Annotated in this window: 58 protein-coding genes, 2 pseudogenes and 1 riboswitch (1 of these 61 cut by a window edge); of the genes and pseudogenes, 17 read left to right on the top strand and 43 right to left on the bottom strand. The window is 37.0% G+C overall.

The genetic code is table 11. The annotated features are described in order from the left end of the window. The 4 genes from Y7E_RS30265 to Y7E_RS0123080 all read right to left on the bottom strand — a co-directional run. A partial coding sequence (locus tag Y7E_RS30265) for a Cna B-type domain-containing protein (protein ID WP_017153598.1) occupies window positions 1-1939 on the bottom strand: 1939 nt, incomplete at its 3' end. A 325-nt stretch (window positions 1940-2264) separates the two neighbouring features. Further along, entirely contained in the window at window positions 2265-2447 is a 183-nt protein-coding gene (locus Y7E_RS33745) for a hypothetical protein (protein WP_237741411.1), read from the bottom strand. 1169 nt (window positions 2448-3616) lie between these two features. Beyond that, window positions 3617-5287, bottom strand: a complete 1671-nt coding sequence (gene argS / locus Y7E_RS0123075; protein ID WP_017153599.1) for an arginine--tRNA ligase — start codon at window positions 5285-5287, stop codon at window positions 3617-3619. Further along, the gene (locus Y7E_RS0123080) at window positions 5287-5724 is read right to left on the bottom strand and encodes a YwiB family protein (RefSeq protein WP_017153600.1); all 438 of its coding nucleotides are present in this window, start codon (window positions 5722-5724) and stop codon (window positions 5287-5289) included. Before Y7E_RS0123080 ends, argS begins: the two co-directional genes overlap by 1 nt. Before the next feature lie 203 nt (window positions 5725-5927). On the opposite strand from Y7E_RS0123080, the gene Y7E_RS0123085 reads away from it, so the two are divergent. Further along, a complete protein-coding gene (locus Y7E_RS0123085; protein ID WP_017153601.1) occupies window positions 5928-6914 on the top strand; it encodes a S66 family peptidase in 987 nt (328 codons plus the stop codon). A 25-nt stretch (window positions 6915-6939) separates the two neighbouring features. Here Y7E_RS0123085 and Y7E_RS0123090 read toward each other — a convergent pair whose 3' ends face one another. Beyond that, on the bottom strand, window positions 6940-7302 hold the full coding sequence (locus Y7E_RS0123090; protein ID WP_017153602.1) for a YxeA family protein: 363 nt from the start codon (window positions 7300-7302) through the stop codon (window positions 6940-6942). 234 nt (window positions 7303-7536) lie between these two features. Here Y7E_RS0123090 and Y7E_RS0123095 point away from each other — a divergent pair, with 234 nt between their 5' ends. After that, the gene (locus tag Y7E_RS0123095) at window positions 7537-8574 is read left to right on the top strand and encodes a PTS sugar transporter subunit IIC (protein ID WP_017153603.1); all 1038 of its coding nucleotides are present in this window, start codon (window positions 7537-7539) and stop codon (window positions 8572-8574) included. Between the two features lie 351 nt (window positions 8575-8925). Here the strand turns inward: Y7E_RS0123095 and speB are convergent, their stop codons facing one another. The 4 genes from speB to Y7E_RS0123120 all read right to left on the bottom strand — a co-directional run bounded on the left by speB (window position 8926) and on the right by Y7E_RS0123120 (window position 12698). Further along, window positions 8926-9798 carry an agmatinase gene (speB, locus tag Y7E_RS0123105; RefSeq protein ID WP_017153604.1) on the bottom strand — a complete coding sequence of 291 codons (873 nt, stop codon included), beginning with the start codon at window positions 9796-9798 and terminating at the stop codon, window positions 8926-8928. A gap of 309 nt (window positions 9799-10107) precedes the next feature. Further along, on the bottom strand, window positions 10108-10935 hold the full coding sequence (speE, locus tag Y7E_RS0123110) for a polyamine aminopropyltransferase (RefSeq protein ID WP_017153605.1): 828 nt from the start codon (window positions 10933-10935) through the stop codon (window positions 10108-10110). A 186-nt stretch (window positions 10936-11121) separates the two neighbouring features. Next, the gene (locus Y7E_RS0123115; RefSeq protein ID WP_017153606.1) at window positions 11122-12285 is read right to left on the bottom strand and encodes an MFS transporter; all 1164 of its coding nucleotides are present in this window, start codon (window positions 12283-12285) and stop codon (window positions 11122-11124) included. Between the two features lie 5 nt (window positions 12286-12290). Next, window positions 12291-12698: a MerR family transcriptional regulator gene (locus Y7E_RS0123120; protein ID WP_017153607.1), complete on the bottom strand. Its 408-nt coding sequence runs from the start codon at window positions 12696-12698 to the stop codon at window positions 12291-12293. A 151-nt stretch (window positions 12699-12849) separates the two neighbouring features. Between Y7E_RS0123120 and Y7E_RS0123125 the strand changes: the two genes are divergently transcribed. Beyond that, a complete protein-coding gene (locus Y7E_RS0123125; protein ID WP_017153608.1) occupies window positions 12850-13575 on the top strand; it encodes a glycerophosphodiester phosphodiesterase in 726 nt (241 codons plus the stop codon). Between the two features lie 85 nt (window positions 13576-13660). Further along, on the top strand, window positions 13661-15712 hold the full coding sequence (locus Y7E_RS0123130; RefSeq protein ID WP_017153609.1) for a transglycosylase domain-containing protein: 2052 nt from the start codon (window positions 13661-13663) through the stop codon (window positions 15710-15712). 114 nt (window positions 15713-15826) lie between these two features. On the opposite strand, the gene Y7E_RS0123135 is transcribed toward Y7E_RS0123130, so the two are convergent. After that, complete coding sequence (locus tag Y7E_RS0123135) at window positions 15827-16336, bottom strand: YwhD family protein (protein ID WP_017153610.1); 510 nt, start codon at window positions 16334-16336, stop codon at window positions 15827-15829. A gap of 24 nt (window positions 16337-16360) precedes the next feature. Further along, on the bottom strand, window positions 16361-17035 hold the full coding sequence (locus Y7E_RS0123140) for a site-2 protease family protein (protein WP_017153611.1): 675 nt from the start codon (window positions 17033-17035) through the stop codon (window positions 16361-16363). A 112-nt stretch (window positions 17036-17147) separates the two neighbouring features. Here Y7E_RS0123140 and Y7E_RS0123145 point away from each other — a divergent pair, with 112 nt between their 5' ends. Next, window positions 17148-17333, top strand: a complete 186-nt coding sequence (locus tag Y7E_RS0123145) for a 2-hydroxymuconate tautomerase (RefSeq protein ID WP_001147172.1) — start codon at window positions 17148-17150, stop codon at window positions 17331-17333. 42 nt (window positions 17334-17375) lie between these two features. Here Y7E_RS0123145 and Y7E_RS0123150 read toward each other — a convergent pair whose 3' ends face one another. The 6 genes from Y7E_RS0123150 to Y7E_RS0123175 all read right to left on the bottom strand — a co-directional run bounded on the left by Y7E_RS0123150 (window position 17376) and on the right by Y7E_RS0123175 (window position 23429). Next, window positions 17376-18680 carry an HD domain-containing protein gene (locus Y7E_RS0123150; RefSeq protein ID WP_017153612.1) on the bottom strand — a complete coding sequence of 435 codons (1305 nt, stop codon included), beginning with the start codon at window positions 18678-18680 and terminating at the stop codon, window positions 17376-17378. A 148-nt stretch (window positions 18681-18828) separates the two neighbouring features. Further along, window positions 18829-19770: an ABC transporter substrate-binding protein gene (locus Y7E_RS0123155; RefSeq protein WP_017153613.1), complete on the bottom strand. Its 942-nt coding sequence runs from the start codon at window positions 19768-19770 to the stop codon at window positions 18829-18831. Between the two features lie 203 nt (window positions 19771-19973). Then, window positions 19974-20786 carry an ABC transporter ATP-binding protein gene (locus Y7E_RS0123160; protein ID WP_017153614.1) on the bottom strand — a complete coding sequence of 271 codons (813 nt, stop codon included), beginning with the start codon at window positions 20784-20786 and terminating at the stop codon, window positions 19974-19976. 15 nt (window positions 20787-20801) lie between these two features. After that, on the bottom strand, window positions 20802-21818 hold the full coding sequence (locus Y7E_RS0123165; RefSeq protein ID WP_017153615.1) for a FecCD family ABC transporter permease: 1017 nt from the start codon (window positions 21816-21818) through the stop codon (window positions 20802-20804). Next, window positions 21815-22873 (bottom strand): FecCD family ABC transporter permease, encoded by a 1059-nt coding sequence (locus tag Y7E_RS0123170; RefSeq protein WP_017153616.1) that lies wholly within the window; start codon window positions 22871-22873, stop codon window positions 21815-21817. The genes Y7E_RS0123165 and Y7E_RS0123170 overlap by 4 nt, the downstream gene beginning before the upstream one ends. Before the next feature lie 331 nt (window positions 22874-23204). Further along, window positions 23205-23429, bottom strand: a complete 225-nt coding sequence (locus Y7E_RS0123175; RefSeq protein WP_017153617.1) for a YuzB family protein — start codon at window positions 23427-23429, stop codon at window positions 23205-23207. A gap of 301 nt (window positions 23430-23730) precedes the next feature. Between Y7E_RS0123175 and Y7E_RS0123180 the strand changes: the two genes are divergently transcribed. Next, window positions 23731-24396: an RsfA family transcriptional regulator gene (locus tag Y7E_RS0123180; RefSeq protein WP_017153618.1), complete on the top strand. Its 666-nt coding sequence runs from the start codon at window positions 23731-23733 to the stop codon at window positions 24394-24396. Between the two features lie 28 nt (window positions 24397-24424). Here the strand turns inward: Y7E_RS0123180 and Y7E_RS0123185 are convergent, their stop codons facing one another. Further along, window positions 24425-25018 (bottom strand): lipoprotein BA_5634 family protein, encoded by a 594-nt coding sequence (locus Y7E_RS0123185; RefSeq protein WP_017153619.1) that lies wholly within the window; start codon window positions 25016-25018, stop codon window positions 24425-24427. 181 nt (window positions 25019-25199) lie between these two features. On the opposite strand from Y7E_RS0123185, the gene lipL reads away from it, so the two are divergent. Beyond that, window positions 25200-26045 carry an octanoyl-[GcvH]:protein N-octanoyltransferase gene (gene lipL, locus Y7E_RS0123190; protein ID WP_017153620.1) on the top strand — a complete coding sequence of 282 codons (846 nt, stop codon included), beginning with the start codon at window positions 25200-25202 and terminating at the stop codon, window positions 26043-26045. Between the two features lie 35 nt (window positions 26046-26080). On the opposite strand, the gene pta is transcribed toward lipL, so the two are convergent. Beyond that, on the bottom strand, window positions 26081-27052 hold the full coding sequence (gene pta, locus Y7E_RS0123195) for a phosphate acetyltransferase (RefSeq protein WP_017153621.1): 972 nt from the start codon (window positions 27050-27052) through the stop codon (window positions 26081-26083). Between the two features lie 434 nt (window positions 27053-27486). On the opposite strand from pta, the gene hemQ reads away from it, so the two are divergent. The 4 genes and pseudogenes from hemQ to gerQ all read left to right on the top strand — a co-directional run bounded on the left by hemQ (window position 27487) and on the right by gerQ (window position 29722). After that, window positions 27487-28230 (top strand): hydrogen peroxide-dependent heme synthase, encoded by a 744-nt coding sequence (gene hemQ / locus Y7E_RS0123200; RefSeq protein WP_017153622.1) that lies wholly within the window; start codon window positions 27487-27489, stop codon window positions 28228-28230. An 82-nt stretch (window positions 28231-28312) separates the two neighbouring features. After that, a pseudogene (locus Y7E_RS32130) lies at window positions 28313-28498 on the top strand (D-alanyl-D-alanine carboxypeptidase); the annotation flags it as partial. 333 nt (window positions 28499-28831) lie between these two features. After that, window positions 28832-29254, top strand: coding sequence for a cell wall hydrolase (locus tag Y7E_RS0123210; RefSeq protein WP_017153624.1), 423 nt, complete (start codon window positions 28832-28834; stop codon window positions 29252-29254). Between the two features lie 27 nt (window positions 29255-29281). Continuing rightward, window positions 29282-29722 carry a spore coat protein GerQ gene (gene gerQ, locus Y7E_RS0123215; RefSeq protein ID WP_017153625.1) on the top strand — a complete coding sequence of 147 codons (441 nt, stop codon included), beginning with the start codon at window positions 29282-29284 and terminating at the stop codon, window positions 29720-29722. 35 nt (window positions 29723-29757) lie between these two features. Here gerQ and Y7E_RS0123220 read toward each other — a convergent pair whose 3' ends face one another. The 3 genes and pseudogenes from Y7E_RS0123220 to Y7E_RS30275 form a co-directional block, all read right to left on the bottom strand. Beyond that, window positions 29758-30126, bottom strand: a complete 369-nt coding sequence (locus tag Y7E_RS0123220) for a DUF423 domain-containing protein (protein ID WP_017153626.1) — start codon at window positions 30124-30126, stop codon at window positions 29758-29760. A 63-nt stretch (window positions 30127-30189) separates the two neighbouring features. Then, a complete protein-coding gene (locus Y7E_RS0123225) occupies window positions 30190-30477 on the bottom strand; it encodes a YwdI family protein (protein ID WP_017153627.1) in 288 nt (95 codons plus the stop codon). 6 nt (window positions 30478-30483) lie between these two features. Next, a pseudogene (locus tag Y7E_RS30275) lies at window positions 30484-30942 on the bottom strand (potassium channel family protein); the annotation flags it as partial. Window positions 30943-31064: 122 nt separating this feature from the next. Here Y7E_RS30275 and Y7E_RS0123235 point away from each other — a divergent pair. The 3 genes from Y7E_RS0123235 to Y7E_RS0123245 all read left to right on the top strand — a co-directional run bounded on the left by Y7E_RS0123235 (window position 31065) and on the right by Y7E_RS0123245 (window position 34084). Then, window positions 31065-32348 (top strand): purine/pyrimidine permease, encoded by a 1284-nt coding sequence (locus Y7E_RS0123235; protein ID WP_017153629.1) that lies wholly within the window; start codon window positions 31065-31067, stop codon window positions 32346-32348. A 411-nt stretch (window positions 32349-32759) separates the two neighbouring features. Continuing rightward, on the top strand, window positions 32760-33581 hold the full coding sequence (locus tag Y7E_RS0123240) for a Cof-type HAD-IIB family hydrolase (protein ID WP_017153630.1): 822 nt from the start codon (window positions 32760-32762) through the stop codon (window positions 33579-33581). Window positions 33582-33793: 212 nt separating this feature from the next. Further along, entirely contained in the window at window positions 33794-34084 is a 291-nt protein-coding gene (locus tag Y7E_RS0123245) for a DUF3817 domain-containing protein (protein WP_017153631.1), read from the top strand. A 46-nt stretch (window positions 34085-34130) separates the two neighbouring features. On the opposite strand, the gene Y7E_RS0123250 is transcribed toward Y7E_RS0123245, so the two are convergent. The 5 genes from Y7E_RS0123250 to Y7E_RS0123270 all read right to left on the bottom strand — a co-directional run bounded on the left by Y7E_RS0123250 (window position 34131) and on the right by Y7E_RS0123270 (window position 38599). Further along, window positions 34131-34808 carry a uracil-DNA glycosylase gene (locus Y7E_RS0123250; protein WP_017153632.1) on the bottom strand — a complete coding sequence of 226 codons (678 nt, stop codon included), beginning with the start codon at window positions 34806-34808 and terminating at the stop codon, window positions 34131-34133. Between the two features lie 19 nt (window positions 34809-34827). Then, a complete protein-coding gene (locus tag Y7E_RS0123255) occupies window positions 34828-35820 on the bottom strand; it encodes an ABC transporter permease subunit (RefSeq protein ID WP_017153633.1) in 993 nt (330 codons plus the stop codon). After that, entirely contained in the window at window positions 35813-36730 is a 918-nt protein-coding gene (locus Y7E_RS0123260; RefSeq protein ID WP_017153634.1) for an ABC transporter ATP-binding protein, read from the bottom strand. Before Y7E_RS0123260 ends, Y7E_RS0123255 begins: the two co-directional genes overlap by 8 nt. After that, the gene (locus tag Y7E_RS0123265) at window positions 36727-37539 is read right to left on the bottom strand and encodes an SGNH/GDSL hydrolase family protein (RefSeq protein WP_017153635.1); all 813 of its coding nucleotides are present in this window, start codon (window positions 37537-37539) and stop codon (window positions 36727-36729) included. The genes Y7E_RS0123260 and Y7E_RS0123265 overlap by 4 nt, the downstream gene beginning before the upstream one ends. 82 nt (window positions 37540-37621) lie before the next feature. Next, window positions 37622-38599, bottom strand: a complete 978-nt coding sequence (locus Y7E_RS0123270; RefSeq protein ID WP_017153636.1) for a LacI family DNA-binding transcriptional regulator — start codon at window positions 38597-38599, stop codon at window positions 37622-37624. Window positions 38600-38719: 120 nt separating this feature from the next. On the opposite strand from Y7E_RS0123270, the gene Y7E_RS0123275 reads away from it, so the two are divergent. Beyond that, entirely contained in the window at window positions 38720-39349 is a 630-nt protein-coding gene (locus Y7E_RS0123275; protein ID WP_081584738.1) for a YczE/YyaS/YitT family protein, read from the top strand. A gap of 12 nt (window positions 39350-39361) precedes the next feature. Here Y7E_RS0123275 and thrC read toward each other — a convergent pair whose 3' ends face one another. The 6 genes from thrC to Y7E_RS0123305 form a co-directional block, all read right to left on the bottom strand. Next, the gene (thrC, locus tag Y7E_RS0123280; protein ID WP_017153638.1) at window positions 39362-40420 is read right to left on the bottom strand and encodes a threonine synthase; all 1059 of its coding nucleotides are present in this window, start codon (window positions 40418-40420) and stop codon (window positions 39362-39364) included. After that, complete coding sequence (locus Y7E_RS0123285) at window positions 40420-41715, bottom strand: homoserine dehydrogenase (protein ID WP_017153639.1); 1296 nt, start codon at window positions 41713-41715, stop codon at window positions 40420-40422. Before Y7E_RS0123285 ends, thrC begins: the two co-directional genes overlap by 1 nt. 144 nt (window positions 41716-41859) lie before the next feature. Continuing rightward, a complete protein-coding gene (metA, locus tag Y7E_RS0123290) occupies window positions 41860-42765 on the bottom strand; it encodes a homoserine O-acetyltransferase MetA (protein WP_017153640.1) in 906 nt (301 codons plus the stop codon). Then, window positions 42749-44047, bottom strand: a complete 1299-nt coding sequence (locus tag Y7E_RS0123295; protein ID WP_017153641.1) for a bifunctional O-acetylhomoserine aminocarboxypropyltransferase/cysteine synthase — start codon at window positions 44045-44047, stop codon at window positions 42749-42751. Before Y7E_RS0123295 ends, metA begins: the two co-directional genes overlap by 17 nt. Window positions 44048-44138: 91 nt before the next feature. Continuing rightward, a riboswitch (SAM riboswitch) is annotated at window positions 44139-44244 on the bottom strand. A 126-nt stretch (window positions 44245-44370) separates the two neighbouring features. Then, window positions 44371-45000, bottom strand: a complete 630-nt coding sequence (locus Y7E_RS0123300) for a hypothetical protein (RefSeq protein ID WP_017153642.1) — start codon at window positions 44998-45000, stop codon at window positions 44371-44373. 216 nt (window positions 45001-45216) lie between these two features. Beyond that, window positions 45217-45903, bottom strand: a complete 687-nt coding sequence (locus tag Y7E_RS0123305) for a YjjG family noncanonical pyrimidine nucleotidase (RefSeq protein WP_026049325.1) — start codon at window positions 45901-45903, stop codon at window positions 45217-45219. 143 nt (window positions 45904-46046) lie between these two features. On the opposite strand from Y7E_RS0123305, the gene yeiL reads away from it, so the two are divergent. Next, entirely contained in the window at window positions 46047-46721 is a 675-nt protein-coding gene (gene yeiL / locus Y7E_RS0123310; RefSeq protein ID WP_026049326.1) for a transcriptional regulator YeiL, read from the top strand. A 77-nt stretch (window positions 46722-46798) separates the two neighbouring features. Here the strand turns inward: yeiL and Y7E_RS0123315 are convergent, their stop codons facing one another. The 3 genes from Y7E_RS0123315 to Y7E_RS0123325 form a co-directional block, all read right to left on the bottom strand. Then, a complete protein-coding gene (locus Y7E_RS0123315; RefSeq protein WP_017153645.1) occupies window positions 46799-47425 on the bottom strand; it encodes an FMN-dependent NADH-azoreductase in 627 nt (208 codons plus the stop codon). A gap of 192 nt (window positions 47426-47617) precedes the next feature. Next, complete coding sequence (locus Y7E_RS0123320; RefSeq protein WP_017153646.1) at window positions 47618-48265, bottom strand: response regulator; 648 nt, start codon at window positions 48263-48265, stop codon at window positions 47618-47620. Window positions 48266-48290: 25 nt separating this feature from the next. Beyond that, the gene (locus Y7E_RS0123325; RefSeq protein ID WP_017153647.1) at window positions 48291-49868 is read right to left on the bottom strand and encodes a sensor histidine kinase; all 1578 of its coding nucleotides are present in this window, start codon (window positions 49866-49868) and stop codon (window positions 48291-48293) included. Window positions 49869-50025: 157 nt separating this feature from the next. Between Y7E_RS0123325 and pdxK the strand changes: the two genes are divergently transcribed. Then, entirely contained in the window at window positions 50026-50850 is an 825-nt protein-coding gene (pdxK, locus tag Y7E_RS0123330) for a pyridoxine/pyridoxal/pyridoxamine kinase (protein ID WP_017153648.1), read from the top strand. Between the two features lie 170 nt (window positions 50851-51020). Here the strand turns inward: pdxK and Y7E_RS32135 are convergent, their stop codons facing one another. The 7 genes from Y7E_RS32135 to Y7E_RS0123370 form a co-directional block, all read right to left on the bottom strand. Then, a complete protein-coding gene (locus tag Y7E_RS32135; protein WP_026049327.1) occupies window positions 51021-51224 on the bottom strand; it encodes a YbdD/YjiX family protein in 204 nt (67 codons plus the stop codon). Beyond that, complete coding sequence (gene cstA / locus Y7E_RS0123340; protein ID WP_017153650.1) at window positions 51217-53292, bottom strand: carbon starvation protein CstA; 2076 nt, start codon at window positions 53290-53292, stop codon at window positions 51217-51219. The genes Y7E_RS32135 and cstA overlap by 8 nt, the downstream gene beginning before the upstream one ends. 122 nt (window positions 53293-53414) lie before the next feature. Next, window positions 53415-54131 (bottom strand): LytR/AlgR family response regulator transcription factor, encoded by a 717-nt coding sequence (locus Y7E_RS0123345; protein WP_017153651.1) that lies wholly within the window; start codon window positions 54129-54131, stop codon window positions 53415-53417. A 295-nt stretch (window positions 54132-54426) separates the two neighbouring features. Then, window positions 54427-55626, bottom strand: a complete 1200-nt coding sequence (locus Y7E_RS0123350) for an MFS transporter (RefSeq protein WP_017153652.1) — start codon at window positions 55624-55626, stop codon at window positions 54427-54429. 292 nt (window positions 55627-55918) lie between these two features. Next, the gene (locus tag Y7E_RS0123355) at window positions 55919-56260 is read right to left on the bottom strand and encodes a multicopper oxidase domain-containing protein (protein WP_017153653.1); all 342 of its coding nucleotides are present in this window, start codon (window positions 56258-56260) and stop codon (window positions 55919-55921) included. A gap of 168 nt (window positions 56261-56428) precedes the next feature. Continuing rightward, the gene (locus tag Y7E_RS0123365) at window positions 56429-57169 is read right to left on the bottom strand and encodes a WecB/TagA/CpsF family glycosyltransferase (RefSeq protein WP_017153655.1); all 741 of its coding nucleotides are present in this window, start codon (window positions 57167-57169) and stop codon (window positions 56429-56431) included. A 20-nt stretch (window positions 57170-57189) separates the two neighbouring features. Beyond that, on the bottom strand, window positions 57190-57671 hold the 3' portion of the coding sequence (locus Y7E_RS0123370; protein WP_017153656.1) for a glycosyltransferase. 628 nt of this gene lie beyond the right edge of the window; the window shows 482 of its 1110 coding nt (coding positions 629-1110); its start codon lies off the right edge, out of view; its stop codon occupies window positions 57190-57192.

Here is a 57671-nt window from a genome sequence, read left to right on the forward strand (position 1 = left end):
CTAAATCTGTAAACGCATATTTCCAATCGCTTGCTGCGCTCACTTCTTTTGTTGCGATTACTTGGCCATTTTGTAGTAGGTCTACTTTGATTGTTTCCGGACGTCCTTCACCATTTCCGTCCTTCCATATCTTCTTTCCCTCTACTTTTGTTTGCGCCACTTTTGTATTTGTAATGTCATAACCGTTGACTTCTGTTTGATATCCATCTATCGGTTGTTCTTTTACTTCATACTTATATGCTTTGCCATCTGCATCGTATACCTCTAAATCTGTAAACGCATATTTCCAATCGCTTGCTGCGCTCACTTCTTTTGTTGCGATTACTTGGCCATTTTGTAGCAAGTCTACTTTAATCATCGTCGGACGATCTTTCGAATTGTCGTCTTTCCATGTTTTCGTTCCTTCTACTTTTGTTGTTTGTACCACTTTTGTATTTGTAATGTCATAACCATTTACTTCTGTTTGATATCCGTCTACCGGTTGTTCTTTTACTTCATATTTATATGCTTTTCCGTCTACATCGTATGCCTTTAAATCTTTAAATTCATATTTCCAGCCGCTTGCTTCTGTTACTTCTTTTGTTGCGATCACTTTACCATTTTGTAGTAAGTCTACTTTGATTGCTTTCGGACGATCTTTCTCATTATCGCCTTTCCATATCTTCGTTCCTGAAACAGATGTAGCTTTCACTTTATTCGAAATTGGCAACTTAACTCCATTTACAGCACCTGATTGAACTTCAAAACTTACTTTTGCTTGAGGATCAAAATCAATATGGTTTGGAGCTGAAACTTCTTGCACATAATATTTGCCTGGTTGTAAATTAGAAATTTCAATTATACCTTGTCCATTTGTTATATATACATCTCCAACTTGTTCACCCGACTCTTTATACAACTTAAACGAAACATTCGGTATTACTTTGTCTTCATTTCCTTCAATATGTTTAACAATTTTTAGCGTTCCTTTTGGAATCTCGTTACCTTCAGCACCACCGTTAGATGTTATATTTTCGACTTTGGCACTATTCGAATCAAAAACTGGTTCTTTGTTTTCCACTTGATACTCAATCGTATAATCATTCTTAAAAAATTCTTGTTTCTTTCCGGTTTCCGTTATAGTAGCAGTATAACCAATCGAAAATTTGTTACCACTTGCTTTATCTTTATTAAACACAAATTTAAATGAGTTATCACTATTAAACGTAACTTTTCCGTAACCTTGAGCTTCAAAGTCTTTCAGCGATAAAGAAATTTTGTCATTAACGTATATATAGAAACTATCTTTATTCAGTGTTTGACCTTCTTGCAAACTATCAGACAAAACAATATCAGTATTTAATTTTTCACGATTATAGTTTACATTCAAGAACCAACGAACTTCATCGGTATTATCCGGCTGAATATCACCAATTTTGTAGAAAAACGGCCCCTCTCCAGGTTCTGTACCACCACCACTGCTTGGACCGGTAATCGTTACCGTTTGCTTATCTAAATTTGTACCTAAATTGGTTTCAACCTCTTTTGTTTCATCCGTCGCTACATTAGTAGCTTGAACGTTAAAAGTAAAAAACCCGTTAATATTTTGATGTGTGTTCACTTTATCATTAAATGTACATACCACAGTACCCGCAGTTACTTTACAAGTACCATAATCATCTAACTGAATCGTTCCATTAAACCCTTTTAATTCTGGAGGCATTGTTAATGTTAGTGTATCTCCAGGCTGCAGCTTAACTCCATCTTTTTCACTGAAGTTCACAGTTATTTGAGTCCGTTCTCCGTAATATAGATCTGTTTTATCAATCTTAAAACTATCTACAAGTCCTAATGTATTTAGCTCTTGTGCATTTACTATTATAGGTAGAAAACTCTGACCTATAGTAAACATAAAAATCATCATAATCGAAAAAATCGAAGTTATTCTTTTTAAATACATACTTTGTGTGATTCCCTCCTATAAAATTGAATGCATATAAATCCTGGTACAAACATACTATGACAAAGATTCTATTATTCAATGTCATTAAGCTATTTTCCTTAAATATGTTTGATAGCTATTATCATCCTTTTCTCTTTTTTCAACTCTTCTATTACTTATAGACTTGAAATTTGCTTTTTATATAGATTCATCTAATTTCTTCGACATGTCTAAACTGTGTTATTTCTGGTCTATATTGTTTACCAAAAATAGATAAAGGAATTCAAATTACAAATACACATGAACAGGTCATAGGACAACTTCAAAGTCAGGAGAAGACAATTCAACAAGCATTCACGATAAAACTCATGACAGTCATTCGTCCTATTATGCCGTAAGGTTCCCGAAATTTCTTCATATCCAGCGCAAACGATTGCTCAATACGCGAAAATTTCATTGCGGATAAGTATGGACGAGCTACTTCACAGCAAATATGCATTTGGTAAACTTCCATAATTATCTTCATAAAGAATAACAAGAAGTACAGCGTGCAATCGAATTTTTCACACCAGCCGAAGAAAGTTATGACTTTGAAACGTGCTAGGATACTTGTATCCTAAAGAATGTCACTGAAGATATGTTTTCTGTCATCATGCATCAAGGTGAAATTAGCCATATGTTAAAACGTTTTATATTTCGTTGCACAACTGAGCTACACACCGAAACAATCAGACAAGAAATGTTCCAATATAAGCACTATATGATAAAAAATGCTCCGGACGAAGTATTGTTTTCCTATGAAGATAAAAGTCAAATTCTCCAAATCTGAATACAGTGGAACGAATTTGGGGGTAAATAAAAAAGAGTATACTGGGCAACTAATTTCATGTAAATCGTGCAAAAATATGAAATTCAGCCTTTTCATTTTTGGAGTCTATAAATGAGTGTCGAGAAAAAGTAATTTGCCTAATGGATCTATGGCTATGACGAAGAATTAAAATGAACTTATACATGCATTTCACTTACTCGCTAAGAAGAGTTAGCTTTTCTAGGGCGACATTACATTTTAATATCGAGAGATTTATATGTACAAGTGATGATAATATCAAAATCGAGAGATTTATATCCTTTCATTATTTTTATCAAATCATGAAAACTTGAGTTGGACTATATGTACTATTTTAGACATAAAATCCCTAGTTTTTTGACTAGGTTGGAAGTTTTCAAGATTAATTACTAATTGTGTAGATACTTGGTTAGATGAAGTGTTATTTTAGTATTTGGCATAGCTGTAACCACGTTTTTTTACAACAATCACACCATTCCCTGGTAACATTCTACCAACTAATACTACATGTACGGCTTTTTGATAAATTTACCCCCAACAACCTATTATTCTAGAATCATTCTAAAAAATCAATAGTTAATTGGTGTTTTTCTATTTTACTTTTATCACTACAACATATATTTGTCACATATATTAGAGTAAAAAACTGAAACAGAAAAAGAGATGGCTTTGCCATCTCTTTTTCTGTTTCAGCCCCTCCTCATCAAGCCATACATGAGGTTCTCCCTATACGACTTTTCGGTGTGCTTCTTTCTTTGACGTCTGATCAGTCTATAGACTGATCAGACGTTTTTATGTCAACTTGTGTATCACTGCTAAACAAAAATAGGTATCTTTTCTTTTACCTATTACATTTTCTCCGGCGCAGATACACCTACTAATGCTAATGCATTTTGAAGTGTGATGCGTACTGCACGCATTAATTCGTAACGTGCTTTACTTAACTCTAGGTTATCTTGGTTTAATACTTTTTCTGCATTGTAGAAGCTGTGAAGTGCAGCTGCTAATTCAAATGCATAGCTTGTAATGCGGTGTGGTAGGCGTTTTTGCGCTGCGTCTGCAACTACTGCTGGGAATTCACCAAGTTTTTTCAGTAATTCTACTTCTTTTTCAGAAGCAACCAGTTTGTAGTTTACATCTCCGCCTGCAGTTAATCCAAGTTCTTCGCCTTGACGCAGGATACTGCATACGCGTGCATGAGCATATTGTGCATAGTATACAGGGTTTTCGTTAGATTTTGATACAGCTAAGTCCATATCGAAGTCTAAATGAGAATCACTACTACGCATTGCGAAGAAGTAACGCATTGCGTCCACGCCTACTTCTTCCATAAGCTCACGAAGTGTAACAGCTTTACCTGTACGTTTGCTCATTTTCATTTTTTCACCATTTTGGTATAGTTGTACCATTTGGATGATTTCTACTTCAAGCGTTTCTTTATCGTAACCAAGTGCTTGAATTGCTGCTTTCATACGAGGAATGTAACCGTGGTGGTCAGCACCCCAAATGTTGATTAATTTATCAAATCCGCGCTCTAATTTATCACGGTGATATGCGATATCTGGCGTTAAGTATGTGTAAGAACCGTCGTTTTTAATTAATACGCGGTTTTTATCATCACCGTAAGTCATTGAGCGGAACCAAGTTGCGCCTTCTTCTTCAAAGATTTCATCACGCTCTTTTAATACTGCAAGAGCTGCGTCAATTTTTCCGTTTTTGTATAATGATGTTTCTGAGAACCATACATCAAACTTAACACGGAAGCTTTCTAAGTCTTTTTGAAGTTTTGCTAACTCATATTTTAAACCGTACTCACGGTAGAATTCGTAGCTTTCTTTTGCATCGGCTTTTGCATAACGATCACCAAACTCTTCAGCTAAACTTTGTCCGATTCCAATGATGTCCGCGCCGTGGTAACCGTCTTCTGGCATTTCTTTCTCTAAACCTAAAGCTTGCATGTAACGAGCTTCAACAGAAAGTGCTAAGTTATGAATTTGGTTACCAGCATCATTAATGTAGTATTCACGCGATACATCGTATCCTGCTTTTGCTAATACGTTACATAATGTGTCACCTACTGCTGCACCACGTGCATGTCCTAAGTGAAGGTCACCTGTTGGGTTTGCAGATACGAACTCAATTTGTACTTTTTCACCTTTACCAGTGTTTGTTTCACCGTAAGCCTCGCCAGCTGTAACAATTGCCGGAATTAGGTCTGTTAAGTAACTGTTATCCATGTAGAAGTTAATAAAACCAGGACCAGCAATTTCAATTTTTTCAATAGAAGCTTTTGCTTTGTCGAAGTTTGCAATTAGCTCTTCTGCAATCATACGAGGTGCTTTTTTCGCAACACGCGCAAGTTGCATCGCCATATTTGTAGAGAAGTCACCATGTGTTTTGTCTTTTGGGGATTCTAATACAACGTTTGGAATTTGTTCTTCTGTTGCTAATTCAGCTTTTAATACCGCCGCTTTAATTTCGTCTTTAATCAATTCTTTTACTTGTTCTAAAGAGTTCATTATTTTGCCTCCTTCAAATTAATCGTAATTGTATATCGACCCGCTTCTTGTTCACTTAGAAGCAATGCATACGTTAAAAAGAGTTGTCCTTTTTTCTTCTCATCCGACCATTTAAAAAGAACATTATCGGTTTTCGTTTGCAATGCAAACGTACCAAGTTCACTCGTATACGTACCAGTTGTCCATTCACCTTTCGCATGCGTCTGACGCATAGAAACAGCACCTGAACGCATGATGAGAACTTGTTCACCTTGAATTTTAATGATTGTCTTCACTTCGCCTTGTTCGTTCGGCTCTTGAAACGTTACGTATGTACTTTGACCTTTTACATAGTATTGACCATTTGCGTCAAAAGCAATAGTTTCCTTTCGTGCCCCTTCACGGATTTCTGTTACGAAATGAACGTGCACTGGCAAGCCTGCAAGTTGTTTTTCCACGTCTTGCACACCTTTCAACATGTTATAGATATTAAATAAAGTTTATAATAAATCACTTTTCCTATCATATCAAAAAAAGCCTGTGTCTGTCTGCTGAAAAATCAGGAAAACTCTGTTTCAAAAAACAATTTATAAAGAACCGTCTCTTATGATAAAATATCTTTTAAATCTAAATTTTCTATCATTAAAAGGGGGTGCTTCAAATGATACCACCAAAATTAAAACAAGGTGATGAAATTCGAGTCATTTCACCATCTTGTAGTTTAAGCATTGTATCAGATTACAATCGAGAACTCGCTATTAAGAGAATAACAAATATGGGCTTTCGTGTTACATTTTCAAAAAACGCGGAAGAACTCGACCGTCTTGCTTCTTCTTCTGTTTCTTCCCGTATTGATGATCTTCATGAAGCTTTCGTTGATCAAAATGTGAAAGCAATCTTAACAACACTTGGAGGATATAATTCCAATGGGCTACTAAACCATATAAATTATGATCTGATTCGCAGTAATCCCAAAATTCTCTGTGGGTATTCTGATATTACCGCTCTAGGCAACGCGATTTATACAAAGACTGGCCTTATTACATATTCTGGTCCTCATTTCTCTTCATTTGGAATGGAGAAAGGGCTTGATTATACAATCGATTACTTTTTAAAATGCATGACTGCTGAAGAGCCGATAGAAATACACCCTGCTGAGACATGGAGCGATGATTCTTGGTACATGGACCAAGAAAATCGAACTTTCTTTCAAAATGAAGGCTATGTTTCTATATATGAGGGCGAAGCAGTTGGTGAAATTGTTGGTGGCAATATGAGTACCTTCAATTTACTGCAAGGAACAGCATATATGCCAAGCTTACGAGACAAAATATTATTTTTAGAAGAAGATGCTCTCACAGGAAAAGCTACAGTTAAGACTTTCGATCGTTACTTACACTCTCTCATGCAACAGCCGGATTTTGAACATGTAAAAGGCATTGTGATTGGACGACTACAAAAAGGATCTGAAGCTGTCATAGAAGATATCCAAGAGATAATTTATTCGAAACAGGAGCTTTCTCACATTCCTGTAATTGCAAATGCCAACTTCGGTCATACAACTCCAATTTTCACTTTCCCAATTGGTGGACGTGTGAAAATTGTTTCCGGTCAAACAAACACAGCGATTACAATTTTAAAGCATTAAAAAAGGAGCGAACACTTCGCTCCTTTTATACTTTCTGTAATTGTTTTAAGGCTTTTTCTGGAATTTCTTCTTTTGAAATTTCAGCCCAGCCTTTTCCTTGCATTCCCTTCGCATAAATTTTTATAAAAGCACCTGGATGCAATTGACGGTTCACCATCTTTTTAATCGTCTGCTGCTTTCCATCTTCTGCATATCCTTTTAATGTATACAAATATTCATCGTCTATTTTCTCACCCTTATTTATAACCGCGTAATAATCTTGTATTTCTTTATTTGAAAAGAAGTTATCGACAAACGCCTGAACACCTTCTGTTTTTGTTTGTAAATAATATGCCGTACCACCTAAAACAATGGCAAAAACGGCTAAAACCTTTATCACCAATTTCATGCATGTACCTCCTATATATACCTTGCTTCGTATTCACGTAATCATATTTGTAATTATACATAAAAGGGCATACTATCCTCTATTGAAATCTCTTACACTTTCCTTACACTATTGTAAGAAAGAGGCGTTTATAGTATTTTCCTAATAAAAAAATTTTCCGTTTAAGCAACTTTTGTATTATTATTGAATAATACAAATTTTTATAACAAATATCAAAAAGGAGACAGTTTTCAAATGGCTATCTTACAAGGTTTAGCACTACTACTTGTTGTACTTTTTCTTTTCACACTGTTTAGCTACCGTGCTCCTTACGGAATGAAAGCGATGGGTGCTCTGGCCAACGCTGCAATCGCAAGTTTTCTTATTGAAGCATTTCACCGTTATATCGGTGGAGAAATGTTTCATAATAGCTTTTTGCAATCGGTTGGACAAGCCTCTGGTAGTATGAGCGGTGTCGCAGCTGCAATTTTAGTGGCACTCGCAATTGGTGTATCTCCTGTATATGCTGTTTTAATCGGTATTGCCACTAGTGGATTTGGTATTTTACCAGGCTTTTTTGCTGGATATGTTTGCGCCTTTGTCGTGAAATTTCTCGAGAAGAAATTGCCAGCTGGCGTGGAATTTCTTGCAATTTTATTCATTGCAGCACCACTTTCACGCGGAATGGCTATGCTTATGGATCCGGTTGTGAATGCAACACTTGGAAAAATCGGTTCTATTATTTCAATTGCAACCACAGAAAGCCCGGTTACTATGGGGATTATGCTTGGCGGGCTCATCACAGTTATCTCTACATCTCCATTAAGCTCCATGGCGCTAACTGCTATGCTTGGATTAACAGGTTTACCAATGGCTATTGGTAGTCTCGCAGTAGCAGCCTCTGCTCCAATGAACTTTATTTTCTTTAAACGTTTAAAGATCTGTTCAAAGAAAGATACAATTGCTGTAGCAATTGAACCATTAACACAAGCTGATATCGTAGCAGCAAACCCAATTCCAATCTATACGACAAACTTTGTCGGTGGTGCACTTGCTGGTATTATTACATCCCTATTCCAACTTGTAAACAATGCACCTGGTACGGCATCACCAATTCCAGGACTCCTTGTTCTCTTTGGATTCAACGATGTAATGAAAGTAGCGATTGCAGCTATATTATGTGGAATTGTGACTACAATTATTGGTTATATCGGAACAATTATTTTCCGTAAGTATCCAATTCGTTCCGCCGATGAAATTCGCGGAATCACTTCTGAAGAAAAAGTTGCATAAGAAAAAGGAGCTAGTTCCATGGGGTGGAACCAGCTCCTTTTTTCTTATAAACTCATGTCGAATTTTGCAGAAGCGTCGATATATGGATGCTTCGAGCCGCTTCCGCTTTTACTCTATCCAGCTACAGCGGCTAGAATGCTCGGTGGCTTCGCTTCTTCCTACGAGGCAAAAATCGCCTCTACGTCAGAAGCTCCATCCCACTCCCATTCTGAACGAGCCGCTTCTGCTTTTACTCTATCCAGCTACGCCTCCTAGACCCTTGCGCCCTAAGAACCCTCCCTGCCAAAAGGTAAAAAGAACCTTTTGCAGGAAAGAACCTTAGCCACCGGTTCTAAACAGTCGGCTCCGCTTTTATTTTACCCAACCAAGAAGCATTTCCCGCACGAATTTGCTTGCTGCGATTGGTGTTTGGTCACTATGATCATAGACTGGAGCTACTTCTACTAAGTCTGCTCCAACTACTTTTATATTTGAATTTGCAATTGCTACGATGGAATCTAATAGTTCTTTAGATGTGATACCACCAGCCTCTAATGTCCCTGTTCCAGGAGCATGTGCTGGGTCTAATACGTCGATGTCAATTGTGACATAGACTGGGCGTCCTGCAAGTTTTGGTAATACTTCTTTCAACGGTTCTAATACGTCAAATTTGTATAGGTTCATGCCCACTTCTTTCGCCCATTCGAATTCTTCTTTCATTCCAGAACGAATTCCGAAAGAATATACGTTTTCCGGACCAATTAAATCGCACACTTTACGAATTGGTGTAGAGTGAGATAAAGGTTCCCCTTCATATGACTCACGTAAATCAGTATGAGCATCCATATGAATGATTGCTAAATCCGGATATTTTTTTACCATTGCCTTAAAAATTGGCCAAGACACTAGGTGCTCACCGCCGAGACCTAGTGGAAACTTACCGGCATCTAATAGTTTTGTTACATATTCTTCAATCATGTCTATACTGCGCTGTGGATTTCCGAATGGTAACGGAATATCGCCAGCATCATAATATTTTACTTCTTCTAGTTCACGATCTAAATATGGACTATATTCTTCTAGTCCAAGTGATACTTCACGAATACGTGCAGGGCCAAAACGAGAACCTGGACGGTAGCTTACTGTCCAATCCATTGGCATCCCGTAAATAACAGCCTCTGACTCTTCAAAACTTGGATGACTTTTAATAAATACTTTACCTGAATAAGCTTCATCAAAACGCATATTCTTTTCCTCCTTATGTGGAACTTAAGGTATCCCAACCTTTCATTATTTCTCAAATTTGGAGCGCTGTACTCCTCTTTCTCGATTTACCTCAATCTTCTTTTAACGATGAGAAGATTATTTTATTTATAGAAGTGTAAGCAACTAGCATGCTCAAATCTTTTGGACGTGCACCTTAAATGAGCTACTTACACTTTCATCTATTGTCCAAGACCTCGTGCCTAAAAACCTTCCACATAAGAAAGTAAAAAGCACTTTCTGTGTGAAAGAACCTTAGCCGTCAGGCCTGAATAGTCGACTCCACTTTTATTATTTAATTAAATCCCCAACGAACTTAGGTAATGCGAATGCTGCTTTATGCAGTTCTTTTGTGTAATATTTCGTTTCGATTTCGTGGAAACGCTCTTCGCTTACTTCTAATGGATCGTGTTTTTTAGATCCGATTGTGAATGTCCAAAGTCCACTTGGGTAAGTTGGAATGTTTGCTGTGTATAGACGTGTAATTGGGAAGATTTCTTTTACGTCTTTAAACACAGTTGAAATTAACTCTGGTGTAAACCAAGGGTTGTCCGTTTGAGCAACGAAAATACCGTCTTCTTTTAACGCTTTAGAGATTCCAGCGTAGAATCCTTTTGTAAATAAGTTTACTGCTGGTCCTACTGGCTCTGTAGAGTCAACCATAATTACGTCATATTCATTTTCGCTTTCTGCGATGTGTAAGAAACCGTCTCCTACTTTTACTTCAACGCGCTCGTTATCTAACGCACCTGCAATTGATGGTAAGTACTGTTTAGAGTACTCGATTACTTTACCGTCGATTTCAACAAGTGTTGCTTTCTTTACACTTGGGTGCTTTAATACTTCACGGATTACACCGCCATCACCACCGCCAACAACTAATACGTTCTCAGGGTTTGGATGCGTAAATAAAGGTACGTGTGCTACCATTTCATGATACACGAACTCGTCCTTTTCTGTTGTCATAACCATGCCATCTAAAATAAGCATATTTCCAAATTCTTCAGTTTCAACCATATCAAGCTTTTGAAATTCTGTTTGCTCCGTATGTAATGTGCGGTTAATACGCGCCGTAATTCCAAAATGTTTTGTTTGTTTTTCAGTGAACCATAGTTCCATCGTACAATCACGCCTTTCGCTGCAAATTTATAATAGGGACATCATTAATGTCCCCTAACAAAAATAAAACAAAACATACAAAATGTATAGTTAAAAGTACAAAAATACCGAAAATATATTTTGGTAAAATTGTTTTTGTTCGTAAATTGTAAAAATACTATATTTAACAATAAAGAAAACCCTTTCTTAAGAAAGGGTTTCTGCTTCTAATTTGGAACCTTCTCGAACAGGAATCAAAATTATGATACAACCAACTAATACAACGATTCCCCCCACTAAAAATGGACTTTGTGGCGAAATTACATGACCGATAATTCCAGATAAAATAGGAGCAATCGCTCCGCCAAGCCAACGGACGAAATTGTATACACCAGACGTAATAGATCTTTCATAAGGTGAAATATCCATGACATAACTTGTATATAAAGCGTTATTTAATCCAGATGCTAATCCAGATAAAACGATAAGAACAATTTGTAACCACATTACTTTCACAAAGAATAACGCAATTAACAGGATCGCAAATACAAATAAGCTAAATCTTAACAATGCTTTTGGTTCATATTTCCCTTCTAATTTATGCGCTAATATAGCCGATCCGTATGCTAACGCAAGTCCCCAGCCGCAAAATACGAAACCAAGCTGAATTGCCGATAAATGCATAATAAGTGGTGAATATGCTAATACAACGAAAAATCCATAATAATATAACATGCCTGAAATTGCACCTTGCATAAACGGTTTATATTTAATTAGGTTAAGTAATTCTCCTACTCCAGCTGCTTTACGCTTTACTTTGCGCTCCGGTTCTTTTACAAAAAAGAAAACAAGAATAAATGCTAATAAAATTAAAAGACTTGTCGCAAAAAATGGATATCGCCAAGAATGTCCACCGAGTAGTCCTCCTAGTAATGGACCACCTGCCATCCCTAAACCAATCGCAGCCTCATATAAACCTACCGCTTCATGTACTTCTTTACTAAGAGAAATTAATAATGTCATCGCTGTTGCGAAAAACATCGCATTTCCTAGCCCCCATCCGGCACGGAAAAGAGATAGCTGTGCAATCGTTTGTGATATACCACATATAAAAGCAAATACAGTTACAATCGATAAACCAATTGTCATCATTCTCTTATCGCCAAACCGTGCTGCAAATAAACCAGCTGGTAGCATCATAATTGCCATCGTTAAAATATATGCTGTAAATAACATTTCCACTTGCCAATGTGTTGCACCGATTTTCTCAGCGATAATTGGCAAAATAGGATCGACTACCCCGATACCCGAAAAGGCAAGGAAGGTAGCCAGTACTGTAATCAATCTCCCCAATTTTTGTTTGCTCTCCATATTCATTACTCTCCTTTTGTTTCCTCCAAGAATCTAGTTGCACGCTCTAAACTATTCTCTAATTCTGCTTTCACGCGCTCCATTTGTTTCATTTTTGTATCGAGCGTTCCTACTTGGCTCTCGAGCATTTCCTTAATTTCTTGAATCACTTCACGGTCACGTGGATTGTCACTATTTCGTCTTTGCTCCATACGCTCTTTCAATGATAAGAAATGCTGCATTTCTTGAAGTGTGATTCCTAATACTTCTTTCGCTTCTACGATCTTTTTAATACGAGCAATATCCTCATCCGTATAAAGACGAATATTTCCTTCACTACGCTCCGGCGGATGAATTAAACCAATTTCCTCATAATAACGAAGCGTACGTTTGGTTAACCCAACCTGCTTTGTTACTTCATCAATCTTATACATGTATATTCCTCCCTTCATCACATTATTACATTTTACGTTAACGTTAACTTTTATGCAACTGTTATAATTTTGTAAATGTTTGGCATATAGATTGTATTTTTTTCATCGCAGTTTCATAATGAAAGAAATGAACTCATAAGGAGATTTTCAGATGAAAAAAACGCTTATTTTTGCCCATCGCGGAGTGAAAAGTACACATCCAGAGAATACAATGATTGCTTTCCAAGAAGCAGAACGTGTTGGTGCCCATGGCATTGAACTTGATGTTCATCTTTCGAAAGACAGTGAGCTTGTTGTAATTCACGATGAAACTGTTGATCGTACAACAAATGGAATTGGACTTGTTTCTGAAAAGACAGTAGCGGAATTACAGGCGCTTGATGCAGGAAGTCATAAAGATCCTTCTTTTTACGAAGCCAAAATCCCAACCTTACGCGAAGTACTTATTTGGTTATCTACGACGAATTTACAACTTAATATTGAATTAAAAACAGACGTAATCCACTATCCCGGTATCGAAGAGAAGGTTGTCGATCTTGTTCGTGAATATCACCTTTCAAACCAAATTATATTCTCATCATTTAACCATAATTCTGTTTCTTTACTTGCAGAACTTGCACCTGAAATTCCAAGAGCTATCTTATATGACGAACCAATTGCTGATCCACTTGCTGAAGCAAAGAAAAGGGAAGCGACCGGATTACACCCGAATTTTAAATTGTTAACAAAAGAATTTGTACAAGCTGCACAAGAGCAAGGCTATGTTTTCCGCCCCTATACAATCAATGAAAGTAAAGACTTACAAACCATGATCAATTACGGTGTAGATGTTATTATTACAGACTGGCCAATGCGTGCTTTTGAGCTCCTTTCTTAATTAAAGGAGCTCTTTTTCATTTTGTGTTTAAAATACGAGAAAACCCTCAATACTATTAAAAGTATATGATGAGGGGATGAAAAAGATGGACCAAACTGTAAATCCAAAACTTAAAAAATATAAACGTCTTTTCTTCACCGCACTTTTTTCATGCGTTCTTTTTTTCGTTTTTTCTCTTTTTATTATCATCATAGTAGCAAAAGTTATGGGACCACCTCCCATCGCTGTTCCGCAAACAAGCACCTTTTATGCCAATGATGATACCGTAATGGGGCAAAGCAATGGGATGCAAAAGCGCTATAACGTATCCCTTGATCAAATCTCTCCTTATGTAAGAGAAGCAACACTCTCTATTGAAGACCAACGATTCTATGATCACCACGGCTTCGATATGAAACGAATTGCCGGCGCAATCGTTGCCGATATAAAAGCAATGGCAAAGGTCCAAGGTGCTAGTACGATTACGCAGCAATATGCCCGCAATCTATATTTAGATCATGATAAAACTTGGAAACGCAAGGCGTTAGAAGCAATATATACAATTCGTCTTGAGGTCAATTACAGCAAGAATCATATTTTAGAAGGGTATTTAAATACGATTTATTACGGACACGGCGCTTATGGTATTGAAGCTGCTTCTCGTCTTTACTTTAATAAATCAGCTAGTGACTTAACATTAGCTGAGGCAAGTATGTTAGCTGGTATCCCAAAAGGCCCTAGCGTATATTCTCCCTACTTAAAAGAAGAACGGGCAAAAACAAGACAGTCAATCATTCTAAACGAAATGGTAGAGCAAGGCTATATTACAAAAGGGCAGGCATCCTCTGCCAAAAAAGAAAAGCTTACGTTTGCTTCATTAGAAATGAAAAAGGTCGCAGAAATAGCACCTTATTTCCAGGACGCTGTACAATACTCTCTCCTTCATGACGTCGGACTCAATGAACAAACATTACAGCGCGGTGGACTCCGTATTTACACAACACTAGACCCAAAACTACAAACAATAGCTGAACAAGCTGTAAAAGATACGATTCCAGAAACAACTCCTATACAAACGGCTCTCGTCTCTATGAATCCAAAAACAGGGGAAGTAGCAGCTCTCGTCGGTGGAAAGGATTATAAAGAGAGTCAATTTAACAGAGCGATTCAAGCAGCACGTCAGCCAGGATCCACCTTTAAACCGTTTTTATATTACGCTGCACTCGAAAAAGGATTTACACCAGCGACTCGCTTAAAAAGTGAATATACAGTATTTACATTAGGCGATGGTGTTTCTAAATATAAACCCAAAAATTATAAAGACTACTATGCCGATGATTTTGTAACAATGGCACAGGCCCTTGCCGTATCAGATAACGTATACGCTGTGAAAACACACTTGTTTTTAGGTGAAGATTCACTTACGGAAACCGCTAAACAGTTTGGCATTAAAAGTTCACTAAAAGATGTACCGTCCCTTGCCCTTGGTACTTCCCCTGTAAAACCAATTGAAATGGTTGGCGCCTACAGTATGTTTGCCAATGGAGGAAAACAAATAAAACCAACCTTTATTCGCCGCGTTGTCGATCACGAGGGAAATATTTTATACGATGCGCATTTAGAAAGTAAACAAGTGCTCGATAAAAACAATACGTTTGTAATGGAAGAAATGATGAAAGGAATGTTCAACGACAAGCTAAGTGGTTATGCATCTGTTACCGGACACTCCCTTCTACCAAAACTATCACGTACGTATGCAGGGAAGTCTGGTTCCACAGAAACGGATAGTTGGATGATTGGTTTCACTCCTCAACTTGTCACAGGTGTGTGGGTCGGATACGATCAGCCTAAATCTATTTCAAATCCAGCAGAACAAGGATACGCCAAAAAGATATGGGCCATTGCGATGGAAAAAGGATTAGAGGGACAACCTAACAAGGAATTCAAACAACCAAGTGATGTGGTTGCTGTAAATATCAATCCTGAAAATGGGAAAGTCTCAACGAAAGGCTGTCCCGTTTCTGTGAAAATGTATTTTGCAAAAGGAACAGAACCGACTGAATATTGCATGGATCATGTGGATGACAAAGAAGAATTCGAGAAGGCTAGCAAAGAAAAGAAAAAAGAAAGCTGGTGGAAAAGATATTTCCCATGGTAACCCCAATATATCGACGGTTCGACAATATACAACATAAAGTGCGTACCCATCAGCAGGGACTTACTACCCACAAAATAGCAAAGGCTACCAGAATTTCTCCTGGTAGCCTTAAAATTATTCTCCTAATAACGCCTGACGTAATTCTTCACTAGATTCATTCCAAATTGCTTCATTATGCTCTTTTAAGAATGTTCCAAGCACTTTTTTAGATGGCTCATCCATATGGTCAACCATGATGTGACGTTTTAATGATTTATCCATCTTGTTTACGTGCTCTGGAAGTGATTTATAACCGCGGCGAATTTCACGATCAACCGTCATTTCACAAGCTGTTACACCTGCATAATAAGCACCATTTGCTGTTCTCTCAATCGTTACCCATACGAGCCAATAAGGCTTTCCGTTTGGAACTTCGTCTTTATTCGTTAAGAATTTAATTCCCTTTTCAACAGTACTGCGCGCATGCATCGCACCGATATCAACGAATGCAGTTTGCTCTACTACATCTACGAAAACAGGTGAAATATTTTCTAAGCTTAGCGCTCCGACGCCAAAGCCACCATGGCCATCTGTCGAATCGTTCTTCACGATATTAAAACCAATTTTTTTCTTTTTCTCTGTCATATGTAAGTCCTCCTCACTCATTCATTACATAAGCCCAAATATAGGCGCAATTATACTTTCTAAAAATCCTAGTACTTGTGGGATTACCACACTGAAAATTGGCTGAATTGTATAACGGTCAAGCGGTGTAATAACAAGAATCAATAAAACAATCGCTCCATATTTCTCATATTGCGTCATTTTCGCACGAACATTTGCTGGCGCTAAATCTTCAATCACACGATATCCATCAAGCGGTGGAATCGGCAATAAGTTAAAAACAAACAATGCTATGTTTAAGAAAATAAAAATAGTGAAAAATTCATTTAATGTTGTCAATACAGCAACCGGAATCATTGTGAATATCTGGAAGTTGTGTAAACAAACGAAAAGAATTAGACCTATTGTTGCTAATATAAGATTACTAATCGGACCTGCAATTGAAACAAGTACACCAGCAAGACGTGGCTTTTTAAAGTTATATGGGTTAACAGGTACTGGACGTGCCCAACCAAATCCAATAATTAATACTGCGATCATCCCAATCGGATCTAAATGAGCCATTGGCGATAATGTTAAACGTCCCTGTCTTTTTGCTGTGTCATCACCAAACTTATATGCAACATACGCATGTGCAAATTCATGTACAGACAGTGCAATAATAATGGCCATTGCCACCAGTGGTATTTGATGCAGTGGATACCTAAATAATTGATCCATGGTTCATCTCCTCTTCATTATGTCAAAAAAAGAAAATATTTGTTTTTCCGATTGTTCTTCTTCATAATCCGTTATAATAAGATTGTAACTTACATAAAAGGAGCGATTGTACATGCCATACGTAACAGTGAAAATGTTAGAAGGACGCACAGAAGAACAAAAGAAAGCTCTAGCTGAGAAAGTAACTACAGCAGTAAGCGAAACAACTGGTGCTCCTGAAGAAAACATCGTTGTTTTCATCGAAGAAATGTCTAAAAATCATTATGCAGTTGGTGGGAAACGCTTAAGCGACAAATAATTTCAGGTTTCTTTAATAAGAAGCAGTCCTTCAGGCTGCTTCTTATTTCTTTCCTTCTAATAACTCAATAATTTTCTCTTTATATTTTCCTTTTCTTCCACCTTCATAGATTAAATCATGCGGATAGAAGAGTTTTTGATCTGTTCTCTTCTTACCAGTAATCGCTTCTACAATATCAGATTCACGCGAAAGCTCCCTGAGATCTCCATTTGGCATAAGAAGCAAGATTGGAAGCCGCTCTTCTTCTTCTCCAGCACGGTAAAAGTCATACGGTAAATCCGATGTTGAATCAACAACTAAATAGTACTCTGGGTCGAGTCCAATCTTTTTAAATAAACTACTTAATTCCATCCAATTATCTAAACCATGATTCTCTGTAAATTCTACATATTTAAAGAGATTTCGGTTCATAAAACGACGACATAAATCACTTAGAATTTGGTCATCTTCATCTTGCCATACCTGGAAATAATAATACATTACATTCTCATCTAGCTTTAAATAGTCTTCTACTGTTACTTCTTCTTCAAATAAAGAATAGAAATGAACTGGATGATACTTAAATGTATAATACTGCTCATGCAATGTTTTCGCACGGTGTAGAATCTTTGTTAAAATCACTTCTGCACTGCGCGTTACTGGATGGAAGTATACTTGCCAATACATTTGATAGCGGCTCATAATATAATGCTCAACAGCGTGCATACCGCTATTTTTAATCACTACTTGATCTCCATATGGGCGCATGACACGCAATATACGTTCCATATCAAAGTTCCCGTACTTCACACCAGTAAAATATGCGTCTCTTAATAAATAATCCATACGATCTGCATCAATTTGACTAGAGATCATACTAATCGCTAATTTATTATCAGACGTTTTCGCAATCACATCTGCTACTTTTTGTGGAAACTCTCGGTCTACGCGGCTGAGTACATCATTGATTTCCGTATCACCAACAATAATTTTTTGTGTGAACTTCTCATGATCTAATGAAAACACTTTTTCAAAAGAATGTGAGAATGGACCGTGTCCTACATCATGCAAGAGTGCTGCACATAAACATAACAATCTATCTTCTGCATTCCAATTTGGTCTGCCATCAAACACATCATCAATCATACGACGAATAATCTCATATACACCTAATGAATGAGTAAAGCGACTATGTTCTGCACCATGAAATGTGAAAAATGTCGTTCCAAGCTGCTTAATACGGCGCAAACGTTGAAATTCCTTCGTTCCGATTAAATCCCAAATTACACGATCACGCACGTGTACATATTTATGTACTGGGTCTTTAAACACTTTTGTTTCGTTGAGTTTGTCGTTTAAATATACCATATCGACATCCTCCTTCCTTACTGCATTCTTACTTTATATTATAAACGAAATAGGAAACAGAAAGAAATGAAAGACTATAGAAATACTTAAAATTCCCCTATATACAGAAAATCACCTTCGCCAAGGCGAAAGTGATTTTCTTTGTTTACTATTTTCCTAAAACGAACTCAGCAACTTCGTCTAAGATCATTTCTTTACCAAGTGGGAAGTACCCTTTGTTTAAGTCTTCGTTCTTGATTGTGAATACGTGGTTGTTCTTAACAGCGTTCATGTTTTTCCAAATTGTTTCTTCTTGGAATTCTTTTAAGCGCTGAGAACCATCACCAGTAGTAAATACGAATAAGTAGTCTGGGTTGTAATCGATTAATGCTTCTTTTTGTACTTGTACTAATGGTTTGTCAGTTGGTGTACCTGAAACAGCTGGTAATTTTAAGTCTTTGAAGATTACGCTACCGTAACCGTAGTCACCATATATGCGGAATGCATTTGGATATGCAGCCATTTTCATAAACTTCGCATCGCCAGTTTTTGCAACGATTTTATCATGTAGTTTGCTTGCTTTTTCATCATATTTCTTGAACCATGCAGTTGTTTCTTTTTCTTTATCAAAGATTTTACCTAGCTCTTCAAACTTTGGACGCCATTGATCTAATGGAGTTTTTAACATAACTGTTGGTGCAATTTTAGATAATTGATCATAAATTTTTTCTTGACGATTGTTCACAAGAATTAGATCTGGTTTTGCAGCAGCTACTGCTTCAATGTTAATTTTATCGCCCCATGCAGAACCAACTGGTTTTACATCTTTTAATTTATCTGCAATATGCGCATCAATTTTTTCTTGAGACGTATTTGCAGTAATGATTGGTTTCATTCCAAAGATTAATAATTCTTCTGTTGAACCACTAAGGTCAGCAATTTTCTTTGGATTTGCAGGAATTTTAATTTCCCCTTTTGCATGTTGTACAGTGCGCTCTTCGGTTTTCGCATCTGCTTTCTTTTCTTCTTTCTTATCAGAAGAACAAGCTGCAAATAGTACAGAAGTAACTACTAGTACCATTGCTAGTAATGCTGCTTTAAATTTCTTCATATTCCCACTCCTTCTGGATGTATTTCTCTTATAAACTACATATAACTATAAGAAACTACATTCAATAATTTATCAATATATTCTTATTAATAGTTGTACGTAACCCGTTCTAACGGGCGTTCAACTTCCCAGCTCGAATGAGAAGCTCAACGTCCATTAGAATCCCTCCTCCTATCAAGATATAGATAGGAGGAAGAGTTCTCTTATGCTTGCTTGCGTACTTGTTTATTTATCGTTGTTAAATCATAAGTTAAGCAAATCGGTTTACAGTTTACAGGACACGGAACAATCTGTGCTTCTATTTCAAACACACTGCGAAGCGTTTCACACGTCATAACCTCATCTGGTGTTCCTTGCTTCATTAACTTACCAGCTCTTAAAGCAATCATATGATCCGAAAAACGAGAAGCATGGTTTAAATCATGAATAACCATAACGATTGTACGTCCTTCTTCTTGATTTAACTTTTTCAATAAATTTAATACTTCCAATTGGTGAGCCATATCTAAATATGTTGTTGGTTCATCTAGCACAAGTAAATCCGTTCCTTGCGCAAGAGCCATTGCAATCCATACACGTTGACGTTGACCGCCTGATAAAGCTTCTGCTGGACGATTCGCAAACTCTGTCATTCCTGTCACTTCAAGTGCCCAGTGAATGTAACGATAATCTTCTTCTTTCAGTGTCCCAAATCCCTTTTGGTGAGGGAAACGTCCATATGAAACAAGTTCAAACACAGTAAGACCTGTTGGCACTTCTGCAGTCTGTGGTAAAATCGCCATTTTCTTTGCGATTTCTTTTGTCGGCTGCTTCTCAATTGCTTTACCATCAAGATAAACAGTACCTCGTTTTGCTTTTAAAATACGAGAAGCTGTTTTCAACAATGTGGATTTCCCGCATCCATTTGGTCCAATAATCGTTGTAATTTTCCCTTCTGGAATTTCCACTGATAATCCATCGATAATTAATCCTTCATTATAGCCAACAGATACCGAATCAACCGCTAAAGTTGCCATACAAAAAGCCTCCCTTTATTTTGTCCTCATAAGTAAATAAATGAAATATGGTGCACCGATTACAGAAATAACAAGACCGACCGGTATTTCTGATGTTGTTAACACACTTCGTGAAATTAAATCTGCAAATAGTAGCAGGAACGTTCCAATTAATGCTGCTGTCGGTAACATAATTTGATGCTTCCCGCCGACAAGACGTCTCGCTAAATGCGGTGCCATTAAACCGATAAAGCCAATTCCACCCGCAACTGCAACAGATGCCCCTGCTAAACAAACAGCGATAAATAATAATTTACGTCTTTCTTTCTCTACATTTACACCAAGACCAACCGCTGCTGAATCTCCTAGATTCATTACATTTAACACATGTGCTTTACGAATCGCAATTGGTAAAAAGATGAGCATCCATGGAAGTACACTTAATACAAATTTCCAATCTGTTCCCCATAAGCTACCCGCTAACCAAATCGTTGCGAAACGAAAATCATTTGAAGTCATTTTCATCGAGAAAATCAAACTAACAGCACTAAATCCTGCTGCAACTGCAATACCAACCAGTATTAAACGAGTTGATGAAACGCCGTCTTTCCAGGCTAATACATATATAATTACTGCTGCTAATATTGCACCAATCAATGCGAAAAATGGAAGAATGAATACCGATAAAAGGGTACCAGTCCCAACTTTTCCGAAGAAGAAATATACAAAAACAACAACTGTTAATCCTGCCCCTGCATTAATACCAATAATCCCAGGGTCAGCAAGTGGATTTCTTGATAGCCCTTGCATAATTGCACCTGACATAGCTAATGCTGAACCAACTAAGATGGCAATGACCATACGAGGCATACGAAATTCAAATAAAATAACTGACTGATCTTCCGCACCTAGTCCAACCAATGATTTTAATACATCCATTGGTGGTATTTTAAACGTTCCTGTATTTAAGCTAATAAGAAATACTGAAACAATTAAACAAGCTAAAATTGTTACGATTGAAATGTTCTTTTTTGTTAAGACGGTTGTCTTCACATTTTCCCTCTCCCTTCATTACGCGCTAAGTAGAGGAAGAATGGAACGCCAATTAATGCTGTAATTGCACCGATTGGTGTTTCAAACGGCGGATTAATAATACGAGATAACATGTCCGTACATTCAATTAACAATCCACCTAATATAGCAGAACATGGAATAACCCATCTATAATCTGAGCCGACAAGAAAACGTGTCATATGCGGGATGACAAGCCCGACAAACCCAACGGATCCTGCCATAGATACTGCTGAACCTGTTAAAACAAGAACAAGTACAGTTCCGATAAATTTAATTAATGTTGTATTCTGCCCAAGTCCAATCGCAATTTCTTCACCGAAACTTAAGATTGTAATGTACCTCGACATCATAATCGCGATAACGAGGCAAACAAGTCCAATTGGTAATAGCATATTAATACTTTCCCATTTCACACCAGCAACACCACCCGCATTCCACATGCTCACCTCTTGAGCAAGATTGAAATAGAGTGCGATACCAGATGAAATGGCCCCAAGTAGAGCACTAATCGCTGCACCTGCTAATGCTAATTTCACAGGTGTTAAACCGCCTGGTGAAGATGCTCCAATGCCGTATACAATACTTGCACCGAAGGCTGCACCAACGAAAGAAGCGATAACAAACATTAAATATGGTGAATTCGGGAAAAATGCATACATAATTGCAATTCCAAATACAGCCCCATCCGTAATCCCCATTAACGATGGAGATGCAAGTGGATTTCGTGTCATCCCTTGCATAATTGCGCCCGATACAGCTAAAAAGGCACCAGCAACAACACCGCCAATTGCTCTAGGCATGCGAAGCTCTTGAATTACATTATGATGCGTCAAAGAACCATCAAACTGAAAGACAGCTTGCCATACCGTTTTTAAGCTAATATCTGCTGCACCAAACGAAATTGAAGCCGCCATACTTAATGCTAATAAAACTGTTCCAGCTATTAAAATAATAGAAGCGATAAGCGGTCTGCTCTTAATCTCTTTCACATTTACCTCTTCTTGTTGTTCAATATTCCTCGCGCTTGCTTCCATCCCTCAACCATCCTAACCAAAAACATATATTTAATAAAATGAGATTTATTCTCAAGAAACAGCAAAAGAAAATTGGGTTTAACTCCCCTTTTTGATAATGATTCTCACAATCACATCTTCTATTCTACCTATGGCTATAAAAGGCTGTCAACCATTATTTTGCAATATAAAACTAATGTAAGCGATGCGAAACCGATATCATAAAATTAAGGTTCTTCATTAAAATTACTCATTTATGTAAATAAACCCCTCTCTACTTCTCATTATTTTGAAATAATACTCTTTTCTAAGGGCATAAAAAAAGAAGAGTAAGGTTCTCACTCTCCTTTTCTTACTTATTTAATTTTGCTTCAATCTTTTTAATTAATTCATCTTCATTTGGCGCTGCAACGGGACGATTATTCACAAAAGCGAACGACTTTTTACGACCTGGTCCACAATAAGATTGACATCCAACTTCAATATTTGCACATGAATCTACCTTTTTGAGCTTTGGTATCAACGTCTTAATGTTCGTTGCCTGACAATCATCACACACACGAAATTCGTTTCCCATTCTATATAACACTTCCTCTATTTTAAACTTTTCACAAGTACATTTAACAATAAACACTAAATGGTATTTTACCGCTCTTTGAGGCTTGATGCAAGTCTTCCTCTTGAGCTCTATCCCTATATAACACTATATAAAACCCTTACTTTCCTATTCATTTTTCCCTTCACAAGCTTCCTTCATTCGCGCATGCATTTCTTATCTTCATCAAAATCTACCATATTTTTAAAAGCTTTGTATAAAAGCCATTTCTTTTGCCCATTATAAAAATAGGAAGTTCATAAAAAGAAAGGGAGTTGAATCTATGAAAGTAAGACAAGATGCTTGGACAGATGAGGACGATTTATTACTTGCCGAAACCGTACTTCGCCATGTTCGAGAAGGAAGTACACAATTAAATGCATTTGAAGAAGTTGGCGATCAGCTAAATCGCACATCGGCTGCTTGTGGGTTTCGTTGGAATGCAGTTGTGCGTTATAGCTATGAACAAGCTTTGCAGCTAGCAAAAAGACATCGGAAAGATAAAATGCGTGCCGCTGGCGGCGAACAGGCAAAAAAACGCCTACTTTATACACCACCAGCTTCAGCGGTAATTACAGTCGATGAAGAACCGGTTGTAAATAACACCGTTCCACGTCCGGAACCAGCTGTATCTAACGCTTCTATAACAATGCAAGATGTGATTTACTTTTTGCAAACAGTAGGGTCTTCAAACATAAAAGTAACAGCACTCGAAAACGAGAATACGAGATTGAAGCAAGAAATTAAAGCACAAGTACTTCGTAATGAAGAGTTAGAAAAAAAATTGGAAAAGCTAGAACAACAATCTAATACAGTGCAAGAAGATTACGAAACACTCATGAATATTATGAATCGTGCTCGTAAATTAGCATTAATGGATGACGAAGAGCCTGCGCAAACTTCTTTTCGTATGGATCGAAACGGTAATCTAGAAAAAATCGCCGAATAAAAAGGATGCGATGAACGCATCCTTTTTTTTATGATTTTAACTCAACCATGTGAGCTTCTTCTACTTTTGAATCGCGCTTAATATCTGGGAAAATCTCTTTTTTCGGATTTTCTCTAAACGCTACTACCCCTATTGTTTTTACTGGCTGATTTATTTTTTCATATGCTGCATCGCTTACAACTGCATACATATCTGCATATCTTCGTGCATCGCCAATAATTATATTACCTTCATACTTCATTTTCTTTCCATCAATCATTACATCATTTTGCTCCGTTTTCGCAAATACAACCCCTGCATCATCAGAAATAGATGGCAGTGTTGCAATTGGTTTTACATCTTCTCCCTCTACTTTTTTCATTACCTTTTCTTTTACCATCTTATCCGCTGTTGTTTTATTCATAATTAATACTTTTTGATCATTAACTGTACCAAATTTCGCTTCAAATTTATGCCCTGATTCAATTTTATCTTTATATTGATCCATTTTTTGCTGCACCACTGCATCATCACCATACATAATAACACCGTTCGCCTGCGGGGCAATCATATCTATCATGGAACAACCACTAAATACTGCGGCTGACATTATTGCTACAAGTCCTAATTTAACCTTTTTCATTTCTATTCCTCCTAAAACTATAATTGCACCTCTTAGCTTAACCATCCAAAAGAGGTTTACCAATCTCCCTTCCTTACAAGAACATTACAATTCCGTAAGGTTCTTTTTCACAACCTTCCTCTCTTTTCTCTCTTTTTTGCTATAATAAAGATTGTCATTTTATAGATAAGGGGTTAGTTATATGAGCAATTCCCGTTCGATTTTATCTCAACCAGAGTGGCGTATTGTTGATCAGTCTAGTTTAGGCCGTACATTTCATGCTTTGCAGTCATTTGCGATGGATGACACGCTGTGCACAACAATCGGAAATGGTACATCTGCTTCAGCGATGCGCTCTTGGGTTCATCACAATACAATTGTTCTTGGCATTCAAGATTCTCGCCTTCCATATTTACAAGAAGGAATTTCTTTTTTAAAACAAAAGGATTTCAACGTCATTGTGCGTAATTCAGGTGGTCTTGCAGTCGTACTTGATGAGGGAGTTTTAAATGTATCACTTCTATTTCAAGAAACGGAAAAAGGAATTGATATCGATCTTGGATACGATACGATGTGGCATTTAATTAAAGAAATGTTAAAAGATTATGATGTCGATATCGAGGCAAAGGAAATCGTTGGATCTTATTGTCCTGGTAGCTATGACTTAAGCATCCGTGATCAAAAATTTGCAGGTATTTCACAGCGCCGCATTCGCGGAGGTGTAGCTGTACAAATTTACTTATGCGCTACAGGTAGCGGCTCCGAACGCGCGGCACTGGTTCGTGATTTTTACGACTTAGCAATTCAAGGTGAAGAGACGAGATTTACGTATCCTGAAATTGTACCGAGTACAATGGCTTCTTTATCTGAATTACTTGGTGAAACGATTACCGTTCAAGATTTAATGATGCGTCTATTAAAAACATTGCAGCACTTTGCGCCGCAATTAACACCATCACAGTTAACGGTGGATGAAGTTCCTTTATATGAAATGAACTTGCAACGCATTATTGATCGCAATAATAAAGCACTTGGTCTTGAGAAATAACAAAGGCCCCGCTATTATAGCGGGGCCTTTCGTTTTTATAGTGCTTGAGCTGCTGTAATTAAAGCTAACTTGTACACTTCTTCTTCGTTACAACCGCGAGATAAATCGTTTACTGGCATGTTTAAACCTTGTAAGATTGGTCCCACTGCTTCGAAGTTACCTAAGCGTTGTGCAATTTTGTAACCGATATTACCAGCTTCTAAGCTTGGGAATACGAATACGTTAGCATCACCTTTAAGAACAGAACCTGGTGCTTTCTTCTCAGCTACAGATGGTACGAATGCAGCGTCAAATTGGAACTCACCGTCTAATGTTAATTCAGGAGCCATTTCTTTTGCAATGCGAGTCGCTTCTACAACTTTTTCTGTTTCTGGAGATTTCGCAGAACCTTTTGTAGAGAAGCTTAACATTGCAACGCGTGGATTGATACCGAATAACTCAGCAGTTTTCGCACTTTCGATACCAATTTCAGCTAAATCTTGACTGTTTGGTGCAATGTTAATTGCGCAGTCCGCGAATACATACTTCTCATCTTCACGTACCATGATGAATACGCCTGAAGTTTTTGTAACGCCTGGTTTTGTTTTAATGATTTGAAGTGCTGGACGAACTGTGTCAGCTGTAGAGTGAGCTGCACCACTTACTAAACCATGTGCTTTGCCCATGTATACAAGCATTGTACCGAAGTAGTTTTCGTCTTTAAGGATCTTACGTGCATCTTCTTCTTTTGCTTTACCTTTACGGCGTTCAACGAAAGATGCTACCATTGCATCCATTTCTTCATATGTAGCTGGGTCGTAAATATCAACGCCTGCTAATGTTAAGTTCATGCTAGCAGCTTTTGCGCTAATTTCTTCTTTATTACCAACTAAAATTGGTTTTACAATCTCTTCTTTTGCTAAACGCTCTGCAGCGCCTAAAATTCTTTCATCAGTTCCTTCAGGAAGTACGATAGAAATGCCTTTTCCTTGAACTTTTTCTTTTACCGCTGTAAATAAATCGCTCACGAATAAAACCCCTCCTACAAATGTTAAAAAACTCTATCTTTAAGAATACTTCTTTTCATCTATATTTTAAACTTATAGCTCCTAAAAAATAGGTAAAATATAAATGATTATATTTTCATAAAATTCAGCATGGTTAATCTATTATAAAGCATTGATGAAAAAACCTCTTTTTTAGATGGGAGAGATCATCCGATCATGCATAGAAGCGGTCAGTTCCTTTTTTTGTCCCATGCCAAGTGAAAACAAAGGGAGAAGTCACCTTTTGTACTTCGCAGTAGCGACTTATATTTTGAAAATCAAAATGAATTTATACATACTCCTCCGTCTAGCATTTTTAAATGTGACAATTTTATGCACCCAAGCTTTACATACATGAATTTAAAACTATATATGCTATAGTTAACTTATAAATATCATTAACTGAGGTGAATAGAATGAGTGAAGCAGCAAAAACGTTAGATGGTTGGTATTGTTTACACGATTTACGTTCTATCGACTGGGCAGCATGGAAAACATTATCTAGTGACGAACGCGGACAGGCAATGTTTGAATTTTTAAACGTTATTGAGAAATGGAATAAAGTAGCGGCTGCAAAACAAGGTAGCCACGCAATGTATACAGTTGTTGGTCAAAAAGCTGATATTATGTTTATGATTTTACGTCCAACAATGGAAGAATTAAATGAAATCGAAACAGAATTAAATAAAACAACATTAGCTGAATACATGGTTCCTGCATACTCTTACGTATCTGTTGTTGAACTAAGTAACTACCTTCCAGCTGAAGAAGATCCATATCAAAACCCACAAATCCTAGCACGCTTATACCCTGAATTACCAGAAGCAAAACACATTTGTTTCTATCCAATGGACAAGCGTCGTCAAGGCGATGACAACTGGTACATGCTTCCGATGGAAGAACGCAAAAAACTTATGTATAGCCACGGAAAAATCGGTCGTCAATACGCAGGTAAAGTTCGCCAAGTCATTACTGGTTCTGTTGGTTTTGATGATTACGAGTGGGGTGTAACACTATTCGCTGACGACATCCTTCAATTCAAAAAGCTTGTATATGAAATGCGCTTTGATGAAGTAAGTGCTCGCTACGGTGAATTTGGTACTTTCTTCGTTGGTAACATTTTACCAAGCAAAAAAGTTGCTAAATTTTTATATGTATAATACAAAAAAGGAACGAAATTCGTTCCTTTTTCTTAATCCCTTTTAAAAACCCTCTTTTTTCTTCAAATTTAAACAATAGTAGACAAAATCAATGGATGAACGCTTCACAGAATCTCGTGAGTTAATTGATTATGGTTTTAATAACTTTGAAAAGCAGAAATTGAAAGTAGATAAAAATAATACAATTTCTGTTGTAAAAGGAGAAGAAGACACCGTAACCGCGACACCTGAAAAAGAGATACTGTTAATCACGAAAAAAGCCAGCAAATTGCTAGCTTTTTTATTATGTCTCTCCCTCTATATAAATCCAACTTTTAAAACTGATATAACTCCTATCCTTTTAAGCGGAAGTGAGCATCTAACTATACACAGAAACGTTCAAACCCTCTTCCTAACCCGCGCCAAGTGAAAACGGTGAAAAAAACTTTCTCCTTCTTAACAATGACTTATGGATGTATATAACGTAAAAATCCTCATTCTCAAAACTTTGTTTGGTTGTCATATCTGCCTTCTTTTTCTCATACGTATGAACTAGTAATTGTTCTACACCGTTTTTACCAACTCCTCTTTCTGTAAAAATGGTGAAAGAGAGGTGAAACAAATGGGTGTAATTGCTTATAACGAAGAACATGTAAAATTGCTAGCAAGACTTATGCGAGCTGAAGCTGAAGGGGAAGGACAACAAGGCATGCTAATGGTTGGGAATGTAGGTGTAAATCGCGTTAAAGGAAATTGTTTAGACTTCAAGAACATACGTAATCTACAACAAATGGTATTTCAAAGGCCTGGTGGTTTTGAAGCAACACAAAAAGGATACTTTTATCAGCGTGCACGTGAACAAGATATTGCCCTTGCAAGACGTGTTATTCAAGGACAACGATTTTGGCCTGCTAATTTTGCTTTATGGTTTTTCAGGCCCGAAGGTCCTTGTCCACCAACTTGGTATAATCAGCAAAATTCTGGCCGATTTAAAAAACACTGCTTTTTCCAACCATCTAGCGGGGACTGCCCAGCAGTATATTAAGGAATGAAAACGAGGAGGGATTTTTGAATGGCACAGCAACAAAACCCATACTATGGAACTTTTTTTCAACCTTCTGGAACCCAGCTGCCTCCAGGACAACAACAGCAACAAATGACACCTCAGCAACAACAAATGATGCAACAACAAGCAATGCAACAACAAGCTCAAGCACAACTTGCAGCATCTCAAGGTATGCTACCACTAGAACAATCTTATATCGAAAACATCCTTCGCTTAAACAAAGGTAAACAGGCAACAGTTGTTATGACATACGAGCGCGGCAGTTCACTTGGTACACAATCCTATACCGGCATTATTGAAGCGGCTGGACGCGATCATATTGTCATCAGTGAACCACAATCTGGAAAACGTTTCTTGCTACTTATGATTTACTTAGATTATGTTGAATTCCCAGAAGAAATTATATATTTACCTAGTCAACAAGCAACTTATGCTCCAAGATTATAAAAAAGCTGGCAAATGCCAGCTTTTGTTTTTTGCTCTTATAATCCTTTTACAACTGCAGTTCCGAGTAAAATCCAGCCTACAATGAACGCTACGCCGCCAAGTGGTGTAATTGGGCCGAAAAATTTAATACCTGTTGTACTTAATGCATATAAGCTACCGGAGAACATAATAATACCCGCTACCATGAACCAGCCTGCTGTACTTAATAAGGAAGATTGGATTTTATCCATTAATAACGCAACAACAAACAATCCTCCAGCATGAAACATTTGATACGTAACACCCGTTTTCCAAACTTCTAACATTTTTGCGGAAATCTTATTTTCTAAACCGTGTGCACCAAAAGCACCTAATGCAACAGATAACCCGGCCGCAATACAGCCTAATAAGAAGAAAATTTTCATTGGAATTCCCCTTTTTATCTTTATGATAAGAAATTTTCACATATAAGCCAACTTATTTAACTTTTAAAAATCAAATAAAGAATTGCCGTTTGCATCTTCTTCTTTCATATATACAGGTTCTCCTGAAACTGGTACAACCTGCTGAGCTGCTGTCGCCTGATACGATGATATAACCTGTGATTGTAATTTCGGTTCTACATATGTATGAGATTCCGTCTGTTCATCCAATAATAAATCGCATAAAGCACGAACGACCAAAAGATGTTCTTTTGATTTTTGTCCTTCACTACTTTTTGCTTTCGCAATTTCATTTGCCATTTTATTCAAAATTTTATCACTCGATATTTGCATTCCCTATCACCTCGTACTTTGTAGTTCTTTCTCAAATTGCCCTAACTTCTCTACTGGACCAAATACTATTATCATATCATGTTCTTATAATTTTGCCTGCCCTGTTGGATTATAGATAATATTTCCATCTTTTAAAATCGCTAAAATTGTAATATCAAATTGACTTCTTACACTGCTTTCTATCAATGTTTTTCCAATTAAAAGAACCCTTTTACCAATTTGAATTCCAGCCATACTAGATGGATTAATGACCTTATTCGCACCAGCACGACGTAATTTCTCTTCTGTTTCTGGTTTTTCAGCCCTAGCCACAATGTTAATCGTACTATTTAGTCCTCCTGCTGTTAATGTAATAAATACATTGTCAGCATCATTCGCAACAATCGCTACTAAACCAGCAGCTCTTGTAATCCCCGCCTTACGTAATACCTTATCCTCTGTATCATCACCATGTACATATAACAGCAATCCACAATTGCCTTTTTGCATTCATTTTATTCTTCAACTCTTTTCTCTACTACAATCTTTGCCAGAGGAAATGAAATACGTATATACTAGAAACGGAATCTACGAAAGAGGTTGATATTATGAAAACATTTCTTTCTGCCCTGCAATGGGCATTATTTATTTTAGCCGGTAGTCTAATTGTACCAATTAGTGTTACGGCCAGTTATGGGCTTGAAGGGGCTGAAGCAATTGCATTTGTACAACGAACATTATTTGTTCTTGGCTTTGCTGGCCTTCTGCAAGCTATATTTGGACATAGACTACCTATTCAAGAAGGACCTGCTGGTCTTTGGTGGGGAATCTTCTCACTTTACGCGAGTTTAGGTGTCGTATTATTCGGATCAAATAATGAAACACTCCGCGTCTTACAATACGCATTTCTGTTAAGCGGTATCATCTGTATTATCCTTAGTATTTTTGGACTTATCGATAAACTCGTCCGTTATTTTACACCGACAGTAATTGGAACATATTTATTCCTTCTCGTTGCTCAGCTCAGCGGTTCCTTTCTAAAAGGAATGTTCGGCCTTGATGGACAACATACTGAAGTACAAGCAAACGTATTTATCCTTTCACTTATTGTTATTTTACTATCTTTTTTCATTATGAAGCTACCTATTATTGGTCAATACTCTGTTCTTTTCAGCATTGTGTTCGGATGGATTTTATTTGCATGTTTCGGATTATCCAATCCGGTTACACCAGTAACAGATATCATTCGTCTACCTTCTTTATTCGTGTTTGGAACGCCCCGCATCGAATGGAACATGACAATTACCGTCGTCTTTGTCACACTGTTACTTTTAACAAACATGTTAGCAAGCATTCGTGTTGTACAAAAGGTTGTTTCTAAATATGAGGAAGATGCAGTTCAAAATCGGTTTAAACATGCCGGTATTATAACAGGAATAAACCAGTTGCTAGGTGGTCTTTTCTCGGCAATTGGACCGGTAGCTATTTCAGGTTCAGCTGGGTTTATTGCAACGACAAATATTTATAAACGACTTCCTTTCACATTAGGATCAAGTTTTATTATTTTCATTAGTATATTTCCAAAGATCACGTCATTCTTCGCGGCTATTCCTGTCGCTGTTGGATATGCAGCCATTTATCCTGTATTTGCAAGTATGATTGGTCTTGCTTTCCGTGAATATGACACTGTAGAAAATAAAGAGCGTTTATTCCGCGTTGCTGGCCTATCTCTCTTCACAGGAATCGGAGTTATGTTTGTCCCACCACAGGCATTTTCCACCCTTCCACCATTTTTAGCATCATTTTTAAGCAATGGCCTTGTACTCGGTTCTGTCATGGCTATTTTACTTGAAATTTTATTTTCCCGTTCAAAGGAAAAACAACCATCGTAAATTGGAAAACTTCCATTATTGCACTCTACTTTCAGAGTTGTTAGGATAGAATTATCATGGGCAATGCGCCCATGATAATATATACTAACAATACGGTAATCCACCTCACTATATAAATCCATTTTGATTTGCAGGCGTATAAGTTGCTGCTACGAAAAACAAAAGGTGACCTGCACTCGTTTTCTCTCTTTGTTTTAACTTGGCATGGGGCAGAAAGAGGGGTTAACCGCTTCTATGCATGGTCGGATGCTCTCTCCCACCTAAAAAGAAGGGTTTTCTATCAGTTTTTCAATTTGTATTTATATACCTTTAAAGAGGTTTGATGTCTTACTATTTATTCCTCGATATTTTCATCAAAACTTATTTCTAGTAATACCAACCATTATTTCAACAAAGAAAGGAACTTTCTATATGTCTTATAAAATGATTGTTTTAGATTTAGATGATACTTTACTACGCGATGACCATACAATTTCAGAGCGTACGAAACAAGCTTTAATGACAGCTCAAGAGCAAGGTGTAAAGGTTGTACTCGCTTCTGGTCGTCCAACATTTGGCATGCGCCATATTGCAAAAGAGCTTCGTTTAGAAGAATACGGAAGTTTCATCCTATCATTTAACGGTGCAAAAATTATTAATTGCAAAACGGATGAAGAATTATTCAGTAGTACACTATCTCCTGAAATCGTTCACAGTTTATACGAAATAAGTAAAAATGAAGATGTTTGGATTCATACGTATATCGGTGATGACATCGTAACAGAAGAAAATAATCCGTATACAGAAATTGAAGGTCAATTAACAGGTATGCCAATCATTGAAGTGGATAGTTTTACAGCTGCCGTACAAGAGCCAGTAGTAAAAGTATTAATGAATAAAGAAGCAGATCGTCTTGTAGAAGTAGAAAAGAAACTTCAAAAACAATTAGAAGGTAAACTAAGTGTAATGCGTTCAAAACCATTCTTTTTAGAGTTTACTGAAGCTGGTGTAACAAAAGGAACAAGCTTAAATCAATTGATTCAAAAACTTGGTATTAAGCGTGAAGAAGTAATCGCAATGGGTGATAGCTATAACGACCAAGCAATGATCGAGTTCGCTGGTCTTGGCGTTGCGATGGGCAATGCTCCAGATGATATTAAAGAAATTGCAAACTATGTAACAGATACAAATATGAATGACGGCGTCGCTAAAGTTGTAGAGAAATTTGTACTAAAAAGTGAAGTACTTGTTTAATATAGATACATTCACAAAACCCATTTGAAGTCAAATACTTCAAATGGGTTTTTATTGAAATGCAGGTAGCTTTGTGAAGATATTTTGAACTTTACAACATTCTCGTAGTGTAAACTCTGTTTTTGTATATAATGAAACAAAATAGACTATTTTATTTTGAATAAGAATACAAATTTACTATATACAAGCTCATATTATAAGGAGGCTGCTTCATGTTATCTACACCAATCGGAAGATTAAGAGCAATTGGATTAGTCGAAGGGATTTCCTTTCTACTATTATTATTCGTAGCAATGCCGTTAAAATACTTTGCAGATTTTCCAACAGCCGTTAAAATTACAGGAATGGCTCATGGCGTACTATTCGTACTATTCATATTTGCAGTAATTCAAGTCACAATTGTACATCGTAAGTCTATTTTATGGGCTCTTGGTGCATTTATTGCATCAGTTATCCCATTTGGTACGTTTGTACTAGATGCAAAATTAAAAAATGAACAATAATAAGTAAAAAAGTAGCTAACAATTATTCTGTTAGCTACTTTTCTTTTTACAGATTTGGAATTTGCCAGTCAATCTCCTTCTCACCCATACTGGATAAAAAGTCATTTACTTTTGAGAACGGTTTACTTCCAAAGAAACCGCGTCTTGCTGATAATGGACTTGGATGTACAGATTCAATAATATGATGATTTGAGTTTGTAATCAGTTTTTTCTTCGCTTGTGCATGACGCCCCCACAGTATAAAAATCACTGGTTTATCTCGTTCATTTAAAAGTTCAATTACGCGATCAGTGAAATGCTCCCACCCTTTTCCTTTATGAGAATTTGCTTCACCTTGGCGTACAGTTAATACTGCATTAAGTAACAGCACACCTTGCTCCGCCCATTTCACTAAATAACCGTTATTGGGAATGTCACACCCAACATCAGACTGCAGTTCTTTATACATATTTTGCAAGGATGGTGGCGTTCTTACACCGGGCTGTACAGAAAAACTTAAACCATGCGCCTGATTTGGCCCGTGATATGGATCTTGTCCTAAAATGACAACCTTTGTATTCTCATAGCTTGTATAATGCAATGCATTAAAAATATCATTGGCATTCGGATATATTACATTATCACTATATTCTTCTTTTAAAAATTGTCTTAGTTTTTGATAATACGGCTTCTCAAATTCTGATGCCAGTAACGGCTCCCAGTCATTTTTTAAAATATGTTCCATTTCTTCACTTCCTCTTCACTTAATTGACCATGTCTTGCTTCGTAAATACTACAAACGAAATGATTAGAGAAGCTACGGCCCAAACTGTTAAATTCATTAATGAAAAGCTCATCGATAGACCTTGCAATGCCGGTAACTTCCCTGATAAGTAATCTGTCAGTGATAAATTCACGCTAAAAATGTATTTTGCTCCTTCCCAAGATGTTGCAAAGGAACCTAAGATACCACCTGCAATTAACGCTGCCAACATGACTCCCATACCAGCTGGTGTATTACGAATCAATACAGAAACCATAAAAGATATTGTTCCCACAACAATCGCAACAAACCACGCTAGTCCATAAGCCATTAAAATATATTGCCACTGTGGAATCAGATGAACAAAGTTTGTATTTAACGTTTCTTTATCAATCCCAAACCCTGTTAATACTGGTAAACTCCAGCCTGCATAACCAAAAACAATGCCTGATAATGCATAGGAAAAAATTCCTACCAAGAGCAATATAAGTGAGATAAATAACAACATCGTCACATATTTACTGAGAAGGATTTTCCAACGCCGAATCGGCCGCGTTAGAAGCATTTTCATCGTTCCATCACTTCGTTCTCCTGATACAATATCAATCGCAACAATCATTACAAGAAGCGGAATAAACAATGTAATTCCTTGTTCAATGAATGCTCGTACAAATGTCGGTGCCCCCGGTGCAGTTGGATTAATATCATGGTCTAAATAATATTGTTGTTGCTCCACTCGTACTTTCAACCAATCCCGCCATTCTTCTGGCAACCTAGAGTTGTTTAAACGATTTTGCGAATCCACAATTTGCTGCTGAAGTGCTACTTTCCAGTCATTTGTACCAAGGCGCTTTTGCGTTGTTTGCACTTCACGATACTGTGCATAAACAAATAAAGGAATCAAGATTGCTAATATAAGCATGACAACAAAAATACGTTTCTTCCGATAAATTTTCTCCGATTCATTTAAAACAAGATTTGCAAATTCACGCATGCTGCTCACTCCTTGTGAGTTCAATAAATAGATCTTCTAGCGTAAACACAAGTTCCTTCACGCTATGTACCTCTACCTCATTTTCTACAAAGCGCCTATTCCAAGTACTGATTGATGAAATATCCATCCGGCACAGTAAACGTTCATTGTCTAGGCTAATTTCTCTTACTTCTTCCGCTGCTTCTAACATATCCTGCGCCTTTGCAATCGGTGTAACAATCCACTCGACACGGTCACTTGCGGTTTTTATTAACTCTTCAATAGGCGCAACTGTAATCATTTTCCCTTTATGAATAATAGCAACGCGGTCACATATCATTTGTACTTCACTTAACAAGTGACTTGAAATAAAGACGCTCATATTTTCTTCTTTTACAAGCTTATGTATAAATTCTCTTAATTCTCTTATACCAGCAGGGTCTAAACCATTTGTCGGTTCATCTAGTATAAGAAGCTTCGGATTCCCAAGAAGGGCCTGAGCAATGCCAAGACGCTGCTTCATACCAAGAGAATACGTTTTCACTTTATCGTGGATACGTTCATCCAAATGAACCATTTTCGCAATTTCTAAAATACGCCCGTCTGATATACCGCCAAGCATCCGTGCAAATTGCTTTAAGTTTTCCCAGCCTGTTAAATATGTATAAAGTTCTGGATTTTCCACGATACTACCAATTTGCCGCATCGCTTCCCGAAAGTTCTCTTTAATATTATAGCCACCGATCGTAATCTCGCCTTCGGTTGCTTTAATAAGCCCTACTAGCATCCGAATTGTCGTCGTTTTCCCAGCCCCATTTGGGCCTAAAAAGCCAAACACTTCCCCTTGTTTCACATCAAATGAAATGTTTTCGACAAGTGTCTTTTTCCCAATGACCTTTTTTACATTCCGTACTGATAATATCGTCGTCATTTCGCTCCTCCTTCATCTAGCTTCAGCTTACTTACAACGTTTTGTAATAAGCGATCCGCCATATATGAGTAGCCTGTTTCATTCGGATGGAAATGATCTGAGTACAACAATTCTTTTCCGCGATTTTGAAACAGATCGAACGTTGGCGTGATATATACATTTTTATTATCTATTGCTAATTTCTCTAAAGATGCGTTCCAATCTACAACAATAGATGAAGAACCTTTTAAATCCTCTACGTCCTCAAATGGATTATACAAACCGAGCCAAAAAATCGGACTATCTGGATTTAACTTTCGAATTTCGGTTACAATTTGCTTCGCCTGATTTTGAAATGTTTCTACATCAGGACGATATGCTTCTAAATCTATATTTCCAAGTGATTCCCAGCCCGGAAATAAGTCATTTCCTCCAATTGTTAAAACAATGAGCTCTGCTTGCTTAATGGAATACTGAGCACCACTGCTCTCTATTTGCTTCAACAAATCTGGCATCTTCGCACCACTGACAGCTAAATTCGTTAACGCAACCTTTTGTTTATAATCCTTTTGTAGACTTTCTTTCACTCGTCCCACATAGCCAATTCCCTCTTTATCGCCAACGCCGCGTGTTAAAGAATCACCTAAGCTGACAACTTGTAATGTTCCCGGTTTTTGTTTCCCTTGTACTTGTTTTTGTTCTGTCTTCGTAGTTAAATTTGAAGCTTTCGGATTTAATACATCATTAATACCCGAAATAAAGCCATATGCAAATAAACAAAAAGATGCAATTGTAATGAGTAAAATTCCTTTTACTAATTTTGATCTCATATCAAAACCCCTTTTATCCCTCATAGATTGTCCCTAATTATACCAAATGCCCTTTTGGAAAGCGATTTTCATACTTTATATATTATGTAGTTTCACGAACAGTTAATTGCGGCAAAAGTTCAATATTCTTCACATCTATTTTTTCATCCGTAATCTTTTCATATAACATTTCAAATGCTTTTGTACCAACTGCCTTACTTGAATGAGCAATTGTTGTAATTCCTAATACATCAGCCACCTCTTGATCATCACATCCAATAATCGTAAGGTCTTCTGGAATACGAATCCCATGTCTCTTTGCTTCCGTTACCATCCCTGCTGCGATTGGATTACAAGAAACAAGAAATGCCGTTGGTTTCACAGACATGTTAATCCACTCTCTTATCACTTCACGACCATCCTCTACTGTAAAACGCTCTATAAACTTCCATTCATCTCTTGGCTTCATGGATATTTCTTGCAATGCTTCATTATAAGCCTGTTTTCGCTTTTGACTATTTACGCTATGGCTTCTGCCAATACAATATCCAATGTGAGTGTGTCCGTTTTCTATTACATATTTCATCCCTTGTAAAAATACTTTATAGTGATCAATATGTACACTAGAAATAGACTGTGATTCTATCTCTTCACACGTTACAATTGGTCCAAACTTTGTATATTCTTCTATTGTTTCGCAGTCATTCATTCTTGAGCATATAATTACACCATCAAGTTTTTTCATTTTTAACATATGTAAAACTTCAAGTTCTTTTTCGGCACTATAGTTAGTTTGGCAAAGCATCATATTATAATTTTTTGGGGCCGTTTCTTTAGAAATCCCCTCAATGATTGCACTGTAATATTGATCATTTACATGTGGCAACAGAACACCTATCACATTTGTCTTTCCTCTTACTAAATGAATTGCATTCACATTTTGAGTGTAATTTAGCTCTTCAATGATTGCTAAAATTTCCTGTCTCTTTTTATCACTTACATACGGATGATTATTTAGCACGCGTGAAACCGTTGAAATTGATACACCAGCAATTTCAGCAATCTTTTTTATATTTGTCATCTTATTTCTTCTCCTTCCCTTCATTTAAATAAGCCTCATCGAAAAATTCTCTCTTGACCTGGTAAGCTTTCCACAATATATCCTTTCCTAGCAAATACATTTGGAAAGGATTTGAAACATATGATACGTCTAAAACTAGACTATATATTTTTTATTAGCGGACTACTCATTCTATCTCTTGGAATTAACATGATGACAACTATTACTTCATTCGGTCTTAGCCCTTATGATTCATTTTTTATTGCCCTATATCAAAACTTTGGAATAAGTATTGGCTTTTGGATTTTTATGATTAACTTTGCTTTTACACTTATTGTGCTGTTTTTGAATAAAAAGCATATTACAATCGGAACAATTGTTACTATGGTTCTTATTTCCGTTTTTGTTGATTGGATCGGTTCTATCGATGCCATTATGAATTCTATCCGCTCTCTTCCAAAATATATAACACTTATTTGCGGAAATCTATTTGTTGGCGCTGGAATTGGCATTTATGTATCAACACAGCTTTGTGCTGCACCACAAGAAGCTTTCGTCTTAACCATGGCTGAAAAGAAAAAGTGGACATTTCGCAAGGCAGAAATTTCATTAGCCTTTCTCTTTTTAACATGTAGCTTTTTATTAGACGGCCCTATTTATTTTGGTACAATTATCCTTTCATTTACAACAGGATGGATTATTCAAGCATTTATCCAGATTGGCACAAAGGTCCTTAGCATAAAAAAGCCTATTGAGCATGATGCTCAATAGGCTTCATCTATTTTACTGAAAGACAGCTCCCTGAATATAATCAAAGACAACCTTCTCATCATTTGGTAACACAATCGGCTGAATTTTCTTCGTATCAATGGCGATATTTGGATCTTTCAAACCGTTACCTGTTAATACCGCTACAATTTGGCTCCCTTTTGCAATTTCTCCGCGTATCAGCTGTTTATACACACCAGCAAGAGAAGCGCATGAAGCCGGTTCTGCAAAGATTCCTTCGTACTTGGCCAGCCATTCATATGCCTCAAGAATTTCACGATCTGTTACTTCGTCAATTTTACCTTGAGAGTGCTCTGCAGCTAGGGCGGCTTGCTCCCAACTTGCTGGATTCCCAATTCGAATCGCTGTTGCGATTGTTTCTGGCTCTTCAATCTTATGTCCACGCACAATCGCAGCTGCTCCTTCCGCCTCAAAGCCGCGCATCTCTGGTAAACCCGTACCAAGTCTTTCATGATACTCTTTGAAACCTTTCCAATACGCTGTAATATTGCCCGCATTACCAACTGGAATTGCTAGAATATCCGGTGCTTTTCCAAGCGCATCACAAATCTCAAACGCAGCTGTTTTTTGCCCTTCAATACGGTATGGGTTAACAGAATTCACAAGTGTAATTGGCGATGAACTACTAAGCTTACGTACAATTTGTAAAGCATGATCGAAATTTCCATCAATGCTTACAATTTCTGCTCCGTACATGACAGCTTGCGCTAACTTTCCGTATGCAATCTTACCATTTGGAATGATAACAATACATGACAGTCCCGCCCTAGCCGCATAAGCTGCTGCAGATGCAGATGTATTACCTGTAGATGCACAAATTATTGCTTCGCTTCCCGCCTCTTTTGCTTTTGCTACCGCCATTACCATACCGCGATCTTTAAAAGACCCGCTCGGATTTGCTCCTTCTATTTTCCCGTAAATTGTTGCGCCCCACCGCTTTGAAAGATTTTCTAGTAAAACAAGTGGTGTATTACCTTCGTGCAATGTTAAGGACGGTGTTTTTTCCGTAATAGGTAAAAACTCCTTATACTCAGCAAGCAAACCTTTCCACATTACCTAGCATCTCCTTCGATTCGATAGTTTGCTTTCACACAGCCTACTTCTTCGTATGCCCTGAGTGTATGTAAAATATATTCATAGTCTGCAAGTGATGCACGATGCGTTACGATAACAATCTCGGCCTTTCCTTTCTCCCCAAGTGGCATTTGAATAATCTTTTCAAAGCTAACACCGCGTTCAGAGAATAGAGATGTAATTTTTGCAAACACACCAATTTCGTCTTTTACATGCAAACGTAAAAACTTTTTCACGAAAATTTCATCCGGCTCTTTTAATACCTTCTCATACTGCGGAGAAACTGCACTATTCCCAGTTACACCAAGGCGCACATTTTGCATTACCGCAACTAAGTCAGAAACAACTGCTGTCGCTGTTGGTAAACTTCCTGCACCAGGTCCATAAAACATCGTTTCCCCTACTGCTTCGCCATATACATATACGGCGTTATATTCATTTTGAACAGCTGCAAGCGGGTGTGTATTCGGAAGTAATGTTGGCTCGACTGTTACTTCTAATTTTTCACCATCACGCTTCGCAAGCCCAATTAATTTAATTGTGTATCCTAAGCTTTTACTATATGCAATGTCTTCCTCTGTAATGGAAGTAATCCCTTTCACCTTCACATCTCCAAGCTCTACATTTGTAGAAAAACCTAGAGTAGCTAAAATCGTCATTTTTCTTGCTGCGTCTAAACCTTCAACATCTGATGTTGGATCTGCTTCCGCAAATCCAAGCTGCTGCGCCTCTTTTAACACGTCGTCGTATGCTCTCCCTTCGTCAGACATTTTTGTCAGAATAAAGTTTGTTGTTCCGTTCACGATTCCCATCACTTTCGTAATAAGATCTGAAGAAAGCCCTTCTACAATGCTGCGCAAAATTGGAATCCCTCCAGCTACGCTCGCCTCGTAAAATAAATCAGCTTGATTTTCCTTTGCCACGGTCAGCAATTCTGCTCCGTGCAATGCCATTAAGTCTTTATTAGCAGTAACAACATGTTTACCGTTTTTCAAAGCTTGTAAAATGTATGCTTTCGCTTCTTCGATGCCGCCCATTACTTCAATGACAACATCAATTTCAGGATTATCTATAATTTCATTCACATTTTTCGTTAACAAAGTAGAGGGTACTTGGACCTCTCGCTCTTTTTCAATATTTTGAACTAATACTTTCGCTATTTTCACTGGGCAACCGACTTGATGCATAAGACGATCTTGATGATCCGTAATAATACGAACCACACCGCTGCCAACTGTTCCAAGGCCTAATAAGCCCACTTGAATTTCATTCATGATACTGTCCACCCCTCTAAAGAATTGTATTTAGATGCCATTATATAAGGTAAAATTCTGAAAAACAATATATTTTGAACATTTAGAAAAATATAGGATAATCCTTACAAAGAAAACGTTGCCACGTGTTATATAATGACCATCTTACAAAATATAAGGGGTTTCTTGATACACATAATAATTTAACCAATTTGAAAATAATAAGTTTCCATGACTCCGCCATCTTATAAGTGGTTTTTCAGCTGGATTATTATGTTTAAAATAGTTTTTTGGAATCGCAATGTCTAGCCCTCTTTGTTTATCGCGTTCATATTCCTCTTTTAACGTATCACAGCTATATTCACTATGACCAAGAACAAAAATATGCTTTCCTTCTTGCCCCATAACAAGGTGGACACCTGCTCCTTCTGATGTTGCTAGTAACGTCAGTTCTGGCACCTTTTCAATGTCAGCTCTACGCACTTCTGTATGGCGAGAATGCGGTGCAAAGAAAAGTTCATCAAACCCTTGTAACAACTTCACATGCTGCTCATGCACTTCATGTTCGAATACACCAAACATCTTTTCTTCCAAAGGGTATTTCGGAATTCCATAGTGATAATACAAACCAGCTTGTGCTCCCCAACAAATATGCAGTGTAGATGTCACATTCGTTTTTGAATATTCCATTATACGCCCAAGTTCTTCCCAATAATCTACCTCTTCAAAAGGAAGTGTTTCAATCGGAGCTCCTGTAATAATAAGCCCATCAAATTTTTCTTCCTCAATATCACGAAATGTCCTATAAAAACTTGTTAAGTGATCCTGTGCCACATTACGAGATAAATGGGACTCCATATGAAGCAAATGCACATCTAATTGAAGTGGTGTATTACCAAGTAACCTGAGCAATTGCGCTTCTGTTTCTTGTTTTGTTGGCATTAAGTTCAAAATGGCAATTTTCAAAGCACGTATATCTTGTGTTTCAGCTCGCTCTTTTGTCATCACAAAAATATTTTCTTTTTGCAATACTTTACGAGCTGGTAAATCCTTATCAACAATGATCGGCATGTGCTTTGCCTCCAACTAACGCTTCCTCTAGATCCGCAATAATATCAGAAACATCTTCTATGCCGACCGATAAGCGAATTAAATCAGATGTAACACCCGCTAAACGCTGCTCTTCTTCATTTAACTGTCTATGCGTTGTACTAGCAGGATGGATCACACATGTTCTCGCATCTGCTACATGCGTCACAAGCGTCGCTAGCTTCACATTTGCAATAAACTCTTTCGCAGATTCTACTCCTCCTTTAATGCCGAATGTTAAAACGCCACTTGCACCTTTTGCTAAGTACTTTTGCGCTAGCAAATAATTTTCATTACTTTCTAATCCCGGATAATTTACCCATTCAATACGATCATGGTTAGCGAGCCACTTCGCAACTGCAAGAGCATTTTCACTATGACGCTCCATTCGTAAATGCAATGTTTCTAAACCGATGTTGCTAATATACGCATTGAACGGGCTCATACAGTTTCCATAGTCTCTTAATAATTGAACACGAGCTTTCACAATATATGCCGCCTGCCCAAAGTTCTGCACGTAACTTACACCGTGATAACTTGGATCTGGTTCGACAAGCTCGGGATATTTTCCATTTGTCCAATCAAAATTCCCGCCATCAATGACAATCCCGCCTAATGAACTTGCATGTCCATCAATATATTTCGTTGTAGAATGAACAACAATATTTGCCCCATGTTCAAACGCTTGGCATAAATATGGTGTCGCTAACGTGTTATCAACAATAAAAGGTACTTTCAACTCTTTTGCCGCGTTTGAAAACTCTTTAAAATTCAAAACATTCATCGCTGGATTCCCAAGTGATTCTGCATAAATAAGCTTTGTTTTATCATTGGCAAGTGCTACAATTTCATCAGCAGCTAAGTTCGGATTAAAGAATGTAACATCAATTCCCAATTTACGTAGACTTACCCCAAATAAGTTAAATGTTCCTCCATAAACAGTTGAAGAACAAAGCAAATGATCACCACTACTACAAATATTTAAAACAGCAAGCATAATAGCCGCCTGACCAGAAGCTGTCGCAACCGCTCCAACACCACCTTCTAGCTCTGATAACTTTTGTTCAAATGCTGCTAGTGTCGGATTTCCAATACGCGTATAAATATAGCCTTCTGCCTCTAAATTAAAGAGTGCTGCTAAATCATCGGACGTATCGTATTTATATGTTGTACTTTGATAAAGTGGCAAAACACGTGGTTCTCCATTCTTCGGCGTATAACCACCTTGCACACAAATAGTTCCCTTTCCCCATGATTCTCCCATTTCTTATTCTCCTTTCTTTTATAGAAAATAAAAAAACTGCTTCTTTCCCTAACAAGAAAGAAGCAGTTTGAAAACACGCTCTAGAGTTTCTTTCTTATCTCTCAGGATTTATTACCTGCAGGATTTGGCACAATTCCGTTATTCGGCTGTTGCCAAGGTTTCATAGGGCCTGTCCCTCCACCTTTTCTTGATAAGACTATGCAATTACCGTTGATTTTATAGCAATAATTTCCTAATGTCAATTATTTTTCTGAATCTTTATAAAAGATTTTATTAACAATTTAATCGTTTATTCTTAAAATTTAAACTATATTAGTATATCATTATAAATAACCTTTCCTCCTAAAATATTCTACACGTTTACTTACACGTCTCTTCTTTTTATACTCCATTGTCATAAGCAATGCCCCCATTATAATTAGGGTATTATTTATTATCATCCAAGGGATAGATAGGTACGTCATCGCATATACACTTGGAAAAATTGCGACACACATGAAAAAAATTCGATGAAGAAACACTGCAATACAAACAAATAGTATAGATACTATAAGCATAATAAAAATAAAAAACTTTTCTACATCAAAGAAAGTCCACTGATATTCTTGATAAAAGTAAGTAATGATTTGTATGGTACAGCCTAAAAATCCTAATATATGACCAATAACATGTATTTTATATCTATCGCGTCTCTTTCCAAATCTTACAGCTATACTTATCAAGGTACCCGTTACGGCTCCAATCACTATAAATACTCCTATGTACCATAGGTTTCTCCCGACAGAAACATCCACACCATAAGCACCATAGAACATAAGAGCAATACCCACTGCAATCACGATAATAGACAAAATAACATCATATTTTTTATATGGAAATCTCTTTTGTAAAATCAACGAACTTATTAATATACAAGCAAATGCTGCTAAAACAGTATAAATAAAAACGCTCAAACCTCTCCCTCCTATATAGAAAATTTTACCAAAACATTAAACTAAGTCATATATTTATTCATATGAAAAAAACTTGCGCAAATAACGCAAGTTTTCATTATTCTACAATAACAGCTGTACCTTAACCAATTCATTTCCCTCTATTTCTTTGGCTTATTGCACAAGGCGCTCTCCCAATTTCTTTAGAATCTTTAATTTAATCTAAGAAGATAATAATTAGCGTAAAATTTGATACAGCTCATTAAGACTTTGTATTTCATAAGTCGGAACAATTTCAGTATGATTCGGCTTCCTTTCAGGATTAAACCAACATGTGTCTAATCCAGCTAGCTGTCCACCTTTAATATCTGCACTTAAGGAATCACCGATAATTAATCCTTCCTCCACAGAGAAATTAGAAATTCGTGCAAAAACATAATCAAAGTATTCCTTCATTGGCTTTTGATAGCCAGTGTCTTCCGAAACAAAAATATCCCTAAAGAGCGGATGTAATCCTGAATTGCGTAGACGTTTATCTTGCGTCTTGGAAACACCATTTGTAACAATATATAAATCATATCGGCTTTGGAGATCTTGTATTAATTCAAAAGCCCCGTGAATGAGCTGATTCCCTTCTTCTAAAAAACTACGATAATTCTTTTCAAACAAGGTTCCATCAACTTCTTGACCATACTCCTTAAATAAAATTGAAAATCGAGTATTCACAACTTCATCACGGCCTATTTTTCCTTCTTCAAAAGATTTCCACAGACCTTGGTTTATTTTTTTGTAATGTGCTGCAATTTCATCAGTTAAAGAGATTTTTTGTTCCTCAAAAAGTAAATGTAATGCTGTTCTTTCAGCTGCTTTAAAATCTAATAATGTATCGTCCACATCAAATAGTAATGTTTGATATTTCTTCAATGATGATATTGTCGTCCCCTTCATATTGATTCTCTTCCTTTCTTCTATAAAAACACGCTTTTTCTTTTGTTCTCAAACAAATGGTATCACTACCACTTGTAAAAAGAATAGGAGATATCTCATACTAAATGAGAGGTGAAAAAATGAAAATCGAGAAAAATCCAGATAAAATTTATAGTTATGTACAACGATTCAACTTTCAAACGTTCTTTTCGTTTAATATTTTTCCATATATAGAAGTTCACTCGTTTCAAAAGAAAGAAACCATTTGTAACGAGGGAGAAGAATTTCCCTATCTCTATTACTTAATTTCTGGAAAAGCAAAAATATATATGAGCCATCAAAATGGGAAGGTTTCCTTAATTAACTTTGTAAAAGCCCCATCGATTATTGGAGAATTAGGATTAATTGGAGTCGAATCTGTGACAAAAGGAATCGAAGCTATGGAACCATGTGTTTGTTTAGCTCTTCCCCTGAAAGATTGTCATCATCTCTTGTTGCAGGACGCTCATTTCTTACAACAGCTATGCAAATTTATTGGCGAAAAAACAATTACTCGAACTGAACAATATGCGAAAAGTTATAACTATCCTTTAGAAAATCGCTTAGCAGCTTTTATTCTGTTAACTGAGCAAAACAATTGTTATCTTGAAAAGCACACGGAAGCCTCTGAATACTTAAATGTTAGTTATCGTCATCTCTTGTATGTATTAAAGCAGTTTTGTCAGCAAAATTGGTTAAAAAAAGAAGGAAGAATGTATTTGATACAGAGCAGAGAGCAATTACAACAGTTAGCAGATGAGCTCAAACGAAAATAAAAAAGCAGTACCAACGTCTTAAAAACGTTGATACTGCAAGAGTACTTCTCATGTTTGAGTGACGATTATATTTTTAATTAGAATGTGCTTGCTACTTTAACAGCTTTTTCAAGACCTTCTGCAATAATCTCTTCCGCTTTATCTGGGAATTGATTATGACCTTCAATGATAATTGTTTCCATATTTGTTGCACCGAAGAAGCCCATCATGCTTGCTACATATTTAACAGCCATTTCTACGCCAGCTGCTGGTCCTTCAGAATATACACCACCGCGTGCATTTAATAGTGCAATTTTCTTATCACCGATAAGACCTACTGGACCTTCTGGCGTATATTTGAATGTTTTACCAGCACGGTTTAAGTAATCGATATATGTGTGCAGTACTGCTGGAATTGTTAAATTCCATAATGGGAAACCAAATACTACTTTATCAGCTGCAAGGAATTGATCTAAATATTTATCAGCAACAGCTACTGCTTTTGCTTCTTCTGCTGTTAAGTCAAATCCTTTTCCCGCCTTAAATGTACCGTTAATCATATCTACTCCTACATATGGTAATTCTTCATTGTATAGATCAAGTTCTACCACTGTATCATTTGGATGTGATTCTTTATAGCTTGCTAAAAATGCTTCATATAATTTCACGCTAACTGCTTGGTCCGCTGGACGGTTGTTAGCTTTTACAAATAACACTGTTGTCATGTTTTTTCCTCCTACTACTCACTCTCACGTTGTTTATTATTTACTCGCTAAAAAGGGAGAATCCCTTGTAATTGTTGTTGCTTACAAATATATTTTATCCTCTCATTCCAACAATTTCTTCCACACATAGACGTATCTTTTCATAAAAAAAGTCCACCTTCTAAAGGCGAACTAGGTCCTACGACTTTTGTCTTATACAATTCCATTTTTCACTGCATATAAAGCTGCTTGCGTACGATCCGATAGATTTAATTTACTTAAAATACTACTTACATGAGCTTTTACTGTTTTTTCCGTAATGACTAAAACAGATGCAATTTCCTTATTGCTCATCCCTTTTGCCAAGAGCTGCAACACTTCATTCTCCCTTGCCGTTAGTACATCTACATGAATATTTGATGACTCCTGTTGCTCTTCTTGCGGCAATGTTTGAGAAAGAAGTGCACTTGCTATATCAGGATGAAGCTGAATATTTCCTTTGTATGCACTACGAATCGCTTCCACAAGTTGATCTGGTTCAACATCTTTAAGAATATATCCGCTTGCCCCAGCCTTTAAAGCTGGTAAAACATGCGCTTGATCCGAAAAACTAGTTAATACGAGTACTTTCACATTTGGATATTCTTTTTTTATGCACGCAGTTGCTTCAATACCATCCATCTCTGGCATATATAAATCCATTAGTACAACATCCGGCTGCACCTCGCCTACTTTCGTTAACGCTTCTTTCCCGTTATTTGCTTCTCCAACTAGCTCCAAATCTTCTTGCGTACTTAAAAAAAATGCTAATCCTTTTAAAACAACTGTATGATCATCAACTAATAATACTTTTATCTTCACGAATTCCCCTCATCTTCACATGACATTATAATGGTATGATAACTTTTATACTTGTTCTCTTTTCTTCACTTACAATCGTAATATATCCACCAATTAACTCCGCTCGTTCACGCATCGTTGTCATACCGAGCGATTTCTTCTCTTTTACATTCTTCTCTATAAAACCAACGCCGTGATCAACTACTTCTAAGGATACATTGTTCTCTGTCACTTTGAAATAAATCGTTGCTTCTCTTACACCTGCATGCTTACTTACATTATTTAATGCCTCTTGTCCAATACGCCATAATGTTTCTTCTACTACACGCGGTAAATCACGTACACCTGTAACCTGCTCACGAATTTTTAAACCTAAGTTTTCACCATATTGCTTTAAAGCTGGCAGTAATCCTTTTTCTAGTCCCGCTGGACGAAGCTGCCAAATAAGTGTCCGCATTTCTTTTAAAGCACCTTGCGCTAACTCCCTCATCTCATGAAGAGATTGATCTACCCTTTCATTTTGTCCCTTCAAAACAGCCTCTGCTCCCTTCGTCATGAAGGTTAATGAAAATAATTTTTGTGAAACTGAATCGTGCAGATCCCTTGCCAAACGGTTACGTTCTTCCATTCTAACAAGCTCGCGGCGCTGTTCATTTAATCGTAAATTCTCAATCATTAATGAAATATGATTCGTTAACGCTTGAAGAACATCTACGGCATTTGTATCAAACTCAACCTGGTTTGAATTCACACATAAAACACCAAAGACGTGATTTCGAATATGTATTGGAGCTGCAATAATAGAACCGTTAGGATGAACGCCATTTCCAACTTGTCTTTTCATTAAAACAGGTCGGTTCTTTTCTATCGCTTCCTTTGCTGCCCTCTCAAAACCCGAATCCTCTTGCAATGTATGCTTCTTATAGAAAGCTCGCATGGATAACTTCTTTTCTTCTTGTATAAAAAATGCGACTTGCTCCCATAGAAATACATTTCCCACTTGTTTTACAACTTCTTCTGGCAATGTATTTAACTTATGAATCTTTCTTAGTTCCTGAATAAAACGCTCTAGTTTCACATAATAATGAGCTCGTTTCTTTTCATTTCCATATAGCTTCGTTCGTTTTAAAGCTGTTCCAATTTGCAGGGCAACCGATTGTAATAGCATCAGTTCTTCTTCAGAAAAATGTGTTTTTCCTGGACTCGCTACATTTAGTACGCCAAATTCTTCTCCACCAGCTTTTAATGGAACAGTAGCATGATGAAGAATCCCTTCTGTGTCACCCCAATTATTTTCAACCGCGTTGTTGATTCTTTTACATTCAATAATATTAACCGCTCGCTCTAATTTCCCTTCTACAAAACGGCGCAGGCACCAGCATTCTCCTTCACACATTGGCCTTTTATTTTGAAAGGAAAGCGCTGCTGGTAAATGATAATCAATTAATTTTGTATATCTGCCATTTTCATCGGCAAGAAAAATCCATCCTGTCGTTAATCCTGTTACATGCAGCAATTTTTCTAATACCGCTTGTAGCACATGATATGTATCATTGGATGTATTTAATGTTTCTGCAATCTCTTTTAATATAGCTAATTCGCTTATACGGTTCTCTTGAAACATAAATTGTCTCCTACATACAATATTTTCTTTTCTCATTGTACCAAATTTAATGTATTCTCAAACAAACAAGTAACTTTTTCACTTTGTACTTATTCATAAGATTGATATAATGATTAAAAATGTAGTTTTCATTATATCATCTGAGGGGGCTTTCACAATGACATTAAACAAAGCACTTACAATCGCTGGTTCTGACACAAGCGGTGGCGCTGGTATACAAGCGGATTTAAAAACGTTCCAAGAACTTGGTGTATACGGAATGACGTCTCTTACAACAATCGTAACGATGGATCCACATAACGGCTGGGCACATAACGTATTCCCTATTCCTGCTTCTACACTCAAGCCACAATTAGAAACAACAATTGAAGGTGTTGGTGTTGATGCTTTAAAAACGGGTATGCTTGGATCTGTTGAAATCATTGAAATGGTTGCTGAAACAATTGAAAAGCATAATCTACAAAATGTAGTAGTAGACCCAGTTATGGTTTGTAAAGGGGCAGATGAAGCATTGCATCCTGAAACAAATGACTGCTTACGTGATGTACTTGTTCCAAAAGCATTAGTTGTAACACCAAACTTATTTGAAGCATACCAATTAAGCGGTGTGAAAATTAATTCCCTTGAAGACATGAAAGAAGCTGCTAAAAAAATCCATACTTTAGGTGCAAAATATGTACTAATTAAAGGCGGTAGCAAACTAGGTACAGAAACTGCAATCGATGTATTGTACGATGGAGAAACATTCGACTTCTTAGAATCAGAGAAAATTGATACAACAAATACACACGGCGCAGGTTGCACATACTCTGCAGCAATTACGGCAGAACTTGCAAAAGGTAAATCTGTAAAGGAAGCTGTAGCAATCGCAAAAGACTTCATCACAGCTGCGATTCGTCACTCTTTCAAATTAAACGAATACATCGGACCAACACATCACGGTGCATATCGTAAATTTGCTGCTGGAAAAGAGCTTGTATAAGAAATAAAAAAACAGGCTATCTATGGATAGCTTGTTTTTTATGATGCTAAACCTTATTTCTACCATTTCTTTTCAAACTCTATTCAAAAAACTATACACTCAAAACCATTTTTGTTGTTCCACGTGAAACAACAAAAAAGTAAAAAAGAGCGACGAATCGCTCTTTCTCTTCAGCAACACCTTGATATTTTTCCACCTTTCGCATTGAACCTAGCTTCTTGTGCTTCTGCAAAAAACTGTTTTCGACATAGAATCGGTTCTTCTGGGTGGTGCTGTTTCATATGAGTAACGTACTTTTCATAACTTGGTACTCCAACAAGCAAACTAATAAATTGCTTACGTGTTCTCCACACCTTCCCCAATTTTTTAAGCATAATTTCTCGACTCACTTTCATCTCTTGGAATATATGGTGCTTCTTTTAATGGTGTTGCTTTATTTTGCAACACTTTAATCCATATACGAATAGCCGAAACAAGAACTGCGATAACAACTACCATGAAAATACCACATAGTGCTGCATCAATATAATCATTGAAAATAATTTGCTTCATTTGTGCCACATTTTTAGCTGGTGCTAGTATTTTTCTTTCATCTAAAGCGTTTTGAAATACTTTTGCATGCGATAAAAATCCAATTTTCGGATTCTCATGAAATAATTTTTGATAGCCAGCTGTCATCGTCACAATCAACAAGCCTACCGTTGGGATAAGTGTAACCCAAACGTACGCCTTTTTCCCCATTTTGAACAATATCGTTGTTCCAAGTAATAAAGCGATTCCAGCTAACATTTGGTTAGCTATTCCAAAGAGTGGCCATAACGTATTAATTCCACCAAGTGGATCAACTACACCTTGGTATAAGAAATACCCCCATCCTAACACACATAGGGTTGTTGCAATAACATTAGCCAGTGTAGAATCTGTCTTCGAAAATGGTTTATATACGTGCCCTAAAATATCTTGAATCATAAATCGTCCTACACGTGTACCAGCATCAATTGTAGTTAAAATAAATAGTGCTTCAAATAAAATAGCAAAATGATACCAAAATGCCATCATCGCGGTTCCACCAATTACTTGTGAGAAGATGTAGGCCATCCCAATTGCTAATGTTGGTGCTCCTCCTGTACGAGATAAAATGGTTTGTTCACCAACATTTACAGCAAGATCTTTTAATTCATTTGGTGTAATTGCAAATCCCCAAGAAGAAATAACTTGAGCAGCTTGTGATACATCGGTACCAATAAGAGCTGCTGGACTGTTAATTGCAAAGTATGTCCCTGGTGTTAATACACAAGCCGCAATCATTGCCATCGCCGCGACGAACGATTCCATTAACATGGCCCCGTAACCAATTGGCTGGGCATGACCTTCTCTTTCAATCATCTTCGGCGTGGTACCAGAGGAAACTAAAGCATGGAATCCTGATACAGCCCCGCACGCGATTGTAATAAATAAAAACGGAAATAGATTTCCAGAAAATACCGGTCCTGTTCCATCAATAAACTTGGACACAGCCGGCATTTGTAAGTTTGGTGCTACAATTAAAATCCCAATTGCTAGCCCAACAATTGTTCCGATCTTTAAAAATGTACTTAAATAATCACGCGGAGCAAGGAGCATCCAAACTGGTAATGCAGATGCAATAAAGCCGTATACAATAAGCATAATTGCAATCGTTTCACCACTAAAAGTAAACATGCTTGCGAGCGTAGGATTCTCAGCTACATACTGTCCTCCCACAAGAGATAAAAGGAGTAAAATAATACCGATAACCGACCCCTCTCCAACGCGTCCCGGACGGATATAACGCATATAAACACCCATTAAAATAGCAATTGGAATTGTCGCTGCGATTGTAAACATTCCCCAAGGACTACCAACAAGCGCTTTCACAACCACTAGAGCTAATACCGCTAATAAAATAATCATAATGCCTAAAATACCAATCATTGCAATTAATCCTGTTACAGGACCAATCTCATCTTTAATCATTTCACCTAATGATTTTCCATTACGTCTCATTGAAGCAAATAAAATAACAAAATCTTGTACAGCTCCAGCGATTACAACTCCAACAATAATCCAAATTGTTCCTGGTAAATATCCCATTTGCGCTGCCAAAATTGGCCCTACTAGTGGACCAGCTCCAGCAATTGCCGCAAAGTGATGTCCAAATAATACCCATTTATTTGTTGGAACATAATCCTTCCCATCATTGAGCGTCTCAGCAGGTGTTTGCCGATTATTATCTAGTTCAAATACTTTTCGTGCGATAAATCTACTATAGAAACGGTAAGCAACGGCATATACAGAAACAGCTGCCACTAATAGCCATACAGCATTAATCGTTTCACCTTGTGATAAGGCAATTACACCAAATCCAACTGCTCCTAATGCTGCGATTACACCCCAAAGTAAAATTGACTTAAATGCCTTCACATACAATCCCCCTTATACTACTTCTTAGTGGAGATTGTACTAAATTTTCTGAATATTTAAGTTGAATCCTCCTTATCATGAAGGATTCTTATGTTAACATGTTGAAATTCACCCACGACTTGTCATAGTTCAATTTTATTTCGAAGTCGTTTTACATAATTTCGACTAACAGGAATCGGCTGCTCATCATACCTTTCCAAATAAAGATTATAAGTTCCATTATAATAAGGCTTTAGTTCCTGAACATACATGACATTTATTAAATAACTCTTATGAACACGTAAAAAATCATATGCTGTTAATTTATTTTCTAATTCTTGAAGTGTATACGTTGAAATATACTGATTATTTGTTGTATAAATTGAGACGGTTTTATTCTCCTTATTCTTACTTACATATACAATATCCTCTGGAAAAATATACGTAATCCCTTCATGTCTTTCAATCGGAAGTTTGCGCAAATGACTTTTTATATTTTTTCCTTTTTCTTGCTCTATTCTATGCAAAAGAAATTGTAAATCTTCTGCACGAAAAGGTCGTAGTAAATAATAAAACGCTTGGAAGCGAAAAGCTGTTATCGCCTCTTCTATATTCTCACCGATAAAAATAAACCTTGTATCGCAACTTAATTGTTGTAATAAGCTAGAGAATTCAAACCCTGTGCCATCCTTTAATTTTGTATCTAAAAAAACAAAATCAGGAATATGTTTTTTGGCTACTTGTAAAGATTCCATTCCTGTTCTTGCTTCAAAGCACTCTACATTTCGCATATTTTCCGTAAATGTCTCAATTAATCGATTTCTATTTTCTGTCTCTTCCATGATAAGTAAAATTTTCATTTGCCCAACCACCTAATTCTTTTGTCCATATGTCTTGTTGTATACATTCGCTTTCGTAAGAAATAATCCCTTTTTCTAACCAGATTTTCTACTTACTATTAATTCTTTCACTACAGCATAAAGTATAAATTTGATCAGTGTTTTTTGCATCCTCCACTGATTATTAGCCCTCACCAATCAGGCTTTTACGGGTAGTTTTTAGCTCCCATCTAACTCCTTTACTTCGAGATGAGAGTATGACCGCTCGTTAATGCGTGATAACAAAAAAGGAAGTCTGCTGGACTCCCTTTTTTCATTATACTAACTCTTGCTGCTTCGTTTCCCGACCAAGCATTACTACTGCAAGTACCCCAATCAAAATAGAACCGCAAAAGATTGTAAAAATCAATGACAGAGGTGCTTTCGAAGCAACGAGATAACCTACTAATAGTGGACCAAGGATTCCACCAATACGACCAAAGGCAGCAGCCATCCCCGCTCCTGTACCACGAATTGCTGTTGGATACTGTTCAGGTGTATATGCATATAAAGCACCCCATGCCCCTAAGTTAAAGAAGGACAAAAACATTCCAGCTATCAATAATGTCGTAAGTGAATCTGCTATTCCAAATACATATGCACTGCATGCCGTACCTATTAAATACGTAACTAATACAAATTTACGGCCAAGGCGTTCAATAAACCATGCCGCAGTAAAATATCCTGGGAGCTGTGCCAATGTCATAATTAATACATACTGAAAACTCTTTATTAAGCTAAATCCCTTTAATACCATTACACTTGGTAACCAAAGAAACATACCATAATAAGAAAAGACCACACAGAACCATAAAACCCATAGCATAATTGTTGCTTTACGATATTCTAAAGACCAAACTGCCTTTATATTTGTAATAACAGATTGCTTTTTCTCAACCTTTTCAAACCTTGGTGAATCTGGTAAATTCCATCTTAAATATAAGGCATATAAGGCTGGAATCGCACTTAACACCATCGCTACTTGCCAACCATACTTTGGAATTACAAAATAAGAAATAAGTGCTGCAATTAACCAACCGCCAGCCCAAAAGCTTTCTAGTAATACAACAACTTTTCCGCGTTCATGTGCCTCAACACTTTCAGATACAAGAGTAGACGCAACGGGTAATTCCCCGCCAAGGCCCATACCGATTAAAAAGCGCAGAATAAGAAACACAGTTAGTGTTGTGGATAAAGCTGTTAGACCACTACCGATAGAAAATAATAATAGCGTTATAATAAAGACAGATTTTCTTCCCATCTTATCTGCTAGTATGCCGAATACAAGCGCCCCGACTGCCATGCCGATTGAATTAATGCTGCCTATCCAGCCCATCTCTTGGCTACTTAATCCCCATTCTTTTTGAAGTGCCACGATGACAAATGAAAGCATACCAACATCCATTGCGTCAAATAACCAGCCAAGTCCTGCTATTCCAAGAAGCTTTCGCTTTGAAATTTCTTTTACATTCCCCACTAGAAGTCCTCCTTACACAGGTGTCTTTACACATCATTTTACACATGTGTATTGTATAAGTAAAACAATTTCATATATAAAGTCCTCCTTCATCATTCCCATAAAGTGAAACTTTAATAAGTAGTGATTTTCTTCATCCCCCACTGATTATTAGCCCTTACCTAACCTCTCTGCTTTTGCTGAAATTTGAGGCGAGGGTATTACTGTTCGCAAATAGCGAGATAAAAAAAAACGCCCTATACACAGGCGTTTTACTCAATTATTTGAAATGGACGCATCATAATCATGATCTTCAGACTATGCGGGTGATATGCCCAGGAGAAGCACGAACAACATCTTTTGGTCCACGTTCATCCTCATCCGGCATAATCGGTAGGCCTGTAAAACGTATTTCACCTGTTTCATTATAAAAGCTCACCTCAAATGGCTGCCGATCGAGAATATAAAAATACACAAGGTGTAAATGAATTGGATGAACACCACCCGTAACATTCAAAAACTCCCATATCTCTACATCTCCTATCTTCGTAATTTCTAAAACAGAATCATGCCACATTTTATCATCTAACAGAAACATAGGACGATTATACATATCATGTGATGCAGTTACCTTTAATTTCCGAATACGTTTCATACATCTTCTTAAACTATCCTCTTTTTTCCTGATATGACATGGAATATAACTTCAATCTGTTTCGCTTAATTTTTTCGTTACAGCAAATTTCATTACATTAGCATCGTCCCCTGGATTAACAGGCCCACCAAAACCATTTCCATTCATAAAAAAAGTAGCGAGATTTCGCTACTTTTTCGAACGCATTACTTCTTTTAAAAATTCAGCTAATACTAGCTGACGACGCCAACGTGTTGGATTGCTACATAAACGGTAAAACCATTCTAAATGAATTGCTTGGATCCATTTTGGTGCACGCTTTACCTCACCAGCCCAAACATCCAAGCTACCACCTACACCAACAGCCATCTTTGTTTGCAAGCGATGCTTATTATTTTGAATAAAGTTTTCTTGTCTTGGAAATCCAAGTGCTACAAGTAATAAATCAGGTTTTGCCTCTTGAATACGAGAAATAATATTCTCTTCCTCTTCTGGCTTAAAGTATCCGTCTTGTGTACCAACAATGGATACAGCTGAGTATGTTTTTGTTAAATGATCAGCTGCACCTTTCACAACATGTGGCTTTGCTCCCAATAAAAAAACAGATACAGATTTATTCTCTTTCGATAACGTACCGAATAACTCGCTCATTAAATCGAATCCTGCTACACGCTCTTTTAGTGGTGTTCCTAGCATACCACTAGCTTTTACAACACCGATACCATCTGGTGTAATCAAATCTGTTTTCAACAGTGTTTGATGAAAACTTGGATCCTTTTTCGCACACATTACAATTTCAGGATTTGCTGTTACAACTTGGAATGTGTGATCTTGTCCCGATTCTAGCTGTTTCATGAGATATTGGATTGTCTCTTCCATTGTCATTGTAGAGAAAGGGACACCTAAAATATCAACTGTTTGTACTGCCATAATTACAATCCTCTCTGCTATTAAAGGTTTTTAGCTATTAATTCTTTATATGTTTCTTTCGTATCTTCATATAACTTGTGCAATGAGAAGTTTGCCACAGCATGCTCATAGATGTGTTTTCCCATTACAGCTAACTCTCCAGTTTTCCACTTTTCATACGCCTCTTCTAACGCAACAGCTAACGCCTTTCCATCGCCAGTTGGAACAATCCAGCCGTAATTTTCATCTACAATTAACGGCTCAATTTCTCCCGCCCTCGTTACAATAGATGGAACACGTTGATTCGCTGCTTCTAATAAAACTAAAGGAAAACCTTCACTATGAGATGTTAATAAATTAACATGCGAAGACGCAAATAATTCTTTTACATCTTGACGATGTCCTAAAAACTCAACTTTACTTGCAACTCCCTTTTCGGTAGCTAACGCCTTAAGTTCTTGTTCTAAAGGACCATCGCCTACTAATAATACTTTAATTTTCGTCAATGTCGTTTGTTTCAATG

The sequence above is a fragment of the Bacillus bingmayongensis genome (assembly GCF_000299035.1).
Lineage (GTDB): Bacteria > Bacillota > Bacilli > Bacillales > Bacillaceae_G > Bacillus_A > Bacillus_A bingmayongensis.

Coding starts and splice junctions, on each gene's coding strand:
- Y7E_RS0123260 (WP_017153634.1), bottom strand. CDS start 36,730: ATGACGACGATATTATCAGTACGGAATGTAAAAAAGGTCATTGGGAAA.
- argS (WP_017153599.1), bottom strand. CDS start 5,287: ATGAACTCTTTAGAACAAGTAAAAGAATTGATTAAAGACGAAATTAAA.
- Y7E_RS0123210 (WP_017153624.1), top strand. CDS start 28,832: ATGGGTGTAATTGCTTATAACGAAGAACATGTAAAATTGCTAGCAAGA.
- speB (WP_017153604.1), bottom strand. CDS start 9,798: ATGCGTTTTGATGAAGCTTATTCAGGTAAAGTATTTATTAAAAGTCAT.
- Y7E_RS32135 (WP_026049327.1), bottom strand. CDS start 51,224: ATGCTTAAAAAATTGGGGAAGGTGTGGAGAACACGTAAGCAATTTATT.
- Y7E_RS0123180 (WP_017153618.1), top strand. CDS start 23,731: ATGAAAGTAAGACAAGATGCTTGGACAGATGAGGACGATTTATTACTT.
- Y7E_RS0123185 (WP_017153619.1), bottom strand. CDS start 25,018: ATGAAAAAGGTTAAATTAGGACTTGTAGCAATAATGTCAGCCGCAGTA.
- Y7E_RS0123345 (WP_017153651.1), bottom strand. CDS start 54,131: ATGAAAATTTTACTTATCATGGAAGAGACAGAAAATAGAAATCGATTA.
- Y7E_RS0123275 (WP_081584738.1), top strand. CDS start 38,720: ATGATACGTCTAAAACTAGACTATATATTTTTTATTAGCGGACTACTC.
- Y7E_RS0123255 (WP_017153633.1), bottom strand. CDS start 35,820: ATGCGTGAATTTGCAAATCTTGTTTTAAATGAATCGGAGAAAATTTAT.
- Y7E_RS0123240 (WP_017153630.1), top strand. CDS start 32,760: ATGTCTTATAAAATGATTGTTTTAGATTTAGATGATACTTTACTACGC.
- Y7E_RS0123145 (WP_001147172.1), top strand. CDS start 17,148: ATGCCATACGTAACAGTGAAAATGTTAGAAGGACGCACAGAAGAACAA.
- Y7E_RS0123235 (WP_017153629.1), top strand. CDS start 31,065: ATGAAAACATTTCTTTCTGCCCTGCAATGGGCATTATTTATTTTAGCC.
- Y7E_RS0123090 (WP_017153602.1), bottom strand. CDS start 7,302: ATGAAATTGGTGATAAAGGTTTTAGCCGTTTTTGCCATTGTTTTAGGT.
- Y7E_RS0123270 (WP_017153636.1), bottom strand. CDS start 38,599: ATGACAAATATAAAAAAGATTGCTGAAATTGCTGGTGTATCAATTTCA.
- Y7E_RS33745 (WP_237741411.1), bottom strand. CDS start 2,447: ATGAAGATAATTATGGAAGTTTACCAAATGCATATTTGCTGTGAAGTA.
- Y7E_RS0123170 (WP_017153616.1), bottom strand. CDS start 22,873: ATGGAAGCAAGCGCGAGGAATATTGAACAACAAGAAGAGGTAAATGTG.
- Y7E_RS0123120 (WP_017153607.1), bottom strand. CDS start 12,698: ATGTATAAGATTGATGAAGTAACAAAGCAGGTTGGGTTAACCAAACGT.
- Y7E_RS0123125 (WP_017153608.1), top strand. CDS start 12,850: ATGAAAAAAACGCTTATTTTTGCCCATCGCGGAGTGAAAAGTACACAT.
- pdxK (WP_017153648.1), top strand. CDS start 50,026: ATGACATTAAACAAAGCACTTACAATCGCTGGTTCTGACACAAGCGGT.
- Y7E_RS0123325 (WP_017153647.1), bottom strand. CDS start 49,868: ATGTTTCAAGAGAACCGTATAAGCGAATTAGCTATATTAAAAGAGATT.
- Y7E_RS0123135 (WP_017153610.1), bottom strand. CDS start 16,336: ATGACAGAGAAAAAGAAAAAAATTGGTTTTAATATCGTGAAGAACGAT.
- Y7E_RS0123115 (WP_017153606.1), bottom strand. CDS start 12,285: ATGGAGAGCAAACAAAAATTGGGGAGATTGATTACAGTACTGGCTACC.
- Y7E_RS0123285 (WP_017153639.1), bottom strand. CDS start 41,715: ATGAATGAAATTCAAGTGGGCTTATTAGGCCTTGGAACAGTTGGCAGC.
- yeiL (WP_026049326.1), top strand. CDS start 46,047: ATGAAAATCGAGAAAAATCCAGATAAAATTTATAGTTATGTACAACGA.
- Y7E_RS0123175 (WP_017153617.1), bottom strand. CDS start 23,429: ATGGGAAACGAATTTCGTGTGTGTGATGATTGTCAGGCAACGAACATT.
- hemQ (WP_017153622.1), top strand. CDS start 27,487: ATGAGTGAAGCAGCAAAAACGTTAGATGGTTGGTATTGTTTACACGAT.
- thrC (WP_017153638.1), bottom strand. CDS start 40,420: ATGTGGAAAGGTTTGCTTGCTGAGTATAAGGAGTTTTTACCTATTACG.
- metA (WP_017153640.1), bottom strand. CDS start 42,765: ATGCCGATCATTGTTGATAAGGATTTACCAGCTCGTAAAGTATTGCAA.
- Y7E_RS0123365 (WP_017153655.1), bottom strand. CDS start 57,169: ATGGCAGTACAAACAGTTGATATTTTAGGTGTCCCTTTCTCTACAATG.
- Y7E_RS0123140 (WP_017153611.1), bottom strand. CDS start 17,035: ATGGATCAATTATTTAGGTATCCACTGCATCAAATACCACTGGTGGCA.
- Y7E_RS0123250 (WP_017153632.1), bottom strand. CDS start 34,808: ATGGAACATATTTTAAAAAATGACTGGGAGCCGTTACTGGCATCAGAA.
- Y7E_RS0123225 (WP_017153627.1), bottom strand. CDS start 30,477: ATGCAAATATCGAGTGATAAAATTTTGAATAAAATGGCAAATGAAATT.
- Y7E_RS0123220 (WP_017153626.1), bottom strand. CDS start 30,126: ATGAAAATTTTCTTCTTATTAGGCTGTATTGCGGCCGGGTTATCTGTT.
- gerQ (WP_017153625.1), top strand. CDS start 29,282: ATGGCACAGCAACAAAACCCATACTATGGAACTTTTTTTCAACCTTCT.
- Y7E_RS0123355 (WP_017153653.1), bottom strand. CDS start 56,260: ATGAAACGTATTCGGAAATTAAAGGTAACTGCATCACATGATATGTAT.
- Y7E_RS0123245 (WP_017153631.1), top strand. CDS start 33,794: ATGTTATCTACACCAATCGGAAGATTAAGAGCAATTGGATTAGTCGAA.
- Y7E_RS0123150 (WP_017153612.1), bottom strand. CDS start 18,680: ATGGTATATTTAAACGACAAACTCAACGAAACAAAAGTGTTTAAAGAC.
- Y7E_RS0123265 (WP_017153635.1), bottom strand. CDS start 37,539: ATGAGATCAAAATTAGTAAAAGGAATTTTACTCATTACAATTGCATCT.
- Y7E_RS0123160 (WP_017153614.1), bottom strand. CDS start 20,786: ATGGCAACTTTAGCGGTTGATTCGGTATCTGTTGGCTATAATGAAGGA.
- Y7E_RS0123095 (WP_017153603.1), top strand. CDS start 7,537: ATGGCTATCTTACAAGGTTTAGCACTACTACTTGTTGTACTTTTTCTT.
- Y7E_RS0123085 (WP_017153601.1), top strand. CDS start 5,928: ATGATACCACCAAAATTAAAACAAGGTGATGAAATTCGAGTCATTTCA.
- speE (WP_017153605.1), bottom strand. CDS start 10,935: ATGGAACTATGGTTCACTGAAAAACAAACAAAACATTTTGGAATTACG.
- Y7E_RS0123130 (WP_017153609.1), top strand. CDS start 13,661: ATGGACCAAACTGTAAATCCAAAACTTAAAAAATATAAACGTCTTTTC.
- Y7E_RS0123155 (WP_017153613.1), bottom strand. CDS start 19,770: ATGAAGAAATTTAAAGCAGCATTACTAGCAATGGTACTAGTAGTTACT.
- Y7E_RS0123315 (WP_017153645.1), bottom strand. CDS start 47,425: ATGACAACAGTGTTATTTGTAAAAGCTAACAACCGTCCAGCGGACCAA.
- lipL (WP_017153620.1), top strand. CDS start 25,200: ATGAGCAATTCCCGTTCGATTTTATCTCAACCAGAGTGGCGTATTGTT.
- Y7E_RS0123295 (WP_017153641.1), bottom strand. CDS start 44,047: ATGGGAGAATCATGGGGAAAGGGAACTATTTGTGTGCAAGGTGGTTAT.